This window comes from Chrysosporum bergii ANA360D (assembly GCF_029891735.1).
GTDB lineage: Bacteria > Cyanobacteriota > Cyanobacteriia > Cyanobacteriales > Nostocaceae > Umezakia > Umezakia bergii.
The window spans coordinates 1-57,671 of the sequence record NZ_JANQDH010000073.1; the positions used below are offsets into that span (position 1 = coordinate 1).

Annotated in this window: 48 protein-coding genes and 1 pseudogene (1 of these 49 running past the window's edge); 17 read left to right on the top strand and 32 right to left on the bottom strand. The window is 41.8% G+C overall.

Features of this window, described 5'->3' with window-relative positions:
- Positions 1–171 precede the first annotated feature (171 nt).
- On the bottom strand, positions 172–330 hold the full coding sequence (locus NWP17_RS10755) for a hypothetical protein (RefSeq protein ID WP_280654908.1): 159 nt from the start codon (positions 328–330) through the stop codon (positions 172–174).
- 95 nt (positions 331–425) lie between these two features.
- Positions 426–869: a DUF2267 domain-containing protein gene (locus tag NWP17_RS10760; RefSeq protein WP_280654909.1), complete on the bottom strand. Its 444-nt coding sequence runs from the start codon at positions 867–869 to the stop codon at positions 426–428.
- A gap of 256 nt (positions 870–1,125) precedes the next feature.
- Between NWP17_RS10760 and thrC the strand changes: the two genes are divergently transcribed.
- From thrC to NWP17_RS10775, 3 genes are all read left to right on the top strand, one after another.
- Positions 1,126–2,430 carry a threonine synthase gene (gene thrC / locus NWP17_RS10765; RefSeq protein ID WP_280654910.1) on the top strand — a complete coding sequence of 435 codons (1,305 nt, stop codon included), beginning with the start codon at positions 1,126–1,128 and terminating at the stop codon, positions 2,428–2,430.
- A 32-nt stretch (positions 2,431–2,462) separates the two neighbouring features.
- On the top strand, positions 2,463–2,738 hold the full coding sequence (locus NWP17_RS10770) for a MoaD/ThiS family protein (protein WP_280654911.1): 276 nt from the start codon (positions 2,463–2,465) through the stop codon (positions 2,736–2,738).
- Positions 2,739–2,941: 203 nt separating this feature from the next.
- Positions 2,942–3,559, top strand: coding sequence for a DUF2996 domain-containing protein (locus NWP17_RS10775; RefSeq protein ID WP_280654912.1), 618 nt, complete (start codon positions 2,942–2,944; stop codon positions 3,557–3,559).
- Here the strand turns inward: NWP17_RS10775 and NWP17_RS10780 are convergent.
- Positions 3,556–4,053, bottom strand: a complete 498-nt coding sequence (locus tag NWP17_RS10780; RefSeq protein ID WP_280654913.1) for a TM2 domain-containing protein — start codon at positions 4,051–4,053, stop codon at positions 3,556–3,558. The genes NWP17_RS10775 and NWP17_RS10780 overlap by 4 nt on opposite strands.
- A 350-nt stretch (positions 4,054–4,403) precedes the next feature.
- Here NWP17_RS10780 and acsF point away from each other — a divergent pair, with 350 nt between their 5' ends.
- The gene (acsF, locus tag NWP17_RS10785; RefSeq protein WP_280654914.1) at positions 4,404–5,480 is read left to right on the top strand and encodes a magnesium-protoporphyrin IX monomethyl ester (oxidative) cyclase; all 1,077 of its coding nucleotides are present in this window, start codon (positions 4,404–4,406) and stop codon (positions 5,478–5,480) included.
- A gap of 171 nt (positions 5,481–5,651) precedes the next feature.
- On the opposite strand, the gene NWP17_RS10790 is transcribed toward acsF, so the two are convergent.
- Complete coding sequence (locus tag NWP17_RS10790) at positions 5,652–6,227, bottom strand: TIGR04376 family protein (protein ID WP_280654951.1); 576 nt, start codon at positions 6,225–6,227, stop codon at positions 5,652–5,654.
- Between the two features lie 158 nt (positions 6,228–6,385).
- Complete coding sequence (locus NWP17_RS10795; protein WP_280654915.1) at positions 6,386–6,508, bottom strand: hypothetical protein; 123 nt, start codon at positions 6,506–6,508, stop codon at positions 6,386–6,388.
- A gap of 226 nt (positions 6,509–6,734) precedes the next feature.
- Here NWP17_RS10795 and NWP17_RS10800 point away from each other — a divergent pair, with 226 nt between their 5' ends.
- Positions 6,735–6,863 (top strand): hypothetical protein, encoded by a 129-nt coding sequence (locus NWP17_RS10800; protein WP_280654916.1) that lies wholly within the window; start codon positions 6,735–6,737, stop codon positions 6,861–6,863.
- A gap of 82 nt (positions 6,864–6,945) precedes the next feature.
- Here the strand turns inward: NWP17_RS10800 and NWP17_RS10805 are convergent, their stop codons facing one another.
- Both NWP17_RS10805 and mnmG read right to left on the bottom strand, forming a co-directional pair.
- A complete protein-coding gene (locus tag NWP17_RS10805; RefSeq protein WP_280654917.1) occupies positions 6,946–8,163 on the bottom strand; it encodes a hypothetical protein in 1,218 nt (405 codons plus the stop codon).
- Positions 8,164–8,375: 212 nt separating this feature from the next.
- A complete protein-coding gene (mnmG, locus tag NWP17_RS10810) occupies positions 8,376–10,298 on the bottom strand; it encodes a tRNA uridine-5-carboxymethylaminomethyl(34) synthesis enzyme MnmG (protein WP_280654918.1) in 1,923 nt (640 codons plus the stop codon).
- Between the two features lie 300 nt (positions 10,299–10,598).
- On the opposite strand from mnmG, the gene NWP17_RS10815 reads away from it, so the two are divergent.
- The 3 genes and pseudogenes from NWP17_RS10815 to NWP17_RS10825 all read left to right on the top strand — a co-directional run bounded on the left by NWP17_RS10815 (position 10,599) and on the right by NWP17_RS10825 (position 12,373).
- Entirely contained in the window at positions 10,599–10,835 is a 237-nt protein-coding gene (locus NWP17_RS10815; protein ID WP_280654919.1) for a hypothetical protein, read from the top strand.
- 171 nt (positions 10,836–11,006) lie between these two features.
- A pseudogene (locus NWP17_RS10820) lies at positions 11,007–11,180 on the top strand (YqiA/YcfP family alpha/beta fold hydrolase); the annotation flags it as partial.
- A gap of 44 nt (positions 11,181–11,224) precedes the next feature.
- Positions 11,225–12,373, top strand: a complete 1,149-nt coding sequence (locus tag NWP17_RS10825) for a histidinol-phosphate transaminase (protein ID WP_280654920.1) — start codon at positions 11,225–11,227, stop codon at positions 12,371–12,373.
- A gap of 20 nt (positions 12,374–12,393) precedes the next feature.
- On the opposite strand, the gene NWP17_RS10830 is transcribed toward NWP17_RS10825, so the two are convergent.
- The 8 genes from NWP17_RS10830 to NWP17_RS10865 form a co-directional block, all read right to left on the bottom strand.
- A complete protein-coding gene (locus NWP17_RS10830) occupies positions 12,394–12,945 on the bottom strand; it encodes a hypothetical protein (protein ID WP_280654921.1) in 552 nt (183 codons plus the stop codon).
- Between the two features lie 642 nt (positions 12,946–13,587).
- Complete coding sequence (locus NWP17_RS10835) at positions 13,588–14,202, bottom strand: GNAT family N-acetyltransferase (protein WP_280654922.1); 615 nt, start codon at positions 14,200–14,202, stop codon at positions 13,588–13,590.
- Positions 14,203–14,564: 362 nt separating this feature from the next.
- Positions 14,565–15,542, bottom strand: a complete 978-nt coding sequence (arsS, locus tag NWP17_RS10840) for an arsenosugar biosynthesis radical SAM (seleno)protein ArsS (RefSeq protein ID WP_280654923.1) — start codon at positions 15,540–15,542, stop codon at positions 14,565–14,567.
- 54 nt (positions 15,543–15,596) lie between these two features.
- Positions 15,597–16,565, bottom strand: coding sequence for an arsenosugar biosynthesis arsenite methyltransferase ArsM (arsM, locus tag NWP17_RS10845; RefSeq protein WP_280654952.1), 969 nt, complete (start codon positions 16,563–16,565; stop codon positions 15,597–15,599).
- 66 nt (positions 16,566–16,631) lie between these two features.
- Positions 16,632–17,216 carry a Uma2 family endonuclease gene (locus NWP17_RS10850; protein WP_280654924.1) on the bottom strand — a complete coding sequence of 195 codons (585 nt, stop codon included), beginning with the start codon at positions 17,214–17,216 and terminating at the stop codon, positions 16,632–16,634.
- Between the two features lie 271 nt (positions 17,217–17,487).
- Positions 17,488–18,078: a Uma2 family endonuclease gene (locus tag NWP17_RS10855; RefSeq protein WP_280654925.1), complete on the bottom strand. Its 591-nt coding sequence runs from the start codon at positions 18,076–18,078 to the stop codon at positions 17,488–17,490.
- A gap of 81 nt (positions 18,079–18,159) precedes the next feature.
- Complete coding sequence (locus NWP17_RS10860) at positions 18,160–20,373, bottom strand: DEAD/DEAH box helicase (RefSeq protein WP_280654926.1); 2,214 nt, start codon at positions 20,371–20,373, stop codon at positions 18,160–18,162.
- A gap of 63 nt (positions 20,374–20,436) precedes the next feature.
- Entirely contained in the window at positions 20,437–21,168 is a 732-nt protein-coding gene (locus NWP17_RS10865; protein WP_280654953.1) for an HAD family hydrolase, read from the bottom strand.
- Positions 21,169–21,396: 228 nt separating this feature from the next.
- Here NWP17_RS10865 and NWP17_RS10870 point away from each other — a divergent pair, with 228 nt between their 5' ends.
- The gene (locus tag NWP17_RS10870; RefSeq protein WP_280654927.1) at positions 21,397–22,236 is read left to right on the top strand and encodes a TauD/TfdA dioxygenase family protein; all 840 of its coding nucleotides are present in this window, start codon (positions 21,397–21,399) and stop codon (positions 22,234–22,236) included.
- Here the strand turns inward: NWP17_RS10870 and NWP17_RS10875 are convergent.
- Positions 22,223–23,044, bottom strand: a complete 822-nt coding sequence (locus NWP17_RS10875; RefSeq protein ID WP_280654928.1) for a sulfurtransferase — start codon at positions 23,042–23,044, stop codon at positions 22,223–22,225. The genes NWP17_RS10870 and NWP17_RS10875 overlap by 14 nt on opposite strands.
- 73 nt (positions 23,045–23,117) lie before the next feature.
- Here NWP17_RS10875 and NWP17_RS10880 point away from each other — a divergent pair, with 73 nt between their 5' ends.
- Together NWP17_RS10880 and glmU are read left to right on the top strand one after the other, a co-directional pair.
- The gene (locus NWP17_RS10880) at positions 23,118–24,005 is read left to right on the top strand and encodes a tRNA (5-methylaminomethyl-2-thiouridine)(34)-methyltransferase MnmD (RefSeq protein WP_280654929.1); all 888 of its coding nucleotides are present in this window, start codon (positions 23,118–23,120) and stop codon (positions 24,003–24,005) included.
- 78 nt (positions 24,006–24,083) lie between these two features.
- Positions 24,084–25,433 carry a bifunctional UDP-N-acetylglucosamine diphosphorylase/glucosamine-1-phosphate N-acetyltransferase GlmU gene (glmU, locus tag NWP17_RS10885; RefSeq protein ID WP_280654930.1) on the top strand — a complete coding sequence of 450 codons (1,350 nt, stop codon included), beginning with the start codon at positions 24,084–24,086 and terminating at the stop codon, positions 25,431–25,433.
- A 129-nt stretch (positions 25,434–25,562) separates the two neighbouring features.
- Here the strand turns inward: glmU and NWP17_RS10890 are convergent, their stop codons facing one another.
- Genes NWP17_RS10890 through NWP17_RS10900 form a run of 3 tightly spaced genes read right to left on the bottom strand, consistent with a single transcriptional unit; the run spans position 25,563 to position 29,631 of the window.
- Positions 25,563–26,516 (bottom strand): isoaspartyl peptidase/L-asparaginase, encoded by a 954-nt coding sequence (locus NWP17_RS10890; protein WP_280654931.1) that lies wholly within the window; start codon positions 26,514–26,516, stop codon positions 25,563–25,565.
- A gap of 38 nt (positions 26,517–26,554) precedes the next feature.
- A complete protein-coding gene (locus tag NWP17_RS10895) occupies positions 26,555–26,710 on the bottom strand; it encodes a DUF2256 domain-containing protein (protein ID WP_280654954.1) in 156 nt (51 codons plus the stop codon).
- A gap of 38 nt (positions 26,711–26,748) precedes the next feature.
- A complete protein-coding gene (locus NWP17_RS10900; protein ID WP_280654955.1) occupies positions 26,749–29,631 on the bottom strand; it encodes a sensor histidine kinase in 2,883 nt (960 codons plus the stop codon).
- Positions 29,632–29,964: 333 nt separating this feature from the next.
- On the opposite strand from NWP17_RS10900, the gene NWP17_RS10905 reads away from it, so the two are divergent.
- Entirely contained in the window at positions 29,965–31,104 is a 1,140-nt protein-coding gene (locus NWP17_RS10905) for a quinone-dependent dihydroorotate dehydrogenase (RefSeq protein WP_280654932.1), read from the top strand.
- Here NWP17_RS10905 and NWP17_RS10910 read toward each other — a convergent pair.
- From NWP17_RS10910 to NWP17_RS10935, 6 genes are all read right to left on the bottom strand, one after another.
- Complete coding sequence (locus NWP17_RS10910) at positions 31,101–31,823, bottom strand: hypothetical protein (protein ID WP_280654933.1); 723 nt, start codon at positions 31,821–31,823, stop codon at positions 31,101–31,103. The two genes, NWP17_RS10905 and NWP17_RS10910, sit on opposite strands and share 4 nt — an antisense overlap.
- A 178-nt stretch (positions 31,824–32,001) precedes the next feature.
- Positions 32,002–33,021, bottom strand: a complete 1,020-nt coding sequence (gene egtD / locus NWP17_RS10915) for an L-histidine N(alpha)-methyltransferase (RefSeq protein WP_280654934.1) — start codon at positions 33,019–33,021, stop codon at positions 32,002–32,004.
- A 197-nt stretch (positions 33,022–33,218) separates the two neighbouring features.
- The gene (egtB, locus tag NWP17_RS10920) at positions 33,219–34,475 is read right to left on the bottom strand and encodes an ergothioneine biosynthesis protein EgtB (protein ID WP_280654935.1); all 1,257 of its coding nucleotides are present in this window, start codon (positions 34,473–34,475) and stop codon (positions 33,219–33,221) included.
- A complete protein-coding gene (gene egtC, locus NWP17_RS10925; protein ID WP_280654936.1) occupies positions 34,450–35,238 on the bottom strand; it encodes an ergothioneine biosynthesis protein EgtC in 789 nt (262 codons plus the stop codon). Before egtC ends, egtB begins: the two co-directional genes overlap by 26 nt.
- A gap of 46 nt (positions 35,239–35,284) precedes the next feature.
- Entirely contained in the window at positions 35,285–36,310 is a 1,026-nt protein-coding gene (locus NWP17_RS10930) for an ABC transporter permease (protein WP_280654937.1), read from the bottom strand.
- Positions 36,311–36,502: 192 nt separating this feature from the next.
- A complete protein-coding gene (locus NWP17_RS10935) occupies positions 36,503–38,134 on the bottom strand; it encodes an ABC transporter substrate-binding protein (RefSeq protein WP_280654938.1) in 1,632 nt (543 codons plus the stop codon).
- Positions 38,135–38,642: 508 nt separating this feature from the next.
- On the opposite strand from NWP17_RS10935, the gene psbB reads away from it, so the two are divergent.
- The 5 genes from psbB to NWP17_RS10960 all read left to right on the top strand — a co-directional run bounded on the left by psbB (position 38,643) and on the right by NWP17_RS10960 (position 45,283).
- A complete protein-coding gene (psbB, locus tag NWP17_RS10940; RefSeq protein WP_280654939.1) occupies positions 38,643–40,172 on the top strand; it encodes a photosystem II chlorophyll-binding protein CP47 in 1,530 nt (509 codons plus the stop codon).
- A 120-nt stretch (positions 40,173–40,292) separates the two neighbouring features.
- Positions 40,293–40,400: a photosystem II reaction center protein T gene (locus tag NWP17_RS10945; RefSeq protein ID WP_280654940.1), complete on the top strand. Its 108-nt coding sequence runs from the start codon at positions 40,293–40,295 to the stop codon at positions 40,398–40,400.
- 313 nt (positions 40,401–40,713) lie between these two features.
- On the top strand, positions 40,714–41,805 hold the full coding sequence (locus NWP17_RS10950) for a 30S ribosomal protein S1 (RefSeq protein WP_280654941.1): 1,092 nt from the start codon (positions 40,714–40,716) through the stop codon (positions 41,803–41,805).
- A gap of 380 nt (positions 41,806–42,185) precedes the next feature.
- Positions 42,186–44,027: an N-6 DNA methylase gene (locus NWP17_RS10955; protein WP_280654942.1), complete on the top strand. Its 1,842-nt coding sequence runs from the start codon at positions 42,186–42,188 to the stop codon at positions 44,025–44,027.
- A gap of 14 nt (positions 44,028–44,041) precedes the next feature.
- Positions 44,042–45,283, top strand: coding sequence for a type ISP restriction/modification enzyme (locus tag NWP17_RS10960; RefSeq protein ID WP_280654943.1), 1,242 nt, complete (start codon positions 44,042–44,044; stop codon positions 45,281–45,283).
- 293 nt (positions 45,284–45,576) lie between these two features.
- Here NWP17_RS10960 and nifJ read toward each other — a convergent pair whose 3' ends face one another.
- The 7 genes from nifJ to NWP17_RS10995 form a co-directional block, all read right to left on the bottom strand.
- Positions 45,577–49,146 (bottom strand): pyruvate:ferredoxin (flavodoxin) oxidoreductase, encoded by a 3,570-nt coding sequence (nifJ, locus tag NWP17_RS10965; RefSeq protein WP_280654944.1) that lies wholly within the window; start codon positions 49,144–49,146, stop codon positions 45,577–45,579.
- Between the two features lie 263 nt (positions 49,147–49,409).
- On the bottom strand, positions 49,410–50,852 hold the full coding sequence (gene dacB / locus NWP17_RS10970; RefSeq protein WP_280654945.1) for a D-alanyl-D-alanine carboxypeptidase/D-alanyl-D-alanine endopeptidase: 1,443 nt from the start codon (positions 50,850–50,852) through the stop codon (positions 49,410–49,412).
- A gap of 166 nt (positions 50,853–51,018) precedes the next feature.
- A complete protein-coding gene (ilvB, locus tag NWP17_RS10975; protein ID WP_280654946.1) occupies positions 51,019–52,917 on the bottom strand; it encodes a biosynthetic-type acetolactate synthase large subunit in 1,899 nt (632 codons plus the stop codon).
- 129 nt (positions 52,918–53,046) lie between these two features.
- Positions 53,047–54,528, bottom strand: coding sequence for a carotenoid oxygenase family protein (locus tag NWP17_RS10980; RefSeq protein WP_280654947.1), 1,482 nt, complete (start codon positions 54,526–54,528; stop codon positions 53,047–53,049).
- Between the two features lie 79 nt (positions 54,529–54,607).
- Entirely contained in the window at positions 54,608–55,978 is a 1,371-nt protein-coding gene (locus tag NWP17_RS10985) for a folate/biopterin family MFS transporter (RefSeq protein ID WP_280654948.1), read from the bottom strand.
- An 82-nt stretch (positions 55,979–56,060) separates the two neighbouring features.
- Complete coding sequence (locus NWP17_RS10990) at positions 56,061–57,251, bottom strand: beta-ketoacyl-ACP synthase (RefSeq protein ID WP_280654949.1); 1,191 nt, start codon at positions 57,249–57,251, stop codon at positions 56,061–56,063.
- A gap of 66 nt (positions 57,252–57,317) precedes the next feature.
- A protein-coding gene (locus tag NWP17_RS10995; RefSeq protein WP_280654950.1) for a peptidylprolyl isomerase crosses the window boundary here: on the bottom strand, positions 57,318–57,671 show its 3' portion. 387 nt of this gene lie beyond the right edge of the window; the window shows 354 of its 741 coding nt (coding positions 388–741); its start codon lies off the right edge, out of view; the stop codon is at positions 57,318–57,320.

Consider the following 57,671-nt stretch of genomic DNA (forward strand, 5'->3'; position numbering starts at 1 on the left):
CTGCTCAGAATATAAAAATGGTCGGCATGGGGCATCGGCACGACCTAAAATGGACAGGGAGTGACTGTAAGACTGTTTCGACAGCGAGTTACTGTGAACTGTCAAGAATCACCGACCTTCAAGGTCGGTGAGTATGTCAACTATCTTACCTTGTTACTCTCCAGGGCTTGACTATTTTAGCTTTAAATCAACACTCTCGATGATCATTACTATCCCCTGGAGCGATCGCCGGACTAAGGTAATGATCGCCGCGATTATTACCGTTGTAATAATTTCTGCATCACTTTTCTGCCCAATCGCCTTTAATGAGTCGTGAATGATATTCAGCATATACCCCTCCTTCATTTCTCCCCGGAGGGGATTTTATTGCTTTAAGTGCTTTTAGCGATCGCCTGTGCCAGTTGCGTAAGTCCTGCAAATGTCTATTAAGCTCGCACTTCTTCAGGCCAGAGTTCTCGCAAAGCCGGCGGCATCATATTAACAACATCTTCAATTTCTCCTCTGGTAATGCGTTCAGCTAGTAGCTGGAACACCGCACGCACTACACGTTCAGCATCAACTTCTCTGTCAGTATTATGGAAGTAATCACGGATATGTTGTAAAAACGCTTCTTGAGTACGTTCTTTGGTGGGTGTGGCTCCAGGTCGCCAATTTTCGTAGTAAAACCCCCGTAAAAGAATGGGTAACTGCGCTCCTAAATGTGCTGCTTCTGCTACTGTCAGGCGATCGCGCAGCGCGTGTAATGTAGCACGCAACGCCTGAAACACTTGGTGCCTACTTTCCCATCCTAGCTTATTACACAACTCATTTACCCAAGGAATTGTACTTTGGACTGTTGTATCGAATATATCTAATCCCGTCATACTCATAATCATAACCCCCGTCAAGTGCCTTATTTATGCCCTCAAATCCATCCTAATGATTCACAAGAGGCTTCTCCTCTCACCAACGGTGTGTGATATGTGATGTAATCCTCTATCTACAGGACTTTTGTATGTAAAACCAGGCTGTGATATCAATCACAAAACTATACCCGATAAAAAGAGTCGGGTATGTTTGACGGGTATTTTGACTCATGTTACTATCAGGCAAAAGTTAACTGACAAAGTAGGGAAGGCTTCAACTATGACCCAGGCAATCACCAAAGATACCCCATCTATAACTTCGACTTTAAAGGCTTTAAAGTGCAAGGAATGTGGCACGGAATACGAACTTAAAGCCAGTCATGTTTGCGAGTTGTGCTTTGGACCACTGGAAGTTAAATATGACTACAGTGATTTACGTCTGAGTGTGACACGGGAAAAAATTGCAGCCGGACCAAATTCAATTTGGCGCTATCGCCCCTTTTTGCCAGTAGCAACTAACAATGTGATCGATGTAGGAACAGGTATGACTCCCCTGTTACGTTCTCACCGCTTGGCTCGTCGTCTGGGTTTGAATAAGCTGTACATCAAAAATGATGCAGTGAATATGCCCACCCTCAGCTTTAAGGATCGGGTAGTGTCAGTAGCTTTGAGTCGAGCGCGGGAGTTGGGTTTTACTACTGTTTCTTGTGCTAGCACCGGTAACTTGGCAAATTCTACAGCCGCCATCGCTGCTTATGCCGGTTTAGATTGTTGTGTATTCATCCCCGCAGACCTAGAAGCAGGTAAAATCCTAGGTAGCCTAATCTACAGTCCCACTTTAATGGCAGTTAAAGGCAACTACGATCAAGTAAATCGTCTTTGTTCGGAAGTCGCCAACACCCACGGTTGGGGTTTTGTTAATATTAATTTGCGTCCTTATTATTCTGAAGGTTCCAAAACCCTGGGCTTTGAAGTAGCAGAACAACTAGGTTGGGAACTACCAGATCATGTGGTTGCTCCCCTAGCCTCCGGTTCCCTATTTACCAAAATTTATAAAGGTTTCCAAGAATTTGTAGAAGTTGGTTTAGTACCCAGTAAAGATGTCCGTTTCAGCGGCGCTCAACCAGAGGGTTGTTCACCCATCGCTCAAGCGTTTAAAGAAGGACGCGACTTTATTAAACCAGTAAAACCGAATACAATTGCTAAATCACTAGCCATTGGCAATCCTGCCGATGGTGTTTATGCTCTTGAACTAGCCCAGAAAACAGGCGGTAATATTGAATCAGTTAATGATGCCGAAATCATTGAAGGAATCAAGCTACTAGCAGAAACAGAAGGCATTTTCACAGAAACAGCGGGCGGTACAACCATTGCTGTGCTGAAAAAATTAGTAGCTGCTGGCAAAATTGACCCAGATGAAACTACCGTAGTTTACATCACTGGCAATGGTTTAAAAACTCAAGAGGCAGTACAAGGCTACATTGGCGAACCATTGACAATTGATGCTAAACTAGATAGCTTTGAACGTGCTTTAGAGCGTTCTCGTACACTTGACCGCCTGGAATGGCAACAAGTCTTGATTTAGCAATCTTTTTTCATTCGTAAATTTCTACTTTTATGGCTGTTACAGTATTAGTTCCCACTCCCCTGCAAAAACACACCAATAACCAAGCTACCCTTACTTGTGATGGTCGTACTGTTGCCGAGTTTTTTGATTCCCTGGAGGAAAAATGCCCTGGAATCAGCAGTGCCTTGCTGGACGAAAAAAGACAAGTAAGGCGATTTTTAAATATATATGTCAATGGCGAAGATATTCGCTTTTTAGATGGGATAAATACACCCCTCAAAGATGGTGATGAAGTCAGTATTGTCCCGGCTATAGCAGGTGGTTAATACAAAATACACATGGCATCTGCCAATGTATTTGGAATACATACAGCAAAAATTTATACTTTTCTTGACCATGATCGATGTCCCTCTCTCAACCAAAGAGAGGGACTAGCTCTAGCCAGGCTGTGCTGTGTCAAAATGAAGATAACTTACTACCCAAAGGAGAGCGAAAGCTCTAAAAGCTAGATAAAGGATTGACCTGAGCAATGGCAGAAGCAAAAAATCATAATCAAGCCGGGGAAGTGGCTCCCAGCACTGTTGAACAACAGGCTCCCACGGTCGCTGAAAAAAAAGCTCCCAGTACTGACGAACCAGTAGCAACAGATATCCCTACTGCCAACACGCCAGATCCCAAAACAGCGAACCCAAAAGTTAATCCCAACGCCGCCACAACAGTAACAGCACCCCCCAAGGACAAAAAACCCCCAGCTGGAAAAAAAGAGAAAGCCCCATCTGTTGAGGATAAGCCCTTTGTGGAGTTTATGGAGCAACACTACCTACCATCCTTGCAAACCGCCATGGCCGAGCAAGGTGTCCAGGATTTGCAGTTGTCTTTTGCTAAACAGAAACTTCCTATTGCGGGTTTTCAGTCAGCTGAAGAATGCTGGCAAGTAATTGGTAGTTGGCAAAATGGCCAGCGCCAGTTTAACTTGTATTTTCCCGACGAAAATATCACAGGGAGAAAGGGTTTTTCTTGTAACGAAGGTAAAAAACCTAGCACACTGGAGTCATTCTTAATTGATGAACGTAAAATTACCCTAGACCTTTTAGTATTTGGTTTAGTACAACGTTTGAACAGTCAAAAGTGGCTGGGCAGAAATTAAATCAGTTCATCAAAGTAATAGGTAACGGCTCCTGTGTTGGGGTCGTTACCTATCCTCACATAACCTGATTTCAACATTTCCATCAGTGTAGCTTCCACTTCGGCAAAGCCAGCACCTGTAGCAGTTACACCCTGAGTAACAGTTAAACGACCTCCCCTGGACTCTGCGGCTTTGAGTAGTGATACCATCAGTCGATTACCAGTTGGGGGGTAGACTTCAGCCGCGATCGCCGTTTGATTCATGGGTACACCGAAGGGAGATAAGCCAGCTTTAGCTCTCATTTTTTGTTCGTATTCATCCACCATGTTAGGGATCAGCAACAAATCCACAAATTGCCCAATCCCAAACACACCCCCAGTGAACAGCCATAACAGACCAGTGCCAATTTTGCCATTGTATAAACGGTGCAGTCCTCCTACGCCAAAAAACAAGGCTCCACTGAGGATATAAGAGACAAAAAGACGGTCTTTATGCTGATTGTTATCAGGATTCATCTTGTTTTCAACCCTTTGGATTTTCGCTTGTTGTAGTTTGAAAATGGATTGTTGATGTTGTTTTCTTGCGTGTCAGTAGGTATAATTTAATATGGGACTCTCTTCATACTTTTTATAGAGTATAGCAACAGTTATTAGTTTTTCGGTGGAGATATTGTTGCAACTCTTAACTTTTTATATACTATATTTTGGGCTGCATCTTGGTAGACTGAACTTTATACAAACAAATTATCCTCGTCTGCTGCGCCTTGTGAGAGCATGATCTGGATACCAATTTCAGTCACTCCAGACAAATTGGTGCTAACTCTCTGGTGTAATCAAGATAATAAAAGCAAAAGAGCAATTAAAACATGGTAGATTCCCTCCAAAAACCAGGCTTTGAAGAAATACGCCCTGGGGTGAAAGTCCCCGCTAAAGAAACCCTATTAACACCAAGGTTTTACACCACTGATTTTGACGAGATGTCCAAGATGGATATATCCGTCAACGAAGACGAGTTAAAAGCCATCCTCGAAGAGTTCCGTACGGACTACAACCGCCATCACTTCGTTCGGGATGCCGAGTTTGAGCAATCTTGGGAGCATATTGACGGGGAAACTCGCCGATTATTTGTAGAATTTTTGGAACGTTCCTGCACCGCAGAATTTTCCGGATTTTTGCTATACAAAGAACTGGGCCGCCGTTTGAAAGATAAAAGCCCTGTATTAGCTGAGTGCTTTAACCTCATGTCCAGAGATGAAGCGCGTCATGCAGGCTTTTTGAATAAAGCCATGTCGGATTTTAATCTGTCTCTAGATTTAGGCTTTTTAACCAAGAGTCGGTCTTATACCTTCTTTAAGCCGAAATTCATATTCTATGCCACTTATCTCTCGGAAAAAATTGGTTATTGGCGCTATATCACCATTTATCGTCATTTAGAAGCACATCCTGAAGATAGAATTTATCCAATTTTCCGGTTTTTTGAAAACTGGTGTCAGGATGAAAACCGTCATGGTGATTTCTTTGACGCTATCATGAGATCCCAGCCACAAATGTTGAATGATTGGCGAGCCAAGCTCTGGAGTCGCTTCTTCCTCTTGTCAGTGTTTGCTACTATGTATCTCAATGATATTCAGCGTAAAGACTTTTATGCTGCTATTGGACTAGATGCCCGAGAATATGACATCTATGTAATTAAAAAGACCAATGAAACAGCAGGTAGAGTTTTTCCTTTAATGTTGGATGTAGACAATCCTGAGTTTTATCAGCGATTGGATATATGTGTCAAAAATAACGAAAAACTAGCTGCGATCGCCAATTCTAAAACTCCCAAATTCTGGCAATTATTCCAAAAACTACCCATTTATCTGGCTCATGGCTGGCATTTATTACGGTTGTATTTAATGAAACCCATTGAAACTGTTTCTACTCATGGAGTAGTTCGCTAGGTTAGACAACTAATTAATTTATTGACAAACCAAGTGGTTTTGTGATATGCAAAACCACTTTTTTTTAGGACTGGCTGGATAAAGGTGAAACCCTGTTCCCTATCCTTAGCAATTTGCAGTGAACCGTCAAGAATCACCGACCTAGAAGGTCGATGAGTATGTCAAATACCATCATTTTCCTAAATTACGTTTCATTTGTTCTAACTCATCTTCAGTTTCCCAACGGCGAAACTTTTCCTCTAAATCATCCAACCCAGTTGTATAACTACTAGTTGCATTCCACCAACTATCTGTTTTTAAACGCTGCTGAGTTTGTTCTTGGGTACGGGCTGCTTGGGCTTCTCTTGCTTTGGCTTGCACTTCCTCTCGCCGGATTTGAATTTTTCGCAGTAGTTCTTGAGATTGGGCTATACGTTCTTTTAACCCTTGCATTTGTCCCCAGAGCTGGTTTCCGAATCGCAATAAGGCCGCTTCCCTGTCCTGTGCCGCTGCTGCTAAATCCTCTCTACTGGCGTTTTTAGCCTTTTGCACTCGGATATGCCAACGCTGAATTTCTTGTGCAGTAGAGAGAATTTCGTCTTGCGATCGCTTTTCCTGAACTTTTAAATCTGCAATCAATTTTAAAGTATCTTCCTCTTGCTGGCGCAGTTGTTCCAACAGCGCTTCTAATTCCAAATGTGGATTGTTGCGCAAAAACTCTTCCAAACGGTTTTCCAGAAACCGACTTAAATCATCAAATAAGCCCACGAACAGAACTCCAGATGTCAAGTGTGTAACTATTCTATTGTATTGACACTCCCCCAGGCTAAAGCAGGGGGGTTCCAGCGTCACTGACGTTTCTTGCTTTTACTAGACTTACGTCCAATAGAAGTAAAGGGAACATCTCTACATTTTCTATACATTTTCTATACATTTTCTACAGATGCTTGGCAAGCATGACTGTTTAAATCATTAACAAATTTAAATTCTGCTCGTAATTGACTGTTGTACTGGTACAATTGCTTCTTGCCAACCCCACGATTATCCATCCAATATCTAAGCACTTTGTTTCACACAAATTGAGATGTTCTGATAGCTTCATCTATGGCTTGAGCCTGTGCTTTTTTGACAATTGCTTTGTACTCCGTTACCAACACTCTTGTATCACCTCCTTATTATTGCCTATACTATATTCAGTATAGATAGTATATCTAACAATGGCAACCATGAAAAGACTAAAAAAGATTAAAAAATATACCAATACCTCATGATGAAGTGAAAACAAAAACCACCGTAGTTTTAACACCTAGGGCATGGCAGAACATTAAAGGTATTAGTGCAAGCGAATTAATTGAAGAATGGGGAAGGCGATTGAAATCGCCAACGGCTAACCCCCATGTCTGAAGCCATTAGCTCTGCTCGCCGTTGATATTTCGGTCACCACTGTAGATGAGTTAAGGTAGGAAAACAAGATGATCCCCTACCTTTACAACTTCTGCCCGGCAAAGATTGAGCGTACTTCACCGTTACGACGAATAATAGCTTCGCCGTTGGCAACATCCACCAGAATCCAACCTGTATTACCGATGCTTTCGCCCATATGTATCCGGCGAGTTACCCCTTCAAACTCAAATAAAGCAGCAGATTTTTCCCCTAACTCTAGTAATCCCTCTAAGGTGTAACTGGGAGTATTTGGAACTGGGGAAGGCAAATATGCCTGTTGTTGGGTATCTGTTGGCGGTAAGGTAGGCCGGGCTGGAGTAACTGCTACAGATGGCTGCTTTTCTTTCTTTGGTGCTGTTGGCACGGTTGCAGGTTTAGCCGGTGGTTGGACAGGTTTAGATGTTTGAGAATTACCTGCTTCCAGTGGTTTATTTGTACCACGGACGGGAACAGGTGGTGGTGCATAACGCATTGGTGATGGGGCTTGATAAACAGGAATGTAAACCCGCTCCACCACGTTTGTGGTAGTTTTATTAACGGGCGGTGTGTTGTTAGCAGCTAAGGGTGTTGGTAAACTACCAGTTGTAGCTGGTAATTGAGTAACTACCTGATTGTTAATCGCAGGAGGAGCAGATGTGGAATTAGTGCTTGCTCGTTGCTGTTCTATGATTGCCAAGGCTCCCAACATATAATCAACTAATTCTGCCTGGGGGTCTACTTGATTGGGTAACTGCGTCTGTGCTGGGGATACATATATATCTGGTTCAGTCAATTTGTCCGTGAGGACAGTCAGCAATCCAGACTGTACTATATATATGCTGCTGGCCATGGCCACGCCGATAGTTGTGCCAGTAATGAGCAGTTTTCTCAAATTGAGCTTAGTTTTTTGGCGTTTAATAATAGCCTTTGGTTTATCAACCACAACTGTTTTTTTTGTCTGGGTGAGGGAGTTTGATAAAACAACCTGGGGTACATTAATTGTTTGCACCTGCTCATATTCTGAAGCCACTGGTGTGGTAGATTGAGCGGAATTTGTCTGTAAATCTGGTGTCGAAGTTTGTTCTATAGACCGTGGTACACCATGACCAGGCCTTAAAGTCTGGTAACGGTGATTTAGCCCCACATCTAAAATTTCGTCAATATCGGCAAAGAGTTCATCCATCATGCCATCAGCATAAAATTCTATTGACCACGGGTCATTGGTGATCAAATCTTCTGATGGCTCTGGAATAATGAATTGGTTTCTGGCTGCTTGTAACATAAGGCATTTTGGGTTGTGGCTGCCTACCGCCTGGAAATCAGGATTTAGACATCAGTTGCCAAGCCCTAGTCAAAATTAGACTAGTTGATGACTTGGTAGTATTAAAATAAACTGTAATCGGAATCCTGCTGATAATGCTAGTAATTTAACTACTGTCATCTATCATACTAGTTCCTTTTTTTCTACTATACTCAAATTTGATGCAGTTTAACTTAAGCTAATGCCGGAAGCTCTGACTGGCCACTAGTTTTACGCAATTCTAAATATATTAACAAGGCGTTAATATCAGCCGGATTAACCCCCCCAGTGCGTGCTGCTTGACCGACAGTGAGTGGTTTTACCTGACTGAGTTTTTCCCGTGCTTCTTTAGAAAGAGTATTAATTATGGTGTAATCCAAGTCCGCAGGTAGTTGGCGGTGTGCTTGACGGGAAATTTGTTCTATCTGATTTTGTTGTCTAGCCAGATAACCAGAATACTTGATGTCTATTTCCGCGCCTTGTTTTTCTGCTGGCTTGAGGTTAGGGCTTCCTAATCCGTAGCTATCCAGGTCAACGTAATGAAACCCCGGACGGCGCAGTAATTCAGCTAGGGTAATTGAACCTTTAATAGTTTGTTGGGAAGCAGAAGCAATAGCTTGGCCTATGGGATCATGTTCTTTGATTCTGGTGGCATATAGCCTTTGTTTTTCTTCATTAATATGTGTTTGTTTTTCAATAAACAAATTCCATCTGCGATGATCAATTAAGCCTATTTCTCGTCCTAAAGGTGTTAGTCGTTGGTCAGCATTATCAGAACGCAACACCAAGCGATACTCAGATCTGCTGGTGAGCATTCGGTAAGGTTCCCGCAAATCCTTTGTACACAAGTCATCAATCAGCGTACCAATATAACTGTGTTCGCGCGGGAAAATGATCATTTCTTCACCGCCAACTAAGCGTGCAGCATTAATTCCCGCCACAATTCCTTGGGCTGCTGCTTCCTCATAGCCAGTGGTTCCGTTAATTTGTCCCGCACAAAATAAACCAGAAATTTTCTTAGTCATTAGTGTGGGATAACACTGTGTTGCTGGTAAATAGTCATATTCCACCGCATAGGCTGGCCGCAGCATGATACATTTTTCTAAACCGGGTAGACTGCGTAACATTTGCAATTGCAAATTTTCTGGCAACCCTGTAGAAAAGCCTTGGATATACAATTCTGGTATATCTCTTCCTTCTGGTTCTATAAATATTTGGTGGCTTTCCTTGTCAGCAAAGCGGACTATCTTATCTTCTATGCTAGGACAATAGCGCGGACCTTTAGCTTCTACCCAACCGCCATAAACTGGTGATAAATGTAAATTTTCCCGAATCAGGCGATGAGTTTCCGCCGTGGTGCGGGTGATGTGGCAAGGAATTTGTTCTCGTTCTACCCACACATCGGGGTCAAAGCTAAACCAGCGTATTTCTTCATCCCCCGGTTGGATAATCATTTTGCTATAGTCAACCGATCGCTTATCTACCCGGGCCGGTGTACCTGTTTTTAGTCTTCCAGTTTCAAATCCCAGGCGATTTAAAGTTTGTGTTAAACCTTCCGCCGCAAATTCCCCCGCTCGTCCTGCTGGCATTGATTTGTCACCCACCCAAATCTTACCACCCAAAAACGTACCAGTGGTCAAAATTACTGCCCGGCATCCAAAAGCCACCCCAAAGTAAGTCTTAACACCAATCACTTCATCGTTAGCTCCCAGCACCAAGTCCGTAACCATTGCTTCCCGAATGGACAAGTTTTCTTGGTTCTCCACAATATTTTTCATCACTGCGGCATATTCGCGCTTATCACTTTGGGCGCGTAATGCCCACACCGCAGGACCGCGTGACGAATTAAGGATGCGCTTTTGAAGATAAGTCCGGTCTGCAACTTTGCCTATTTCCCCCCCCAAGGCATCTACTTCATGGGTTAACTGAGATTTAGCCGGGCCGCCTACTGCTGGATTACAAGGTTGCCAGGCGATTTTATCTAGGTTGAGTGTCAGTAGCAGAGTGCGACAGCCGAGGCGGGCTGCAGCCAGGGCAGCTTCGCAACCGGAGTGACCTGCACCGACGACAATCACATCAAAAGCGTCTTGGAATTCAACGGAATTGTGCATGGTCATTTTTACAGGACAAGCTAGTTTATAGTTATATACTATTTTAACCGATTCAGTGAGCAAGCTTGGTTATTGTGTTCTGTCTGTTCTGTGGGTTGGTTACGTAATTACGGCGCACTTCACATAATTGAGATCATGACGATATATTAAAGATTTCTATTTACCTGGTCTAAGATTTACCCATCAGTATTGACAATAAAACAATAATGGAATAACAAGGTGGCAGCACATAAAAAATTTATTTGCTCACCCCTGGCACAAAACTCTGTAGATCTGTTAACAAAAATCACGCAATTCAGATAAATCATGCCACAACATACTGACTACAAAGGTGCCAATTTAGAAACTCCAGCACTCGCCTACAAAACACGTCTCAACTCTTGGGCGATCGCTCGTTTGCTTCCTAATACACAACGGGAAATTGTGGCTCGCTTCCGCAGTCGTTCTGATGCTGAGGGTTATGTAGATCACTTAAATAAGATAACACCTGATGCTTCGTTCGCTGTAGTTTTTGATTGCCAAAGAGAAGCATCTACTATTTAAAATCATCTCCTTGGCTATTGGCTGAGAAATTAAAAACACGATTCAGTTGCTGATTCTCTTGAGGATTTCACCTCAGTTTGAGCAGCCCCGCTTAGGAATAACTGCCTCAACTGAGGTTTAATAGCTAATAGTTGCTTGAGTTTTGCTCAACTTTGATTTTCCATGGCAAACCATGGCAAACAAGACGAAGTGATTCCCATTGCGACCAGTCGGGAGTTTGGGCGATCGCGTCCTTGGGTATAATTAATAGAACTTGATAGCGATCATGCCCTAGGGGATGTCATGGCAGTAATTTGGTCAGCAATTCAGCGATTCTGTCAATTCCCTCAAAGCTCTACAATATAAAATCAATTTCTCCATTACAAATTAAAAATTACCAACTAAATCATATGCTTTCCTTTATCCGTTCTGATTTAGCGCAATTCACAGCTTATAAACCCCACCCCAGCAGTAACACAGACGCAGCAGTTCCCCTGGATTTAGATCGGCTGGATACCAATGAAAGCCCCTATGATTTGCCAACACAGTTAAAAGAAAAGCTCGCTTCGACTTATCAGCGGGTAATTCAAACAAATCGTTATCCTGACGGTGGACATGAAACTTTGAAAGATGCCATTGCTGAATACGTAAATGAGTCAGCATCTCTCTCACCTGGGGTGTTTACTCGTGCCCATATTTCTCTAGGCAATGGTTCAGACGAACTAATACGCTCTTTATTAATCGCCACTTGCTTGGGAGGGGAAGGTTCAATTTTAGTCGCCAACCCTACTTTTTCAATGTATGGAATTTTAGCGCAAACTTTGGGTATTCCAGTGGTGACAGTGGGCAGAAATCAAGATAATTTTGCAATTGACTTGACATCTGCCCAAGCGGCCTTAGAAAAAACTGACAGTCCCCCCATTCGGGTAATTTTTGCAGTCCATCCCAATTCCCCAACTGGTAACTGTTTAACTCCTGCCGAATTGTCATGGTTAAGAACTTTGAGTGAAGAGATTTTAGTGGTAATTGATGAAGCTTATTTTGAATTTAGCCAAACTAGCTTAGTTAGTGAATTAGTACAGCGTCCTAACTGGGTGATTCTACGCACTTTTTCCAAAGCTTTTCGGTTAGCCGCCCTGCGGGTGGGATATTGTGTGGCCGATCCACAGGCGATCGCCATTTTAGAAAAAGTCCGCTTACCTTACAATCTCCCTAGCTTTTCTATTGCTGGGGGATTAGTCGCCATGCAGCATAGGCAACTTTTGCTGGAATCAATTTCTCCAACCTTGGATGAACGAAACAAACTGATCCAGGTCCTATCCCAACATCCAGGATTACGAGTCAGCCAAAGTACTGCTAATTTTATTTTCCTGCGTCTTTTAGGAAATAACTCTGACACCCAAAACCAGACTTTAACAACTCTTCACCAAAAACTGAAAAATTCTGGTACCCTTGTCCGGGAAATTAGCGGGGGATTGCGAATTACTGTCGGTACATCAGAGGAAAATACTCGCACCTTAAATAGAATACAAGTTGCTTTATCAAATCTGGGATCTTGACATCCTCCCCAGAGAATGGATTAGTTAAATTTGCCATTCCACTCATTACCCAAACGGCGCACTATTCCTACCGTTTGTGGTAATACCCCGACTAAAAGGGCAAAAACAATATCAGGTATTTGCTCCACCGTTTCTAACGGAAAGTACTGTTCAAATTGATCTAATATTTTTTGGATACGCTGCTGAGGAGAGTGGGTTTCTGTAATTTGCTTGATCAACCTAATCCACTGTCGCCTAATTAAGTAAGCCTTCTGACGAGCCTCATGATTTTCGGCTGTTAATAAAGACAAGTTACCTATAGGTAATACTCTTTCGCAATCCATATCGTAGTTCCCACCAATAGCAGCACCAGGCCCGGCAAATTCGGCATGATAGGGTTTAAAGAGTATTAAACCGTTGCGCTTACGACTATTAACAACGAAAATTTTACCACTGTGTAGAAGTGTGAGGACATCCGATCCGCATGACTGCTCAGTTCCATCTGTCATGATGAGATGGTCTAGGATAACAGTGTCAGAGTAGTAATTTGATACCATAGCAGCTTGATAGCGTTGGCAGCTTTCGCTATCCATATTTTCTTTAAGTTGCAGATAATGTGCTGGTGTTATGTAGCAAGAGCAATTTACTAAATATGATACTAAAGGACTAAATTAGATTAGTAATTAATAATTGATTATATTCTATGGGATTTAGCTCAATTTGTCGTCACAATTCAGCTATTTTTTCTTAAAGTTTTCATAAAGCTGAATGAATCAGTACAAACCTAGGATCATGTCTGGAAAGCTTATTAAGCGTAATTTCACGGTGGTTTAATTTTGTTTATCCTTTATATCCTGAAGTATTTACTGTTGAATAATTCCATCGAATTAGCCTAGAGTATTATGCCCAAGTAAAATACATATATTTAGTCCATATATTTATATAATATCAAGTTACTAGAGTGAAGGTTTTCCTCAGTAATAACTCTCAACTTTTCTTCTGACTATATTGTTGAGCAAACAAGAATTGTTTTGTTGGATTTATCCCCTCTTTTTAGTTACGTATAAACACTAATTTATCTTAAGGTTATTGAGGTAAATGCCATAGGTTTACTTAAGTATAAGTCTAGGTAATCAGTATTATTACATTTTCAATATCAAATAACCTCCAGTCACCCCGAACAATAACAAGAGGATATCTTCAGTATTAATCAAAAAGAGTTATATTATATACTTTTAATAAAAAATTTTACTGACGTGTTTATGCAGCAAGATTTGCCGAGAACCTCCGAACAAAAATGTATTCCAACTAGATTCTAATTTATGCACCTTGTATCCCAATTTAAAATACAGTTGCTGTGCCTGATGGTTATCTTCCAATACGTGGAGATATAAGTCATGAAATCCCCACTCATGGGAAAATTTTTCACAGGTGCTTAGTAGGTGTGAAGCGACACCATGCCGACGGTATTGGGGATGAACGGCTAAATTAGAAAGATAGGGAAAACTCTTACCAGTGTGTCCCCAGGAATCATTGAAACGCACATTCAACTCTACTGTTCCCACTAAACGAGGATTGGAAGCAGTACTAATATCAACAGCAACCAAACAAATATGATGGGGTGCTGGTGATGACAAGCGATGTTTGAGGTCTTCGTAAATACTAAAACGTATAAGCGGAAAAGCCCATCCCCAAAAACCATCATGTCCGTGAAAGCTTTCGGCAATAATATGGGCAACACCAATCAAATCATCGGTTGTAGCCGCGAGAATTTGGAATTCCCCACGTGCTTGTTTGGCGGTAGATATGACTGGCTTGTGGTGGTCAGGATGAAAAAACCAAGATGTCAAGGCTATTCTAGTATTGATTGATTTAACTTCAGGGAAATTTCTCAAATAATTGAGTCAGAATTGAGTCAGCATTGAAATTTTAACTTAATACGGCTTGTTTAATCCAAAATATAGGGAAAAGATTTATATGTAGTTATCTGTAGTGCTGTTTGGTTATCAAACTCAAAAATAAAAAGCCATACAACTTCATGTTGTATGGCTTTTGGTGTAGTGTGAGGAGCTTAACTAAGTACTATCATAAGCTAATGCCAAACTGGCAGAACACTAGTAACAGTTTTGGTAACGGAGAAATTTTTTCCGGAAAATATGCTAATATAGTCATTGACTCTGTTTACATCCATAGTCAAAACGATTTCTAATTTTTACTGCAAAGCCCCTCCACAGCTGGAACCACATCCAGCAGTGCAACCATAGCAGTAGTTACCTGTCTGAATCTCATTAATCACATCTAAACTGCCCAATTTTAGCAACTCAGCAACTGTCAACCATTCACCATTGCCAGTTTTAGCAGGGAGATTCATCATTTGGTTAAAATCGCAATCATACACATTACCCAAGTAGTCCACTGACAGGTAGTGAAGACACATTAAATGTTCAACTGTACTGTGATTGAAGTGGGACTCTAAAAAATGCACATATCTATCATGAAGCTTTTTCCGTTCTAAATACATTTTAGTTCTGCCAACAGGCAAGTTAGTAATCGTTAATAGGTTGTTAAACACTATGTCAAAATGTTGTTGCAGGAAGATTTTGTAATCTTGCTCTAGCTTAGTTTGTTCAGGTGCTAAGGAAAATTTTTCACTGGTGGGTAATGGAGGATTATATACTAAGTCCAAGATTAAATTTGATTTGTGCCCATAACCGACTTTATTTAGCCATTGCAAGGCTTTAATAGAAGCATCAAAAACACCACTGCCACGCATTTTATCAACATTATCAACCATGTAGCAAGGCAAAGAAGCCACAACTTTAACTTGGTGTTTAGCAAAATATTCTGGTAAATCACTGAACCCATCTTGAAAGTAAATGGTCAAATTGGATCGGACAATTACCTGTTTACCTGCGACTGTTGCAGCTTCTACCAATGGCTTAAATCCATAATTCATTTCTGGTGCGCCACCAGTTAAATCTACAATCTGAATTTCTGGGAATTGGTGAATTAAAGTAATTAACTGTTGGCAAACTTCTGGGGAAAGTTCTTCAGTTCGCTTGGGGCTGGCTTCAACATGACAGTGTATGCAAGCCAGATTACACCGCCTACCCAAGTTAATTTGTAAAACAGAAATGCTTTTTTTATTCAAAGAAGAACTAAGTTTACTTTTGAATAATGTAGTTGACATTTGATTTTATTGCATTATTATTGTAGTATGCTACAGCGATCGCATAGATTTTTCTTAACAGCAACCACCACCGCCATAGTGCCAGGTTGAAGGCGTAATCATGACTTCTGTAGAGTGAGAAGCTACAAGTTTAGCCGCCGTTTTGTCACACACCGCCGCTGGTACACCACGTTGAAGCAGATGTCCTGCCCCATCATTAAAAAGAGACTCTGCACCGGCATAAATTGCCGTTTTACCTGTGAAGATACAAGCGCCATCTGCGGGAACTTCCACTTTAAAAGCCACAGAATCCAGACTTTCTAACAGAAGATGTTGTTGTAATTTGTAAGTTTGAGAATCTAGAAGACGGTAAGGACGACGGGCGCGAATTTCAACTTGACCAAAACCAACATTAATGATATGACTTATATACTCTTCATAAGTGAGCGCCCCTGATAAACACATGGCACGTAGTCGCTCATCCTGTTGCAAATGTGTAGGAATGGGAACAGTGGCAATGGGATCGCTCATCTGCAAACGCCCACCCGGTTTTAACACTCGATACGCTTCTGTTAAAGCACGGGTTAAATCTTCTGGTGCAAAAATATTGAAAAGGCAATTTTGGGCTACGATATCAACACTAGCATCAGCAACGGGTAGATTAAAAGCATCACCTTCACGAATTTCTACAAAGCTGGTGTCAAACCAGGGGTTTTCTGTAGCGGCAATTTCTAGGTTACGTGCAGCCGCATCTCCCATAGCCACCACCGGCTCAATAGCAATTACAGCACCTGGATAACGAGAAAAATAGGCGAATTGCAGCGCCTCTAGCCCACCGCCAACACCCACATATAACACAGTGGGTTGGTTGACAAGTTCAGCATGGTGAACAGTTGTCCCACAACCATAGTTCATTTCCTGCATTGCCAGAGGAATTTTCAATCCTGGTAGTTGTATGGGTGTACTTTGGACGCAACAAAGCCCTACTTCTGGTTCTTGGGCAACTTGACTGTAAAACTGCGCTGCTGTTTCTAAATAACTCATGATGGTTTGGGTCGAGTATTGTGTGGTGTCCATCGCACGCCTCCTAATGTGATCCCCTGTGTTCATTTAGGGCGCAGCAGAGCAACCTTGCAAAACTTCAGTAGCAGTCAACTTGAGACTAGGAAACAAAGGAGAGGCGATATTGTCACCCCCTAAGTATAGCTTTTCCTCATAGAAACCCTCTACCCATTGCAAAACCGTCACCTTTTGCTCAATCGGGTCAACAATCCAATATTCTGGAATTCCTCGCGCTCCATACTCAGATCGCTTGTAACGATAATCACGATTAGCCTGATTAACACTCACCACCTCCACCACTAACAAAGGCGGTGGCATATCCATTAAAATTAAAGAGCGTGTAGCACCCTCCATCTCCTGGGCTAACTCCTCAGAAAATACCACTAAATCAGGCACACGCACCCCCACCATACGGCTATTCACAGCAATTTCAGTTTTCATTCTTAACTGATAATATGGAATACCTAATTTTAGAAAATAGGCGACTAAAAACATCGCTATCCGAGAATTTAGCTCACTTTCAGAAGGCATAGGTATTAATTTTCCGTTCTCCAATTCATATAAACTATCTGTACCATCATCAAATTCCAAAAATTCCTCAAAGGTCATCTTATTAGTAGTTGTAACTGTCATAGTTATTTCTCCCAAATGTAGCTTAGTGCAAGCGAACTAGTTGAAGAATGGGGAAGGCGATTAAAATCGCCAACGGCTAACCCCCATGTCTGAAGCCATTAGCTCTGCTCTCCGTTGATATTTCGGTCAAAAAAACTTCTAATTCTTTTATATGGCGAATTTTGCCCAAGTGAGGTACATTTTTAGCGGGTAACATCTATTAAGCAGCGAACAGGATGCTCGCACTACAACAAGATCATTTAGATTTGTACCCCACGCTTATTGAGAAATGCTAGATCAAGTCTCCTAAACTGGGGGGGAGCATTTCTAAAATTACAATTTGCAAATCAGGAAAAGCTAAAGGTGAAATAGTTGCATCTCCCGGTAAAACCACAGCACTTGTATAGCCTTGCTGAGTTGGTTCCCGAAAAACGTACAATTCACCCTTAGTCACATCTAACACCCAATAATCCATAATTCCCGCCAGGGAGTAAGCTTCCGCCTTCGTCTCGCAATCTATTTTTAAACTACTATCTGCTACCTCAATAATTAGATAAACTTCAGGTGGTGTAGGATGATGGTCCGCGTAGTCTAAAGCATCTACTTTAACAACAGCAATATCTGGTTCTGGTTCGGATCGTTCATTTAACTTAATGGGATCTTGGATAGATACCCACGCCCGATTTCCCAAACGGTTTTTGAGTAAGTAATCTGTTCTCCCCACTGCTGACCGATGGGCTGTTCCCTTAGCAACCATCCAGATAATTTTTCCCTCTAAAAGTTCCACACGTTCGTCCACGCCAAAAATTCCGGCCTCAGCCATGCGGTGATATTCTTCCACAGTCCACAGGCGCAGAGGTAAGGTTGTTTCTAGGTTTTGCATAGCTTTTCTAGCAAGTATGAAAATCGTGGGTATTTCTATTTTAACATTTCAACTTGATATGTTGGCAAAAACATGATACCATTATGACTCTATTTCTTCTCCTGTATTGATTTTAGGAGGTTTTTTGTAAGTGAATGTAAAGGTATCTCCACTTTTAATTACTTGGTTAATTTCATGATAAAAAGCATAATCACCAATACCACTCATACAAGCCCAACCCCTTGAGCGTGTTAACGCAACAAATAATTGATTTCTGAGATTAGGATCACTTTCATTTTCTGCAATTTTATCAACTCCAACAACATAAACCATATTAGCCTCATTTCCTTTGGCTCGGTGAATGCGAGAAATTGTTACCCCTCCTTCACACCAAAATCTATCTGGATTTAATGTTCCCGCTTGAAAATTTGGCTTTAACTGATTCAATCTTTTTGCCGCCGCAATGTAAACATCAATGCCTTTTTTGATCAAAAACTCTCCCACTTCTGTTTCCAGATTAGGAGCCTCTTTAACTGAACCTAAAACCACTATTAAAATATCCCTACTAGGTTTTAGTCCATCTTCCTCAAGATTATATTTAATCCTTTCCGCTAAAGCTTCTAATTCTTGCCTGCGAGATTCATAAATATTAAACTCTAGCACTGGTTTTTGCCATAATTTAGGGATGGGATTTGGCGAATTTTCTGGGGGACGATGTAAAACAATTTTTTGCCCAGGAGGATTAAATTGACCTTCTTTAATTTCATAACCAATTGATTCCCAACTCCTCCTATTAGTTAATCCTTGTAGCATTCCATCAGGACGTAATAATCCCATACCCAGTGCGTGAGCAGTGGTGATAATTTCTCCAGGAGTTCTATAACAACGGTGCATTATTTCACTTTTTTTAATTCCCCCCCTATGGTTTCCCTGAACTAAATTAGTCAAACTTTTACCAAATAACTCCTTAGCCGTTGGTATTTTTAAACTATCTAAACTTTGAGCTTCATCATAAGCCCATATTAAACAACGTTGCTCGGCAGATTCATTATTAACAGGACGTAAGGCTTGATAAGCCATCCAATAAATAGCTTGCTTATATTCATTATCTTTGAAAAACATCCTCTCATTTTCACTCACCAGGTCTTGTCCTTCATCAATGAGAATCGCATCAAATATAGGCTGAATTTCTGTCTGATTTAATAATCTCTTAGCACATTCAGCTAATCCCTCATTGGGACTTAAATCACGAATCGCCGGAAGAGGTGAAACGCCATGTGTTTCACAAATGGTTGAATATAAACCCGGTCGGTTGCTACCACCCCAAGCATGAAGAATCTTTAGCTTTTTCTTTACTGTTTCATCATAGACAACCTCCCCATTACTAAATCGTTTTAACCATCGGTCAACAAAGCTTTCAATTTGTCCATATAAAGAACGGGTGAAAAACACTAAAGCAATATCCCAATCAGGATGCTTTAAATACATATTGGCAGCTTTTTGACACAATAAAACCGTTTTACCTGAACCAGCAATTCCCCGTATTCGTTGGACTCCTGGAGGAATTTCCTTACCAATATGTTCTTGTTGTAAATCAGTTTCATACAGCAATTCATTGAGAATATTAAGAACAGCTGCTCTATTTTGATGCTGTTGAACAGCCCCCGAAGGCTTACGAAGTATAGGAGTTCCACTCACAACAGCGCGCAATATTTTCCATTGTTCATCATTGAGTTGCTCTCCTGTAACCGTTGGCTGTAATTGACAAATTCTTTCAAAAAAAGCTGTTTTGTACAAATTATTTTTAAATATGATAGGTGGACAATTGGGTATTTGATCAAACCCCCTTTGTTGCCACTCTTCCATGGTGATTTCTGGTAAAGCAACTACAGCCCTTCCCGTAATTTTCCGGAAAATAGAATCTTCTCGATCGCAATATGATAACAGTGCTAATAATGAACGATAAGAACGTTGTGCAGGATTAGACAGAATAATCGTATCTTGGGTAAATTCCCATTGATCACCATTAATACCCACCAGCTGATCAATAGTAATATTTTCGATTTCCAGAATAATTAACCCCAATTCTCGATCCACAATGACAATATCTGGTTCTTTTCTTACTTCCCCTATTTTCGAGAACAGGGGATAACGCCAATATCCTATGCAGTCCCGATGGGCAAAACCTTCTTTAGTGCTTTTCCAGATTTTATCATGAGTATCTTGTTTATCATTAGATATAGGTTCACTGGTGATAAACTTACGTTCCTTCTCAGTCATGGTGACATCCTTTTGATTGGCGTTAGGCTGCTGCATGATTTAGAATATCACAATTAAATCCGCTACATATATTCCTCCATTAACCACAGAAGAAAATGACTAATCACCAATTAAAATTTCATCTAGTCTATGAATTACCACATCCGCACCCTGGACATGATCTGACCTACCAACCCAGGTAATACCAATACAACCTGCGGCTTCGGCATAACGTGCCATTTGCATATCACCAACAGCATCTCCCACCATTAATGTACTCCCTGGTGCTACCCCCAAAGCTTGACAAGCCTGTAAAAACAATACTGGGTCCGGTTTACTTGGTCCTTCATCCACCCCCTTTTGTACCTGGATGTAATCACTTAATTGGTGTCGGATGACAAAATCACTCACCTCCGCAGTAGTTGCTGCGGAAATGATACCTAATTTTATCCCTGCTGCTGACAAAGACTTGAACAAATCCAAACTACCTGTAAACAGTGGTGCGGGAGTTGTACTGAGATATTTTTCAGCTTCCTCTAAAGATTGACGTGCTATTTTTAAACACTCAAACCATCCTCTCCCAGTTTCGGCAATATATGCAGCTGCGGCAATTTCTGTTTCCCGACGACTAGCTACAGAAATTAAACCCGCTGGGTCTAGGGTGTCCCCATTAATGCCAAAAGCCATTAATAACGGTTCCCCAATTCCGGGAATTTGCGCGTCTATGATGCGGGCGCTTTTTTGTCCGAGCGATCGCAAGTATCCTTGGGAATCCTCTATTGTACCATTTTTATCAAAAAAAATCGCCTCGATATTGGCAAAACTGATATTTCTACATTGAATAGTTACCAAAATATTTCCCCCTAGCAAACCTGGCAATATTTTAACCTTGCCAGTCCACTACAATCAAAGGAAACAAGCCTCTATCCCTGACATGACTCAACCTTCCCACCCTTGAGGAAGATGGAACTCATCATACATTGAGGCAGTATTACAATCATATCCACCCTGTCAGTAATAAGACATGACCAAAAAACAACCATGATAGTCTTTTCTGGCAGGAAAAACTGTTTTCAGACCATGGCAGAACATTTGAGACTGGGCGTAGAAGTATTACCAAAATGTAATCTAGCGCAAATTACAACTCAACAGATCAGTAATTTGAAACAAGCTTTATGGGAGCATGGCGTAATTGTTGTTAAAAACCAAAATTTAACTGCATCACAGTTAAAGGAATTTGCTGATAAAACCTTTGGTCAATCCCCCATTAATTATCCATCTAAACCCGTTGACCCCAACATTGATTTAGATTTACAAAGTCCTGGTGTATCTATTTTAGGAAATCCCCAAGGGTATAGCCAAGAAATTATCGGTAAGTTTGCTTGGCAATGGCATCATGATAAAGATTTTCTTCCCAAAACAGATGGTTTAGATATGAATGCTTTATATGTCGTCATGCTTTATGGAGTAGAAATACCCCCCGCCAACACAACAGCTTTCCTGGACATGATACAAGCTTACAACCATCTCGAACCCGCACATCAACAGCAATTACAGCAAATGTCTATGTATCATCTACCACCAAGAACATATCAACCAGGAGACGATGTACCGATGAAAACGCACCCCATTGTTTCCACACATCAAGTAACTGGGAAAAAAGGATTATATCTTGGCTCAGATACATCAATTGTTGTGGGTATGGAAGATAAATTAGATTTGGCTAAACAATTCTGGCAACAATTATTTCAAACTGTTCTAGATCGGACACCAGTTTATCATCATGTATGGCAGCCTGGTGATCTTGTGGTTTGGGACAACTCCCAAGTCATGCACGCTGGTATTCCCTACGATGCGAGCAAATATAAGCGGGTGGCTTTACGTGTAGGAGTGGTAGACAGCATCCCTACAAATAACTAATCCAGTCACTCCAACCACCAGCATAAAGTTTTCCAGTATGAATATTAGCTAGTGCTAAAGAAAGCAAATTCACACAAGCAGTTACACCAGAACCGCAATAAACTATAATTTCCTCAGCATTTGCTAACTTGTCCCATCGTTGGCGTTGCTGTGAGGGGGAAAGTAAATAACCAGAAGCGTCTGTAACTTCTGCCCAAGGATAGTTAACAGCGCCGGGAATATGACCCGCAATTTTATCTATTGGTTCTCTTTCTCCTCCGTAGCGATCGCTTGATCGAGAATCCACCAAAGCCACTGTCGGTAAATCTTTGCGACTTTTTACATCCTCAAAATCCACTACCAATTTTGTCATAATTTGGGGAATAAAATCACCCGGCTTCAGTGATGGAATCACACTTGTTACAGGATAACCGGCTTTTTGCCATGCTGTAAACCCTCCATCTAACACCACTACTTGCTCATGTCCTAGATAGCGTAATAACCACCACAGACGAGATGCAAAAGCCAAGCGGGAGTCATCATAAGCTACTACTAAAGTTTTTTGAGAGTTTACACCCATAGCTGATAATTTGTCAGCTAGATCCTGGACATGGGGTAAAGGATGTCTCCCGCCATGCTGACCCACAGCACTGGAAAGATCCTGATTCAAATCCAGATAATGAGAATATGCAATGTGACTTCCTTGATATTGTTGTTTTCCCAGTTGTGGGTCAGCTAGAGAAAAGCGACAATCTACAATCACCACCTGTGGATCATTCAGATGTTGCAACAGCCAAGACGGAGAAACAAAAAATTGGGTATTAGCCATAAATCACTGAAAATAATAGAACAGGGAACAAGCAAAAATAAATTACCTGTATGGAGTTTTTGCAAAAATTAATATGTCAGAAATAGAAAAATTTACACCCCAACCAACAGCAGATGGTTCATTTACCTTTAAGTCCCAAGAGTTTAATGAATTGTTTCATAGTCACTTTGGAGCTAAACAAGAGAGTTTTTTAAAATTTGTGCTTCCTACTCAACTAACACAATCTGCCCAAAAACCAGTTTTGCGGCTATTAGATGTTTGTTATGGTCTAGGATACAACACAGCTGCCGCTTTGGAGACTATTTGGGCAGTAAATCCTCATTGTTACGTGGAGTTAATTGGCTTAGAAATAAATCCAGCCGTCCCACAAGCTACCATCACTCAGAATTTATTCCACACATGGAACTCTCAACAAACCACAATTTTGTCCCAACTAGCATTTAATCACCAAGTGCAAACAGATTATCTTCACGCCAAACTACTTATTGGTGATGCTAGAAGCTCAATTACACAAGTATATGAATCTGGCTTTCAAGCTGATGCAGTTTTTTTAGACCCTTTTTCTCCCCCTCGTTGTCCTCAGTTATGGACAATTGAATTTATCCAAAAAGTTTCCCAGTGTTTACACCCTGATGGTTTGTTAGCAACTTATTCTTGTGCTGCTGCTGTGCGTACAGCCCTCTTAGCTGCTGGGTTGGAAATAGGTTCTACTCCCCCTGCGGGTAGGCGATGGCCTGGTACAGTTGCAGCTTACCCAAAGCAACAGTCGGGAATATCCTTTTCAAATTCTCTCCCCCCTCTGTCAGCACAGGAACAAGAACACTTGCAAACTCGCGCTGCTATTCCCTACCGGGATTACCAATTACAAGATCCTGCTCATATCATTATCATGCGGCGACAACAAGAACAACACAACAGCCCACTAGAACCCACTTCCCATTGGCGAAAGCGCTGGTTATGACCAAATCAAAATCCTGATTTTTGCCGTGGCTGGTTTTCCTTTAAGATATATCAAACTGTTATATTTGATCAATAAATTATGGTAGTTGTAGCAATTCTCGCAGCAGGACGCGGTACCAGGATGAAATCACATCTACCCAAGGTTTTACACTCTTTGGGCGGGCGATCGCTACTGGAAAAAGTTCTGCACAGTGTAGAACCCGTTTCACCTTCACGGCGGATAGTCATTGTTGGCTATCAAGCCCCATTGGTGGAAGCAGCAATAGAATCTCATGATGTAGAATTTGTCCAACAAACCCAACAGCTAGGTACTGGTCACGCCATCCAGCAGTTACTACCCCACCTGGAGGGGTACACCGGGGATTTACTAGTACTAAATGGCGATGTACCATTATTACGCCCCCAAACCCTAGAAAAACTATTACAAACTCACCGAGAAAATGGCAACGCAGCCACCATTCTCACCGCCAAATTAACTCAACCCAAAGGCTACGGGCGAGTTTTTTGTGATAGTGACAACATTGTTCAACGAATTGTAGAAGACAAAGACTGTACTGATATTCAAAAACAAAATTGTCGGGTTAACGCTGGGGTTTACTGTTTTCATTGGCATAACTTAGCTGAGGTTCTCCCCCACCTACAAGCCAACAATGCCCAAAAAGAATATTACCTCACAGATGCCGTAACTCAAGTTGGTAAGGTCATGGCTGTTGATGTGGAAGATTACCAAGAAATTCTCGGCATCAACGATCGCCTACAACTAGCAAACGCCTACGAAATTTTACAAAAACGAGTCAAAGAAAAATGGATGATGTCCGGTGTTACCCTCATCGATCCCCACAGCATCACCATTGATGACACCGTAGAGTTACAGCCTGATGTAATTATTGAACCCCAAACCCATCTACGGGGAAATACGACCATTCAAACAGGTAGTCGCATTGGACCTGGCAGCTTAATTGAAAATAGCCAACTGGGTGAAAACGTCACAGTGCAGTATTCTGTGGTTAAAGATAGCATTGTACGAGCAGGAAGCCGAGTTGGACCCTATGCTCACTTACGTGGTCATGCAGTAGTGGGTGCTAATTGTCGTGTAGGTAATTTCGTGGAGTTGAAAAACAGCCAATTAGGTGATAGGACTAACGCAGCACATTTATCATATTTGGGTGATACCACCACAGGTACTAAAGTAAATATTGGTGCTGGTACTATTACCGCCAATTATGACGGGGTGAAAAAACATCCCACCAAAATCGGCGACGGTACTAAAACCGGTTCTAACAGTGTTTTAGTAGCACCAGTCACATTAGGAGATAATGTTTATGTAGCCGCAGGTTCAACTGTTACAGAAGATGTACCTGATAATGCCTTAGTAATTGCCCGTAGTCGTCAGGTAGTTAAACAAGATTGGCAACAGCAAAAATCATAGCAATCTTGTAGTGCTGGCTTCCTGCTCGCTGCTTAATACAGTACCAGTAAAAATGTACCTCACTTGGTCAAAATTCGCTATCAGCTAGGGGGGCTGGAAGTGAGGTCATCACTCCAAGCCCCTTCTCAGTTAACAACAGCCAACTAATTGCCCATTGTTCCATTCCAGAGTATCAGCAATGGTTAAGCCATCATGGTAGGCTGCAAGTAATACTTGACTGGTCTTACCCCATGATATCTTTCCGGTGGCATCTAAAGCGATCGCCCCTAAATCGCGCTGATTTTTACTAGCTTCACTAAATGATCGCTGCATGGCATCCTCAAGAGACATACCATCAGTTACCCGCACCACAATTTTGGCTGCTAAACATTCATCAATGATATCTTCCCCAATGCCAGTACAGCTAACTGCTGCGTAAATATTAGCATAGTTACCTGCGGGCATAGCAGAATCACTGACTCTACCAATACGCTCAAAGCCTTTACCACCTGTGGAAGTACCCACAGCCAAACTACCATAGGAATCTAAAACAACTACACCAATTGTTCCCCGTCCAGCGTTACTGCTTTGTCCTAATTCCGGTTCTGCTACCACCCCAGCCATAGAGGTTTTAAAATTATCCCGGCGTTCTTGTATCCATTCTTGTAATCTTAAATCAGTTAAAGGATTGTAGTTAGGAACTTGTAACTCCCGTGCTAGTTCAGCAGCACCGCAATCAGAAAGCACCCGATCCGGTGAATTTTGTAAAAAGTGTACCAAATCAATGGGATTTTTTACCCGGGAAATGTTAATTACACCACTAAAACGTCCGGATGTACCATCCATCAAGGAAGCGCTCATGCGGATTTGACCATCAGATTGCAGTACTGAACCAGTACCAGCATTAAAGCGGGGGTCATCTTCTAACATTTTGCAACCCAGCAACACTGCCTCAGATGCAGTTTTACCCGACAATACAAGAGCATAAACAGACTCTACTATTGTATGGAGTGACCGACGCACCGCCTCTAATCCTCCTTTACCTTGGAGAGAACTACCAGCTCCTCCATGAATAATTACTTTAGGTTGCACCTGTGAATTCATTATCTATAAACCTTGCGCTATTTACGTTTCAACTGAGGTTAACTTTTAGCCTCAGAACGACGACGACGACAACGTTCCGAGCAGTACTTCACCTCATCCCAACAATCTTGCCATTTCTTGCGCCAAGTGAAGGGACGTTGACATACGGGACAGGTTTTTGCGGGCAAATCTGATTTAGAACGAACTCGTCCCATAGAATTTTTAAGAGCAATGGACATTGACATTCCCCGTCCTAAAGGATCGGGGATTCTGTAACCGCTAACGGCAACTTTAAGCAGCTAATCACCCGGCTATCTGGTAACTGGTAGATAGATACTTCTCCTCCTAGTTGCTGTATGAGGTTTTGGCAGATCAGGAGATGTAAGCCTGGAGGTTGGTTAAGTGGAGAAACTTTCAGCACATCCTTGGGTTGATGATCATGTAGTTCCGCCAGTAGCTCTGATGAAATTGTGCCGTTATCTATAATAGATACCTCTAATAGTCGCTCACCAGCACGCTGACATGAGATATCAATTTTGCCGCCATCTTGACAACGGTAACAAGCAAACAACAATAATTCATGGATGATTAATTCAATTTTGACAATATCACCACCAATCATGATTGCAGAAAGATGGCTGGAAGTTTGTGTTTTTTGCAGGAATACAGAATTATTGATTGATTCTGGTTCAACACCCAGTTCGTCTAAACCTTGTACACTCACCCATAGGTTATGTTCTTGTAATAAAGTTTCCACTCGTTCTAGCGATCGCTTGAGTAAACTGGAAACAGACATAGTTTCCCCACTTTTATGTAAATGCCATTGTTCCAGTTTTAATAATCCAGTTATGGAAGCAGTTGTTTGGTTTAACTGCCGCAATAGTAACTGGTAACGTGTCCGAGACAAATCATTACTAGGTATACCCAAATCATGTATTTGTCGCAGTAACAACCCTATTGTTCTTTGCATTTCCTCAAGACGACGGTGTTTATACCAATTGAGTTGTTTTAATTGCTCATTACTCCTTTCTAATAGTTGGGTAACTTGCTGTTGACGACGGCACCAAGCTAATTGATTCATCAACATTTCCGCAATATCGAGGTTTTGTTGTAACCATTGACGCTGCCTATGGTCGGCTACCACCACTACTGCTGTGGCTTCATACACAGCAGTAGTACGTAAAGCCGTGACCAAAATTTGACTAATTTTTGAGCCATTTAACCATTTTCTGGTTTTTGGCGGTAACTCGTCCACTGTTAAACTTAAATAACCATGATGAGCCAGTGCCGACTGAATCAGATGTTCAGACTTAATATTTATCGGTGCGTCGGTGACAATTTCAAATCCATTATCTGTGCTTAGGTGGATGATATCTGCGTATTCCTCACCAGCAGACCAAGATAACATCACTACTAAGGGACAAGCCAGGACAGATGCTATTTGTTCCAGTGCTGTAAGTTCTAATTGCCTTTTCCTGGGTTGGGTGGTTTGATTTTCATGGTTTTGTCTGATTATGCCCAGGCATTGCTGAATGCTGTACAACATTCTTTTTTGGTGATCATAATCACTGTGCAATTGCCATTGCTGAACTAGCACACCAATTTGTTGACTAACAGTCCACAGCAATTCCTTTTCTGAGGTTGACCAGTTGCGATAAGTTTCGTGAGTGATCAGTAATAGCAGCCTTGGTGTAACTCCTTGAGTACAATTACAAATTAACAGCGACCGCACACCATTTTCTACAAGCAGAGGTCGCCAGATAAAAAACCGTAAATCTTGATCTAACCTTTCCACTTCCACCGACCCTTCAGCATTTGTTAATAAAGAACTATCTACTTCGGGGAGGTCATGGAGAGTCAATTTCAAAGGTCGGCGATGAGGAGGTTGGCTTTGATAGATAATTTGATAATTATTTTGTTCGTAGTTGAATTGTAACAGTATGAACCTGGTAGCCGCTAATCTAGCCAAAACCTTAGTGGCGCGGATGCTGAGAATTTGGTTAAAATCATGCTCATCATCAATAATTTGGGTGATTTGGCTAGTTAACTGAGTATCATCTTGGATTTGTTTGATGGTGCTTTCCATGCTATCAATAGGAGCAACTAAAGAAATTAGCCTCGCCGCACCTTGAACAAAATTTTTATCCGCTTCTACCCAAATTCTTGGTTCATAACCTTCCACAGCTAAAAAACCCAGTAGATCGTTTTGCCAAATAATCGGGGCTGCTAAAAGCGAGCGCACAGCCAAGCGTTTTAACAACTTACCTGTAAAATTGCTTTTCAAAGAACTACGTGCATCACCAATGAAGACAATTTTATTTTCTGACAAAGCATGATATAGTTCATCCAATTCTTGGACAGTCATCCCTGCTGCTGACTGTTGTTCGTTGGGGTCGCGACCCAGATTCACTAGCTGATTACTCATCCGACACCAAAAGTAACGTCCTTGTCGGTCAAACCAATAAATATTTGTGCGACTAGGGGATACAAATGTGTGAGTTGCTTCTACTACTGCTTTGAGTCTTTGATCTAAATTCTTAAGAACCCGTATACTTTCTACTAGCTTCAACAGTGGTTCGTCGGCTCGTTTGCTTTGCTTGCGCTGCAAATCTATCTGTTTTTGATACAGGACTGCTCCTAATGCGTCCAATATCATTGTTAATCGTGCCTTTGATTCTCCTGGTAGTAAGTAACCCCAACGTGGTGAACCTAGTAGTATTAACCCAAAAAACAGGTTTTTATGGCAAATTGGCAAAATAATAGTCCCCCGGATGTTGAACTTTTTGGCTACTTCTTGCCACGGTTGGGCACGGACTTCATTACTTAAATCTACTACACCCAGTGGTGCTTGTTGAATCACTACCTGCTCTAATACATCCCCCGGATTTAAAACAACTGGTTTGTGTAAAAACTTTTTGTCTTCATCGGGTGTAATACCACCTTTACCCTCTAGTGCGTGCTTCAATCGCTCATAAAATGCAATCCAAATCAAGCTATAGTCAAACTGCTCTTGGATATAAAAAATAATAGTTGAAATCAAGAGATCAACATCATCCTCTTCTCTCAAGCTTTGGAGAACTTTAGCTAAAGCAAGGATATTTTGTTCATCGGTTAGAGATTTGTCTGGTAGCAACATCTGTCTGAATTTATTCAAATTAGGTTGTAATATTTTGATCTAAGATGCCCAATTGACACTCCCTGACCTAAAAGCGACGGGATTGGTGTAATCTACGTCCTAACTTGCTGAGACTGTCTTTCAACAACCAAGGTAGAGGTTACGAATCCCACAGCTCGGTTTTGGTTTTGCATAATTGAGAACTGTTACCTTTGTACCACAACACATATGGTTTTTGTTGCGTTGTTCGTAGTAGGGACTTCATTCCCTCACCCCGTCAATCTTAGAGCAACCATAAGGATGTACCTTAATTGGTCAAAATTCGCTATATCTGGAAATTATAGGTAAATTAACATGGATATTTATCAAGTTGCCATTCGTCCATTATTATTCAATCTGGCGCAAGTAGATCCAGAATGGTTACACCAACAAACTATTCGTAGTTTTAGTTGGCTATCACAAACTACTCACCCTTGGGCTGATTCAGTCAAGCAACGCTTACAGCAGTCCTTGTGTCTCCAAGATCCACGCCTGGAACAAAATTGCTTTGGGCTACGCTTCCCCAACCCTTTGGGGTTAGCCGCAGGATTTGATAAAGATGGGGTTGCAGCCCACATCTGGTCTCGCCTTGGTTTTGGTTTCGCAGAATTGGGAACTGTTACCTTTGTACCACAACCAGGAAACCCCCGTCCGCGTTTATTTCGCTTACCATTGGATCAAGCTGCGCTCAATCGTATGGGCTTTAACAATAATGGCGCTGCGGCTATGGCTGCAAGATTGACACAAGATCAGCACAAGTTAAACTGGTCAATTCCCATAGGTATAAATTTGGGTAAGTCTAAGATTACACCTTTAGAGGCAGCAGCCACGGATTATCTACATAGTTTTCGCTTATTGAAAGAGTTGGGCGATTACTTTGTAATTAATGTTTCTTCTCCTAATACTCCAGGATTGCGATCGCTCCAAGATGCTGCCATGCTTAGTTCTATCTTGGAATTATTACAACAAGAAAACAGATCACAAAAACCTCTTTTAGTCAAGATTGCACCAGATTTAACCTGGGAGGCCATAGCTGATATTATTACCCTCGCCCAAACCTACCAACTAGCAGGAATTATTGCCACCAACACTACCATCAGCCGTGAAGGATTGAAAACTAAAGTAATTCATCAAACAGGTCAATCACCCCAAGTAGAAGCCGGTGGTATTAGTGGCGCGCCATTACGCCGTCGCTCTACGGAAGTCATTCGGTTTATTTGGCAACAAACCCAAGGACAAATCCCCATTGTAGGTGTTGGGGGCATTTTTACCCCTGAAGACGCTTGGGAAAAAATCACAGCCGGTGCAAGTTTGATTCAAGTATATACAGGTTGGATTTACCAGGGCCCGATGATGGTCCGCCGAATTCTCCAAGGTTTGCTTTTACAGTTAGAAAAACATCAGTTAAATTCCATCACCGAAGCCGTAGGTAAAAACTTGAGCAATAATTCTTAGTCTTCCTCCACTGGGAAAAACTCTTTAGTTGTTTCTGAATACATCCAGGCGATACCATCAGGGTCTTTGCTACGACACCACTCTGAAAAATCTGGATCATTGCGGCGTTTGTAGACTGTGCTGGAATAAACATTAAGTCGCTTGGCTAGTTCTGACTGAATCAGAGAACCAAAAACTAACTGTTTTTCTAGGGGGCGTTGAACTTGCTGATGGGTTGGTGGTGGTGATGCCTCAGTTTCCTGGTCTGACTCCCAAGTCTGCTGTTCTGGCGGCGCTAAAAGCGATCGCGCGGTTTGATTTAATGGTTGACTAGGAAGTTCTGTAGGTTCACTACTATCAAATATTTCGCCCAGAATACTGGCTGTGAGAAAGTAATAAACATCGCCTCCTTCTTGGGACTTTTGCACACTACCACCAAACTCACTAGCCTTAGCATCTAAATAACGTTTTGCCGTTGTCCCGGAAAAATCTCCCCTAATTGCTAAATCCATAGGTGTGATTTTGCCTTGATTTTCCATGACCATTTCATGGAAAACCGGATTCACTTGCTCACACCACTTTTGCCATTGATACTGTTGCCAAAGTTGGAAAACTATCACCAACACTGAGACTGCCAGTAAAATCTTCCAAGTGGCAACCAGGAAAATAATCAAAAAGGAAATTGGCAAAAGGATAACGAGAAACCCCTTCCCGTTGCTTTCTATTATTTTTTCACTCATGCCGATTATTGCCATTTGAATTTTTGGAAAATGATACTATTATCTTGGCAAAAATTTGGACATTTTTTGTATCCTTCGGCAAACTTATAGCAAATTTATCTATACAAGGGTCGGGACGCTGGGGGAAATACTGTTATATGCTGCTATATTTTTCCCCCTCATCCCTACCCAGAAGAAACTAAGCTTGTAACTGACAGAGCAACAAACCAAACCATTGATCAGGATCAGTCCACACGTGCAGTGGTACTAAACCCCGGTCTTGGAGTTGCTGTTGCATCATGGCCAGGTCAAATTTGCGGGAAATTTCCGTGCGGATAGTTTCCCCTGCGGTAAAATTAACCTGGAGATTAAGGGCGCTTAGTTCTACACTTTGCGATCGCAAGCTGCGTAAGTGCATCTCTATTTGATTGTCAGTTTGGTTATAAAATGCCCAGTGTTCAAACTGGGTGGTGTCAAAATTTCCCCCAAATCGGTGATTTAAATGGGCTAACATATTCAAGTTAAACGCCGCAGTCACACCTTGGCTATCGTTATAAGCCGGTTCTAAGATATGTTTGGGCTTTTGTAAATCTATCCCCAGCAAGAAATACTCACCAATTTGCAGAGCATTTGTAATTTGAGACAGAAAAATATCACACTCTTGGGGCTTGAGATTCCCTAAAGTACTACCGATGAAAACAATAATTCGACTAGGTAATTGAGATGGCAAAATTTGCGCCAGGGCTAATTCGTAAGTTCCCACCAGTGCATGAACTTGCAAGGAAGGATAATCAGCTAACAGCAGCCTAGCACTACTTTCTAAGATTCCCGCACTCACATCAACGGGTACATATAGCAGGGATTGGCCTAGTTGCTGGTAGGCCTCCAGAATAATTCTGGTTTTAGTAGAGCTACCACTACCAAGTTCTACCAACTCACAGGGGCCAGTTATTCTGGCAATTTCACCAGCACATTGCTGTAAAATTTTCGTTTCCGTCCGTGTCAGGTAATATTCTGGTAATTCACAAATTTGCTCGAACAACTCAGACCCGCGATCATCATAAAGATAACAAGGAGTGAGAGTTTTGGGCGTTTCAGTTAATCCTTTAATCACATCAGTTCCCACATTAGAAGTAACTATTTCATTCCTGGGAACTAAACGCTCGATGTCCAAGCGTTCTTCAATGCTTTTCGGATAACTAACTTGATATCTTGACATTAAAAAAACCTCTTTTGTGTGTTTTGATACCAATCTTAATTACTGAATTGGTATATTAGCTTTCCTTTCATGACTAACCTTGACCCCAGCTAGTGAAACACATAGCCAAAGCTCATCACATCACGCCTGAGCCATATCAATCTAGGTTTTAACCAATCTTTAAGGATTTTCTCATGAAAAATGATATCAAGTATTTTTTATTGGCTATCAGCACAGCGAAAGCCAGCAAAAATTTGATACACACGGGGATAATACCAGTTGCGAAAACTAGCACGTAGTGCCCAAGGACGTGTAGCCCAACTGCCACCCTTTAAAACCCGGTGCTGGTTGTCAAAATAAACTTGGGAATAACCAATGTATGGGTAACTCTGGAAACCAGAGTAAGCATCAAACCATGAACCAGTCCACTCCCAGACATTACCTAAAGTATCGTATAAACCATAAGCACTTTGTCCCTCTGGGTAGGCATCCACTGGTGTAGTGTCACCAATCAAGCGATCGCAGTTACAATTGGCAGAGGTTGGTAATTTATCTCCCCAAGGATAGATCCGACCACAATTAGCTTCAGCATCCCAACTAGCGGCTTTTTCCCATTCAGCTTCCGTAGGTAGTCGCTTACCAACAAATCGCCCATAGGCTTCTGCTTCATACCAACTAACACCACCAACCGGGTGATTATCCCTGTGGGTATGCCCAGACCAGTACAATGGTTTAGTTACCTGCTCATGTTCTCGCCATTGCCATCCATCTGCTGACCACCACTGAGGATTTTGGTAGCCTCCAGCCTCCATAAATAACCGATACTGTCCACAAGTCACCGGATATCGGTCAATATAATAACCCTCTAAATATACTTTATGTCCAGGGCGCTCATTATCCAGGGTACATATGTGATCATTTCCCTGTTCAAATTCACCGGCAGGGATGAAAATCATCTCATTAATATCGCCGGGTAGAGAGACAGAATTGATATTTTCCCCCGTCTCTTTCATACCTCCTGTTTTCCACTTGATCAACTCCAGCACTAAGCTGATAATTTCGCTATGTTGGCTTTCGTGCTGAACCAAAAAGCGCCAAAGACGTTCTTCCGCTTCAATATCAATTACCTGTAAACGCTGTAAAACCTGTTTTCTGATGCTATCCAGGTAATACAAAGTTTGCTCTAAACTCGGTAACTCCACACGTTTTGATTTAGGTAAACCATCAGCCGCGTATAATTGCCGATATTGGGGAAAGGAACAAAGACAACCCCCACTATGTTCTAGTAACCATAAAGACTCTGTATAACCAATATGCCCTAAGTGCCAACCAACAGGGCTAAATTCATGATGAGGCTGACTACAAAATGTAGACTCATCCATACCCTCAAACATCTGCAAAGTTTTCTGGCGACATTCAACAAAATCAGCCAACAGAGCCTCTCTGACACTAAATTTGTCTAATCTGGATATCATAATCCTCATCCACACTGATAATGCTATTTTCTGGACAAGCAGTCCAATTACCAGTAAATAACGGTTCAGAGGCAATAATTACAGATTTAGGAAAATTTAAATCATTTTTGAGGTAGTACAGCGAGGGAGCAGGGGGATGAGTAGCAAAGCGGGAAGCAATTAACCGATTTCCATCACTCAAGACAATGTTGGCTGAAGCCTTTACTTGATGGCATTTTGCCATTTCTAACAAACTTACTAATGTATTGCCTAAAGCATATTCTGGGGGGCGATGTTGATTAATTTGCATCTGAGAAAGTAGCAGTGCAAAAATATGTTCAGAGTCAGTAATACCATTAATTTGTTCGTAAAATTCAGCAGCTAATAGACTGCGTATTTTCCTGTACAAGGTTTGGCGAAAATTCTCAATGTATCCATTATGGATAAATAGCTGTTGTTGATAGTTAAAGGGCTGACAATTGGCGAAATCTAAAACCTGCCCTGGTGTAGCACTGCGAACATAAGCCAGTATACAGTTAGATTCTACATAACGGCTAATGTGAGGCAAATTTAAATCATTCCAAACAGGTAGTGTGTTACGGTAGGTAAATGGATTGGTTTTTTTTTCATGATCATACCAACCCACCCCAAAACCATCTGCATTGACAACTCCAGAAGTCATTTCCCGGGGTTGGTAACTCTGAACTATCAAAGAATGTTCAGGTTTATACAGAATATCCTCTAAACTCACAGGGTAACCCAGATAGGCAAGTAAACGGCACATAGAGAAAAAGTTGCTTTATTTAAACAACATTGTAAGGGTGTTCCCATTAATAGCGAATACGCGGGTCAATATAAGCATTAAGAATATCAATCAAAATACTAGCCGCCACAACAATTGCCCCAAAGAACACTAAAACCCCTTGGACAGTGGGATAATCGCGGTCAGAAATTGCCTGATATAACCGATTTGCTAAACCAGGCCAAGAAAATGTCACTTCAGTTAAAATTGCTCCTCCCAGCAAAGAGGCAAAAGTTAAACCTAATACTGTAATTACTGGAATTAAAGCATTTTTCAAAGCATGGGAAAATAAAATATTTTTTTCAGCAATTCCTCTAGCTCTAGCCGCTTCCACATAATCTGCTTGGAGGGTTTGCTGTAAATTCACCCGGACAATGCGCTCAAAAATACCACTTAGCAAAATTCCCAAAGTTAGACTAGGAAGGGCTAAATGGTGTAAGGATATGAAAAACTGATTCCAATTCCCACTCAGCAAACTATCTATTGTGTATAGTCCAGTGATAGTAACGGGAGGCGAAACGTTAGGGGGAAAACGGTTAGAATTAGGAAACCAGCCCAGTTGAACTGAAAAAATTAACTGTAACAGCATTCCCGCCCAAAACATGGGCAGTGCGTAGGTGATAATACCAAATAACCGCCCCCCAAGATCAAAATACGTACCCGGACGAGAAGCAGAAAGAGTACCAGCTAAAATACCCACAATTACCGCCACAGCCATACTTGACACCGCTAATTCTACTGTGGCTGGGAAGTATTGACTAATAATCTCCCACACATACTGTCCCCGACTGGTTAAAGAAGTTCCTAAATCAAGCCGCAGTAAGTTTCCCACATAGTTGATATACTGCAACCACAACGGCAGATTTAAACCTAATTGTTGGCGTAATTCTTCTTTAGCAGCTTCTGGCGCACGTCCTCCTAAGATGGCATCTGCTGGATCTCCTGGTGTTGCTCGTAGTAATAAAAAGACGATGGTAATAATAGTCAACAATTGCATAGGGGCTAGAAGTAACCGAGCAGCAATGTAGTATTGTAGAGCTTTAGAGCGAGACATAAATAATAAATAAGTAAACCAGTGCTGAATATCTTTGACGTAGACTTGTTGAAAACCTATATTGATAGCTTGGGCTATCAAACTATTTTCTAAGCGAGCAAGATGCTCGCACTACAAGAATGACTAATGAATTTTTCCCTATTCCCTTATTTCCTTTTTTACAATTTTAGATTTTAAATTTTAGATTGTTCCCTATTCCCTAGGGATAGCTGTTTTTTTGATGTTTTTATAAATTAAATTTTGGGTGGGCTCTAGTTGCACATGAGCAACATTATTTTGAGCAAATACATAATCTTTAGTTTGCCATAACGGAATATAAGGCACATCATTAGTTACTTGCTGTTGAATTCCTAAGAAAATTTGCTCACGCACTGCTGGGTTTTGCTCTTGGCGTTGTTGGGTAATTAGTTTATTCATGGCTTCGCTGTAGTAAAATGAACCTTGACTTTTACTACCTCCTTGTTGACAGCCTTGGGCATTAGACCCTGTTTGGCAAGATAAGAATGGCTGCACATAATTATCTGCATCTAAAAAGTCTGGATACCAGTCAACTAAAGCTGCTGGATATATGCCTCCGGAAATATTTTTAAAGAATGTAGTACTTTCTACTGTGTTAACTTCTATTTCCAGTATTCCCCCCATGTGTTGATCCGCTAAAGATTTTAGTGTTTGTGCAGCTAAACTGCGATTTGCTGAGGTTGAAGGATACCAAATTTCTACTTTGGCAGGATTTGCTGGAGAAAAGCCGGCTTTAGTTAATAATTGTTTAGTTTGCTCAAAGTTACCATCGCCATATTTCTCTTGAAAAAATGGCCGGGAAACTTTAAATGTGCTGGGAATCATGCTGTATAGGGGTTGACCTTGACCAAATAAAACTCTTTCATTGATTAGTGGACGGTCAATCATGGCTGCGATCGCTTTTCTGACTTCTGGTTGATCTAAAGGTGCTTGATTTCGGTTCAACACCATATAACTAACGGCGCTACCTTGGGTAGTGATTGTTTTCCAGTCGCCTTTTTTGCTCCCTGCTTCTAAGCTGCGAATTTGATCTGGTTGTAGAGATAGATAAGCCACATCCACAGCACCTGTACGGAAAGCATTAAATAAATTCACCGGACTGGTTTGGATTTGTACATTAACGCCAGCATTGGCTGGTTTTTCTCCCCAGTAATCTGCAAATACATCTAATTTTAAAGAATCAGTGCCATATTGGGCTAGCTTATAAGGACCAGTACCCACAAAAATATTCGGCTCAAATTTTCCCGCGCCAATTTGGTAAGCTGTGGGTGACACTGCACACAACCCAGAAAATGCTAACAGTGATGGAAATGCGGCAAATGGTTTTTTTAAACGGATTGTTAATTCATAATCCCCTGTGGCTTGCACTGATGACACTGTATCTGCTAATAAAAAAGAGGGTTTGCCTTTATTCTCAATAAATCGCTGGATGCTAAATTCCATGGCTTTGGCGTTGAAGGGGGTTTGATCATGGAAAACCACACCCTGACGTAAGGGAATAGTGTAAGTTAAACCATCAGCGCTAACCCTGGGTAGTGATGTGGCTAGTTGGGGTGTAATTTCTGTACTACCTGGTTCATAAGTGTAGAGGCGATCGCTCATATTTAACACCAGCCCTAAAGAAGCTAATTCATATGTATCAGCCGGGTCCAGGGTTCTGGGTTTTAAAGTTGTACCTACGGTAATTCGCTGATCATCCTGACTAGATAATACATTTGTTCTCTGCTGACCAGGAGCGCAACTCACGGTCAAAAGCACACATAGACAAAATAACGATAAAAATCTGAATAATAAAAATTTTCTCATCTCACCCCATCCTCTAACAATCAAAGAAACTCAGGTTAGCCATCATACTATGATATTTAGCTCTTTGCCCATTGCCAACAGACGGCAGAACCATCAAAAAGGGGATTTGTAGCCCCATGATACTAAAATACAGGGCGATCGCATCTATTTACACGCTTGCAAACCAGTCCACAATATAGTTACACTTTTTAAAGAATTCTCATTTTTCTTTGGCAACGGGAGAAGTTTTGATTCAGAAAACCTCTCAGCAGTTCTACACTCTAGCTAACTAGGGTTGTGAAGATTGCCAAACTAACCACAAAGTCTGATTAATCAAGGCTATTTTGTGGTTAAATTCAAGATACTAGCAATAAAAAAAACTCAAAGAGTTTACTGAATGGCGGTGCAGCAGTGCAGGAGGAGGACTAACCCCACCTCAGCACCTGTCAACCTGAATAGGTTTCCTCCTTCAGAACCTCAGTCAAAAAATTGCTTTGTGAACATAATTTATCAAGGAGGAGTGTAGTCGATGGGACTACCCTGGTACCGAGTACACACAGTTGTTCTGAATGATCCAGGTCGGTTGATTTCTGTCCACTTGATGCACACAGCTTTAGTGGCAGGCTGGGCTGGTTCAATGGCGCTGTACGAATTAGCTGTCTATGACCCCAGTGATCCTGTTCTTAACCCCATGTGGCGGCAAGGAATGTTTGTTCTGCCCTTCATGACCCGCTTAGGTGTAACCCAATCCTGGGGTGGTTGGAGCATTACAGGTGGCCCCGCCAGTGATCCTGGTTTTTGGTCTTTTGAAGGTGTGGCTGCTGCTCACATCGTTCTTTCTGGTTTATTATTCTTAGCTGCCGTTTGGCACTGGGTTTATTGGGACTTGGAACTGTTCAGAGATCCTCGCACCGGTGAGCCTGCTTTAGACTTGCCAAAAATGTTTGGCATTCACCTGTTCTTATCTGGTTTACTTTGCTTTGGCTTTGGTGCTTTTCACCTCACTGGACTATTTGGCCCTGGTATGTGGGTTTCTGATGCCTACGGAATCACTGGTAGTGTTCAGCCAGTAGCACCAGAATGGGGTCCGGCTGGTTTTAACCCCTTTAACCCCGGTGGTGTTGTTGCTCACCACATCGCCGCAGGGGTAGTTGGCATTATCGCTGGTTTATTCCACCTCACAGTTAGACCCCCGGAACGGTTATATAAAGCCCTGCGGATGGGTAACATTGAAACCGTACTTTCTAGCAGTATTGCTGCGGTATTCTTCGCAGCCTTTGTTGTAGCTGGTACTATGTGGTACGGTAACGCTACCACCCCCATAGAACTATTTGGACCTACTCGTTATCAGTGGGATCAAGGCTACTTCACCCAGGAAATTGAACGTCGTGTACAAACTAAGCTGGCAGAAGGGGCAACTCTCTCAGAGGCTTGGTCGTCAATTCCCGAAAAACTGGCTTTTTATGATTATGTCGGCAATAGCCCCGCTAAAGGTGGTTTATTCCGCACAGGTCCTATGGTCAAAGGTGATGGTATCGCCCAATCTTGGCAAGGTCACGCAGTATTTAAGGATAGTGAAGGTAGAGAATTGACTGTGCGTCGTCTCCCTAACTTCTTTGAAACTTTCCCAGTGGTCTTGACTGATGCTGACGGAGTCGTGCGTGCTGATATTCCTTTCCGTCGCGCTGAATCTAAATACAGCTTTGAACAAACTGGTATTACTGCCAGTTTCTATGGCGGTAATTTAGATGGTCAAACTTTCACAGACCCAGCCGAAGTGAAGAAATATGCTCGTAAGGCTCAAGGTGGAGAAATCTTTGATTTCGACCGGGAAACCTTGAATTCTGACGGTGTATTCCGCACTAGCCCCAGGGGTTGGTTTACCTTTGGACACGCTGTATTTGCTCTACTATTCTTCTTTGGTCATATCTGGCATGGCGCTCGGACAATCTACCGAGATGTGTTTGCTGGTGTTGATGCGGATCTAGAAGAGCAAGTTGAATGGGGTTTATTCCAGAAATTGGGTGATAAAACCACTCGACGGAAGGAAGCTCTCTAAACTTTTCAGGATTGGGGACTGGGGACTGGGGAATAGTTTTTTCTCATCTCCAATCCCCAACACCTAATCTCATAGACTGATAAAATATCACTACTAGCTGGTTAGGCAGGAGCCTTAAAAATGGAAAGCGTTGCGTATATCTTAGTTTTCGCCTTGGCATTGGGGGTTATTTTCTTTGCGATCGCATTCCGGGAACCCCCCCGCATAGAAAAGAAAGAAGACAAGTAAATTGCTCTGATTTCTCTGTTATCCGTCGTTAAGATTCGTCTTAGCGGCGGATATCTACTTTGATCAATATCAGACGGGCTGAAATCCCCCATGGGAATTAAAAAAAATAAAATAAAAAAATAAGTTCTAATATAAGAACTATATGATATTTATGTGATAGTATATTATATCTGGAAGTTAATATGTTTTATTACTAGCTTTTTGCGCTAGGATAAAAAAAAATTAGGTGTGCCTGCCTGCCGCCTAGTGCATTGCATATACATCACGCCTATGCCACAAACTAAACGGAGACTAAAACCAGGAACAAATCAGCATGGTCAATCAGAACTTAACCGCTACAGAAATTGGATTTACTCACGAAGATTTCGCTGCTCTACTTGACAAGTATGACTATCACTTTAGCCCTGGGGATATTGTACCAGGGACCGTTTTCAGTATAGAGCCGCGCGGCGCTTTGATTGACATAGGTGCTAAAACAGCAGCCTACATCCCTATACAAGAAATGTCTATTAACCGGGTTGATGCCCCGGATGAAGTTTTACAGTCAAACGAAACCAGGGAATTTTTCATCCTCACCGATGAAAACGAAGATGGTCAGCTCACCCTTTCCATTCGTCGCATTGAATATATGCGAGCCTGGGAGCGTGTGCGGCAGTTACAAGCAGAAGATGCCACTGTTCGTTCGGGTGTATTTGCTACCAACCGAGGCGGTGCTTTGGTGAGAATTGAAGGATTGCGCGGATTTATCCCTGGTTCACACATTAGCACCCGCAAACCAAAAGAAGATTTGGTGGGTGAAGAACTGCCATTAAAATTCTTAGAAGTAGACGAAGAGCGCAACCGCTTAGTTCTATCCCATCGTCGAGCGCTAGTTGAGCGTAAGATGAACCGCTTAGAAGTGGGCGAAGTAGTAATTGGGACAGTTCGCGGCATTAAACCATACGGTGCTTTTATAGATATTGGCGGTGTGAGCGGACTGCTACACATTTCAGAAATTTCTCACGAGCATATTGACACACCACACAGCGTATTCAATGTCAATGATGAACTAAAAGTTATGATCATTGATTTGGATGCAGAAAGGGGGCGGATTTCTTTGTCTACCAAACAGCTGGAACCCGAACCCGGTGATATGATTAAAAACCGCGATCTGGTTTATGATAAAGCCGAAGAAATGGCTGTTAAATATCGGGAGCAGATGTTAGCTAAACAGCAAGGTGTTACTGTTGCGCCTACAGAAGGTGAACCAGCAGCAGAAGCTCCAGCAGCAGAAGCTCCAGCAGAACTACCGGCCGTAACAGAAACCGAAACTCCAGCAGAAGTATCGGCTGTAACAGAAGAAGTTGCAGAGGAAACGCCAGCAGCAGAAACAGAGGTTGTAGCCCCTGTTGAACAGGAAGGTTAATCACTGCTGGGAAACATTTAGTGAAAGAGGGAACATCCCTCTTTTTTTTATGGTAGATTAAATCCTACTAGACCAGCTAGGGGCTGGTAGCCCCAAAGTAACGCTATAGGAGTTGTAACCTCTACTTTCGCCGTCGAAAGACAGTCTCAGCAAGTTAGGAAGTAGATTATACCAATACCGTCACCTTTAGCCTGGGGAGTGTCAATGTCCATTTGTGGTATAAATAAGTGAAAATTGCTGTAAAGTGATGGATTAAAAAGCAAACAAAAATTAGTATGGTAATTTGATGATGGGTTGCAAGCACAAGATTACTTACAGCAGATTGGGCAATAAAGTACAAAGCTAGCAATTTCACCCATACCACCGGAGCTAAGTGTATAATGGTATGTACATCCTTTGATGCTTATCTGAAATCAATTGAAAAAAACCTGCAAAAAGGCAGTGAGCGTAGTCATTACCCAGCATTAAAACATTTGCTGGATGATCCTGCTGAGAGAGTTGATGCGGTAATTGAAGAAAAAGGTAATAAGGCCGGAATCCCAGACTTTACCGTTAAGCGGCGAGATTTGCTCGTGGGTTATGTGGAAGCTAAAGATGTGGGGCTAAATTTAGAACAGATTGAAAAAACAGAGCAGTTGCAGCGATATTTAGAGTCATTGCCTAATTTTATTTTGACTAATTATCTAGAGTTTCGCTGGTATGTGAACGGAAAACCCAGACTGACGGAAATATTGGCAGAAAGGAAAAACAATACCCTGGTAGTGGTAAAAAATCCTGAGAAAGTGGCTGCTGTATTGGATCAGTTTCTTAACTATACAGGGGAAATTATTAACAGTCCTGAAGACCTAGCTAAACAAATGGCCAGGTTAACAAAAGCCATTCGCGGGGCAACAACAACGGCTCTGAAATTAGAAAATATTGAGGGAGAATTGCATCAATTAAAACAGGGATTTATTGAGGTATTGCTACCTAATTTGAATGATGATGAGTTTGCTGATATGTATGCTCAGACTATTTCCTATGGGCTATTTGCGGCTAAAGTGGGTCATGCTCAAAGTCCAGGATCTGAAGGGTTTACCCGCCGCAGTGCCAGTACATATATACCACCAACTAATCCATTTTTAAAGCGGTTGTTTAATACCATGGTGGAAACCGATGCGATGAGTCGCATTGACTGGGCAATTGATGATTTAGTTCAATTGCTGTCCCAAGTGGATATGGGCAGCATTTTAGAAAACTTTGGAGAGCGTACCCGCCAAGAAGACCCGGTAGTGCATTTTTATGAGACATTTTTGGCGGCTTATAATGCGGCTTTGCGAAAAAGTCGCGGTGTTTATTACACACCAGAGCCTGTGGTGTCCTTTCTTGTCCGGTCGGTGGATGCTATTCTCAAAGATAAATTTGATTTACCGTTAGGTTTGGCAGATAATGCTAAAGATCCAGTAACACAAAAACCGAGAGTGCAAATTCTTGACCCAGCAACGGGGACGGGTACGTTTTTGTATGAGGTAGTCAAGCAGATTTATACCAATTTAGAAGAAATTGGCCTGGCGGATCAGTGGGATAGCTATGTGCAAGATAATTTACTTAATCGGTTGTTTGGTTTTGAGTTGTTAGTGGCTCCTTATGCCATTGCCCACTTAAAACTCGGTTTACAACTGATGGAACTAGGCTATAAATTTAAAAGCAAGCAGCGATTAGGAATTTATTTGACTAATACACTAGATGAAGCCGAGAAAAAATCAGATGTTTTGTTTGGTCAGTTTGTAGCACAGGAAGCAAACGAAGCCGCAGCAGTTAAGCAGGATACACCAGTGATGGTGGTTTTGGGTAATCCTCCTTATTCGGGACATTCAGTGAATAAAAGCCCGTGGATGGCAAATTTAGTTAAAGATTATTACTATGTGGATGGTGTGCCATTGGGGGAAAAAAATCCTAAATGGTTACAGGATGATTATGTAAAATTTATTCGCTTTGGTCAATGGCGAATTGATCGCACAGGGTCTGGTATATTGGCATTTATTACTAATCATAGTTATTTTGATAATCCCACATTTAGGGGAATGCGGCGGAGTTTAGAGCAAACTTTTGACGACATCTATCTGATAGATTTACATGGTAACAGTAAGAAAAAAGAAGTAGCCCCCGACGGTTCACTGGATAAAAATGTATTTGATATACAACAGGGGGTGGCTGTGGCTATTATGGTGAAATATCCCTAAGAGAAGGTTGTATTATGACTCGATTTTATCACTTTGATTTATGGGGGTCACGAGAAGACAAATATAGTTTTCTGGAAGAAAATGATGTGACTACAATTCCATGGACAGAAATATTTCCCAAGTCACCATTTTATCTTTTTGTACCCCAAAATCAAGATTTACTGAGTGAATACAACCAGGGCTGGAAAATTACAGAAATTATGCCTACTAACAGTCTTGGTTTTATTACTTCAAGAGATCATTTCGCCATTGATTTTGACCGGGAGTATCTCTACCAAAGATTTGAGGAATTTAGAAATGTTAAGTTATCAGATGATGAAATTAAACAGAAATATCAAATAAAAAATAACAGAGATTGGCAGGTAGAAAATGCCCGGAAACAAATCCGTCTTGATCATGACTGGGAAAAGTGGCTAATAGTTTGCCTTTATAGACCTTTTGACTGGCGGCCTTGTTATTTTAGTACAGTGGCAATGGATTATCCTAGATTTGTATTACAACAAAATATGACTAAGGAAAATTTATCATTGCTTTGTTCAAGGCAGCAAGCTACTCTTGGGTTTTATCATGTCTGGTGTACAAATGTTCCAGCAGAGTCATGTGTAATATCAACAACTACCAGAGAGGTTAATCAAGTTTTCCCTCTTTACCTTTATCCTGATACTACAGATCAACAAGGCAGTTTATTTAAGGAAAAATCGCCTAATCTCAGTTCCAATTTTATCACCGCAATTCGTAAAAAACTGGGTTATGTCCCCACACCAGAAGCTATATTATACTACATATATGCTATCCTCCACAACCCCACCTATCGCCAACGCTACTGCGAATTTCTCAAAATAGACTTTCCCCGGATACCATTAACCAGTAATAATCAGCTATTCCAAGACCTGGGGAAAAAAGGTTCAGAATTAGTGAATTTGCACTTGATGAAATCAAAAAAACTGAATCAGTTAATCACTAAAATGGCAGGTAGTGGTAATAATGCGGTCACAGAAGTTACCTATAAACCCACAGAACAGCGAATTTATATCAATAAAACCCGCTATTTTGAAGGTATTAACCAACAAGTCTGGGAATTTAAGATTGGTGGTTATCAGGTGTTAGACAAATGGCTGAAAAACCGTAAAAAAGCGAAACGCACTTTATCTTTTGATGATGTGCTGCACTATCAAAAAGTTGTGGTTGCTCTCAAGGAAACTATGCAGATAATGGAAGATATTGATCAACTAATTCCCAGTTTCCCAGTTGAATGATTTTTGAATTATAATTTTTACCAGGCAACTGAAGTACACACCATTTATTATATACTGATATTTGTACTAATTCATGGTTAAAACTCCTTATGTTTTAGTCCAGTGTGGAGATCCCACACCATCACAATTTAATCAAGCACAGGTAATTACAGTTCCTATTAATTCTATGTATGCAATGATTCAATTTTTGAATCAGAAAAATAACCAACTAAAAAAACACTAATTTTTATATTTCCATAATCATTTAATTGGGGTAGACCATCAAAAACCATGACATCAGGATATTTCAAAAATCAAATATTAGTCCTAATATTTGCCAAATATTGGTACATCTGCCAACGGGCGTTAACTTCGGCTTGGGCTTGATCTAATAGCTGTTTCGCCAGTTCTGGCTTGGTTTTAGTTAACATCTTAAAGCGGTTTTCTTCATACATTGATTGTTCTACCGACTTGGTGGGCGATCGCATATCCAATTGCAAAGGGTTTTTACCTTGATTTGCCCATTCTGGATGATGGCGATATAACAACCAACGCCCTGATTCTACCAAACATTTCTGGTGATTCATACCTCCACTCATGTCGATGCCATGGGCTATGCAATGGCTATAGGCAATAATTAATGATGGTCCATCATAAGCTTCTGCTTCTACAAAAGCTTTGAGGGTCTGTTCATCTTTTGCACCCATAGCCACACTAGCAACATAAACATTTCCGTAGGTCATAGCAATTAAACCTAGGTCTTTTTTAGGGGCTGGTTTACCACTAGCGGCAAATTTGGCTACTGCTGCTTTTGGTGTGGCTTTGGAGGACTGTCCTCCTGTATTAGAATATACTTCAGTATCCATGACTAAGATATTCACATTGCGACCACTAGCCAAGACATGATCAATACCGCCAAAGTCAATATCATAAGCCCAACCGTCACCCCCCACAATCCAGACGCTTTTTTTAACCAAATAATCAGCAACGGACTTGAAAAATTGGATTTTGGATTTGAGAAGAGGTTGATCCAAATAACTAAGAATTTGATCAAGTTGTTTTTTCAATAATTCTACCCGTTCTCGCTGTTCCCAAATGTCGGCTTCTGTTTTTTGTTCAGCATGAAGCAGAGAATAAACCAGTTTTTCATCTAGTTCTCCGGCTAATTGTTGTAATAATTCTGCGGCCAATTGGGCTTGTTTATCTAGGGAAAGGCGGAAACCAAAACCAAATTCGGCGTTATCTTCAAATAAACTATTTGACCAAGCTGGCCCCCGTCCTTGGGCGTTGGTAGTCCAGGGAGTCGTGGGGAGATTTCCACCGTAAATTGAAGAACAACCAGTGGCGTTGGCAATCAAAGCGCGATCGCCAAACAATTGTGTTAATAGTTTTAAATAAGGAGTCTCACCACAACCTGCACAAGCCCCGGAAAACTCAAATAATGGTTCTTGCTGTTGTTGTTGGCGAATTTGGTTAACTTTTAAATGTAGTCGGTGAGGTGATGGTAATTGTAAAAAGAAGTCCCAATTTTCTCGTTCTTGTTCCCGCAGAGGTAGCTGCTGGGTCATATTAATTGCTTTTTGGGATGGCTGAGATTTATCTTTAGCTGGGCAAATATGTACACAAATGGCGCATCCGGTACAATCTTCCGGGGCGACTTGAATAGTAAATTTTTGCTTAGGAAAACTTTTATCTTTAACATCCACTGATTTAAACTGAGTGGGAGCATTAACTAGTACTTCCTGGGGATAAGTTTTAGCACGGATAGCACTATGGGGACAAACCAGGACGCACTTACAACACTGAACGCAAATATCCAGTTCCCAAGCCGGGATATATTCAGCAACATTGCGTTTTTCCCATTTAGCCGTAGCCGTGGGAAATGTACCATCAGGGGGTAATGCACTCACCGGTAAATCCTCACCACGCCAAGCCATAATTTTCCCCAATACATCCCGGACAAATGGGGGTGCAGCATCTAGTTTTGACTGTTGGGTTTTCGGGTTTAAATTTTCAATTTGAATTAAGGGGGGTATGTTTACTTGATGCAAATTAGCCAGGGTGTTATCCACCGCTTGCAAATTCTTCTCTACGACTTCTGTCCCTTTCTTACCGTAGGTTTTTTGAATAGCTTGTTTAATTTTAGTAATTGCTTCTGTTGGGGGTAATACACCCGCCAATGCGAAAAAGCACACCTGCATAATAGTGTTAATTCTTCCACCCATCCCACTATCTCTGGCTACTTGGTTGGCGTTGATGACGTAGAATTTAAGTTGTTTATCTATAATTTGCCGTTGTACTTTTTCGGGTAAATGTCGCCAAACCATCTGATCATCATAAGGGCTGTTAAGTAGAAAAGTTGCCCCTAAAGTAGCGGTTTTTAATATGTCTATATTTTCTAAAAATCCCCAGTGATGACAACCAATAAAGTTAGCTTGATGGATCAGGTAAGTTGAACGAATGGGCTGGGAACCAAAGCGCAGGTGAGAAACCGTCATTGAACCAGATTTTTTAGAGTCATAGACAAAGTAACCCTGGGCGTAATTGTCGGTTTCTTCTCCAATAATTTTAATAGAGTTTTTATTAGCCCCCACAGTACCATCAGAACCTAAGCCGTAGAATATGGCGCGGACAACGTTATCTGCTTCTAAACAAAAATCTGGGTTAAATTTCAGGGAAGTATGACTAACATCATCGGTGATACCGATGGTAAAATGATTTTGCAGTTGTGGTTGGCCAAGGTGATCAAAAATGGCTTTCACCATCCCTGGGGTAAATTCTTTAGAAGAAAGACCATAACGACCACCGATAATTTTGGGGGTTTTATCCCAGGCCTCATGGATAGCAGCAACTACATCTAAATACAATGGTTCGCCGGCGCTACCTGGTTCTTTGGTGCGGTCAAGCACTGCTATGGCTTGTATTGTGGTGGGTAAGACTGCTATAAATTTTTCTACATCAAAGGGGCGGTAAAGTCGCACCTTCACTACTCCGACTTTTTCCCCTTGGGCGTTGAGGTAATCCACTGTTTCATGGACTGTTTCACAACCTGAACCCATGATAACAATTAGGCGATCAGCGTTACTAGCGCCGTGGTATTCATAGATTTGGTAATGTCTGCCCGTGAGTAGGGCGAATTCATCCATCAGGCGTTGGACAATCGCCGGAGTGGCTTGGTAGTAGGGGTTAGCAGCCTCACGGGCTTGAAAGTACACATCCGGGTTTTGGGCTGTTCCCCGCAACAGGGGACGGTCTGGGGTCAGAGACCGGGCGCGATGGGCTAAAATTAAATCTTGGTTAATGAGCGATCGCAATTGCTCATCTGACAATAACTGGATTTTTTGCACTTCGTGGGATGTGCGGAAGCCATCAAAAAAGTGCATAAATGATACACGGCTTTCTAAGGTAGCCCCTTGGGCAATGAGTGTAAAATCATGGCTTTCTTGCACAGAAGCGGAACACAACAAAGCAAAGCCTGTGGCGCGGGATGCCATGACATCGCTATGATCACCGAAAATTGATAAAGCGTGGGTAGCCAGGGAACGGGCGGCCACATGAACCACAGTACTAGTCAATTCGCCGGCGATTTTGTAGAGATTGGGTATCATGAGTAATAATCCCTGGGAAGCCGTGAAAGTGGTACTCAGGGAACCCGTTTGTAATGCCCCATGCACCGCCCCAGCTGCACCTCCTTCACTTTGCATCTGCACCACACTGGGGATAGTATTCCAGAGGTTGGGGTGATGTGCTGCTGACCAAGTATCTGCCCACTCACCCATGGCTGAAGAGGGGGTGATGGGATATATGGCAATGACTTCATTTAATTTGTAGGCAACACGGGCTACAGCTTCATTCCCGTCAATGGTTGCAAAGGTTTTATTCATAGGGAACAGAGAACGGGGAACAGGGTTTTGATGATTTATCTTGGTGAAACCTTGATTTAGTCAGCCCTATTTAGATTTTCAGTTTATATTTTATATGACGCTTATATTCTTATATATTTAATATTAAATATGTACTCATGTTTTATCGGCTTTGATTGCTGGGCTTTTGCGGTGTTTGTTTATTTGGGATGGGGTGGAGGTGCGAGAGTTTTTAATTTGCAGAGACTCACCACCACCGAGTATGTATAATTTTTGAGTAAATATTAACAACTCTGTAGTTGTGTTAATAAAACCACGATTTCATCTATTGATTGGCGGACAACTCTAGCGGGTTGTTTGGAATGATTGACTATTATACTAAAAGCTAAAGGCTGATAATCAGGCGGGTTGACATATCCTGATAAAGAAACTACACCCGTCATTGTTCCTGTTTTAGCCTGAACGATTCCTGTAGCTGGAGTGTTACGCAAGCGATTTTTTAAAGTACCGTTGACACCTGCAACAGGTAAAGAGGCGCGAAAAATTTCTGCTTGTGGTGATTTTGCCATAGCTGCTAAAGTTTGCACTAAGGCTTGGGGGCTGATTAAATTTTTGCGAGATAACCCGGAACCATCTACTAATATATAACTGCTGGGATCTACTCCTAATGTGGTTAAGGCGTTCTTGACAACTTCTAAACCTGCATCGGCTGTAGTTTGATGATTTTTTACTGGTTGTTGAATACCTAAAGCTCTTAGCAAAGCTTCAGCATACAAATTATTACTATTAATATTTGTTTCCATTAATAATTGAGATAATGGTGGTGATTCAACTGCTGCTAGCTCTTGTTGGTTGTTTTCACCAGTACTGTTAGATATATCTTTGACAGCAATTCCTGCTTGAACTAAAACTTGACGAAAGTGGCGCAAAAAGTTTTGAGTCGGGTCAAACACAGCTATAGCCCTGATGTTAGGCTGTGAATTTACTGCCATTTGCCCTTTAATCCGCAACACTGGACTTTTTAAGTCGCGAGTAATGGTCAGGAATCCTGATTGATCTTTAAGGGTAGTTACAGAATTATTTTCTACTCGCCATTGATATGCTTCAAATGGTTGATCCCATTTGATTTGTAATGGTTTTCCTAGAGTTTGGGGGGAAACCGTCAATACAGAGGCGTTTTCATTGACTATTAAACTGTTGACTGGTGCGCCATAATCAGCTTGTAGGTCTTCCCACTCCCAACTGGGGTGAACAGTTTGTCCTTGAAAATAACTATCATCCCCTACTAATTCGTTAATTTGACTGATACCCTGCTGGCGTAGTTGTTGAGCTAATTCTTGCAGTTGAGGAAGCTTTAAGCTGGGATCTCCTCTACCAACTACACGCACAACCCCATTTTGATCTTGATAAACAGAAGTGCGAATGCGAAAGTTTGCCCCTAGTTGCTGTAAGGCTGCGGCAGTTGTTAGTAATTTAGTATTAGAAGCGGGTTGAAAGTATTTTTCTGCATCTTGATCATAAAGGGTTTGTTGAGAAGCTAGATTTTTAACTAAAATTCCCCAACGCACTCGATTAAATTCAGGGCTGTTGGTTATGTTTTCTACAGCTAGTTGGAGTTGGGCGGGACAAATTTTTTGGGTGGTGGTTGCTTTGGCTATTTGCTGGGTGATGGTGATCTGGGTACTTAGTGATAAGAACACCAAGCTAATGCTGATTGTTTTAAACATTTTCAATATAAATTTTGGCGTTGCTGATTGTTTGAATTTGTTGCACCCAGAGGCGCTCCAGGGTCTGAGAGTAAGAGTTGGAGAGGTATTTTATATGACAAAAACGCAGAGAGTCAGTTCCCCTGCGTATAAGTTTAGTTAGGTTTAACAGATGGTCAACCTATTTTTACAATTTAGTTCCACATTCTGAGCAAAATTGGTGGCTGGGAGGGTTGGTTGTGCCGCAATGGCTACAAGAAGTTGGTTCTACTGCGGCTTTGGGGGGCTGCATGGGTAAACCAATCATTTGAGCGTTGCTTTTACCAGGGGCTACCATGGGGTAACAATTTTCGTCTTTGGTAACTCGAACATCAACTACTACTGGCCCGTTATGGGCTAACATTTCGGCAATTCCATCTTTTAATTGATGGCGATCGCGGATTACCATGCCTTTAATGCCATAGGCTTTGGTCAGATGTTCAATGTCTGGCATTCCTACTTCCATATTTGAGCATGAGTAACGCTCTCCATAAAAGGCTTGTTGCCACTGGCGCACCATACCTTGCCAGCCGTTGTTTAAAATTACAGTCTTGACATTAATGCCATACTGTGCTATTGTTCCCAGTTCTTGCAAACACATCTGGAAACTAGCATCACCACTGATACAAATCACTTCTTCATCAGGGAAAGCTACTTTTGCACCCATAGCCGCAGGTACACCAAAACCCATAGTTCCCAAACCAGCACTAGAAATCCAGCGTCTAGGTCCATTTTTGAGGAATTGGGCTGCCCACATTTGATGTTGACCTACGTCTGTGGTGTAGAAGGCGTGGGGGGCTTGATGACCAATTTCTACAATTACCTCTTGGGGTGAAATGCTGTCTAGGTGGTGAGGTACTATGAGGGGGTAGTCTTGCCGCCAACGGTTAATTAAATTTAACCACTCTTGATTTTTGTGTGGGATGTTCTTGATCCCTGCTTCTTCACAGCGACGCAATAAATCAATTAAAACATTTCGCACATCGCCAACGATGGGGACTTCTGGAACTCTATTTTTACCAACTTCTGCCGGGTCTATATCAATGTGAATTACTTTGGCGTGGGAGGCGAACTGATCTAATTTACCAGTTACGCGATCGTCAAATCTTGCCCCGATGCAGATTAACAAGTCGCAATCTGTCACTGCAAAGTTAGCATAAGCTGTACCGTGCATTCCCAACATTCCCACAGATAGGGGATGATGTTCGTCAAATGCACCGATCCCCATCAATGTTGTAGTTACGGGGATATTAAATAACTCCGCCAGGGCTTTAATTTCTGCATGGGCATCAGAGGCGATCGCCCCTCCACCCACATACAATAGGGGACGGTGGCTATTGCGAATTAACTGAATTGCTGCGTTAATTTGGCGGGGATTACCCTTAACCGTGGGACGATAGCCGCGTAATTTTATTTTTCCCGGTTCTACGGGTACATAATCACATTCTTCCAAAGCCACATCTTTGGGCACATCAATCAAAACCGGGCCTGGTCTGCCGGTGCTGGCGATGTGGAAGGCTTCAGCCACAATGCGCGCCATGTCTTTGGCATCCCGCACTAAATAGGAATGTTTAACTATGGGTAGGGTTATTCCGTAAATATCAGTTTCTTGAAACGCATCTGTGCCGATTGATGCCCGTGGCACTTGTCCTGTCACCACAATCATGGGAATCGAGTCCATGTAGGCTGTGGCAATACCTGTGACTAAGTTTGTTGCCCCTGGTCCAGAAGTACCAAAGCATACCCCCACCTTCCCAGTGGCGCGGGCATAGCCATCAGCGGCGTGGGCGGCACCTTGTTCATGGCGAACTAGAATATGTTTAATTGAGCCGGTTGCCTCTACTTTATATAGATCATCGTAAATGGGCAGGATTGCCCCGCCTGGATAACCAAAAATATATTCAACTTCATGGCGCAGCAGACTGTCAAGCAGAGCAAAACCACCAGTTGCACGCTTGGGCGCAACCACCGGCGATTTAGTAACACCAGACTGATTGTGATTTTCGGTTTGTGAGGGACTAGTTAGGGATGGCAAGCGCACGGTCACGGTCAAACCTCAGACGATAGCTAAGTTAACACGTAAATTCTGTAATTAGTATTCCATTCTAATGGAAAAATTGCACTTTAGCCCTCTAGATAAATATAAATATCGACATAAACAAAACTCAGAGAATGTTTATTGTTCATCAAAAACCCTATAGGTGAAGCTGCCATGCAGACCATAGGGAATATGATGACGGAGATGTAGTCTAGCAATGGCACCTTGATTAATATTACTGGCATCCAATATCACTAAGTCTGAGCGATGATGGGCAGCATCATAAACCAAGGCTAACACCCAGCCATCATCTTCTTTTTTAGCACCTGGACGGGTAACAAAAATCGGCTCACTCATAAAACCACGGGGTGCAGCACTCCAAACTTGTTTTTCTCCAGACTTTAAATCAATTTTTAGTAATGCTTGCAATGGCGCGTTACCTGTTGGCTGATCAGCCGCACACAAGTATAAATATTGATAAGGTCGTCCCACGACTTCAGGATTTATGCTAGGAAATTCACAACACCGACTAGAAATCATCTCTTGTCGAACTGTGCTATCCTGAAGATTGAGATGAAATCGACATAATTGACCGGGTGAAATTGCTTCAAAGTTTACTTCTCGGAAATCACTTTCTGGCTCAACTTCTGGCAATGATTCGTAACAAATGGAGTCAATCACAATTTCATCACCTAATTCAAAGGCGTTAGCATGGTGGAAAACAAAGCCAGACTGAGTTTCTAAAATTTTTACCTTTGTTTCCCCTGCTGGAAATTGACGAGGAATAACTATCATCCGAGTGGGTTGATTTGGCTGAAACTTAATACATTCTCCAGCTGCACGTATTCCCAAAGCAAAGGGTATAGGATTAAAAGTAACAGGATTTTGAAAAAAGATACAGTAGTGGGGAGTAATTACAAAATCGTGAATGAAACAGAAACCCGGAACACTGTGAGCGTGTTGTCTGACAACTTTGCCGTCTGGGTTGATTTCAAAAATAGTAATTGTGGTTGATAGTCCCGGTTTAATGGAGAAATTTACTAGACAAGGTGCGCCACTGTCTTGCTCACAACTAGGGTCAATGCGGGGATGTGCGCCGAAAGCTTCACCTGTGGATAAAACACCGTTAAAATATTCTTTACCTAAAGTTGCCAATGTATGGGGATCAAGATGATGGGGTTCCGCCGCTTCCCATAGTGCTAACAGTTTACCACCCCAATATATAACGTTGGTATTGGCAATGTTTTTAAGTTTGAAGTCGAAAATATTAGCTAACCAACCGCCTGGTTTTTGCGTACCAAAGACACCTCGATAAAGAATTTTTCCCGCTTGCTGTTCTGCTAAATACCCTTCAGTACGGACAAACCGGTTACGGAAATGGGCGCGACCATTGACAAAGCTGATGCGGCTAATCATACCATCACCATCAAAGGGGTGATGAATATACTGTCCGTTTACATCCAGTAAACCGGGGCCATTTCTAAATAATGTACCTTGTAATTCTGGGGGAATTTCTCCTTCTACATTATCAATCTCATAATCAAATTCTTCGGTAAGGGATTTATACCCTCCCTGCCAATCGCCACGAGTGTAAGATTTTTCAGTTTTTAGAGTTTGCATTTGCTGATTTAGTTTTAAGTTATTGGGTAATTTTTGACTCAGTTAATTCTGAATCTGGCATTAAATTAAGTAAAAATGCTTATTCTCCATTGGTGACCGCAACAGGCTGTAATGTCTGTGACTCAGTTTCTGGGTCGTTGGCGGGTAACCAATTAATAAAGGGTAGTGGTAATAGTGTGCTGAGGTTCGTAATAATGACTAATAGCCACATCAGGTCAAAATTATTTTCGGTGATACCCAGCCAACGCATGAGAATACCTCCGAATTGATAGGAAAGTATTCCTGCCAAGTTGGAAACGGACATTAGTAAGGCAAATAATGTGGCTTCTATTCCTGGGGGACACAATCTCGCTGCTAATACCAACACTGGCATATAGGCTATTTGCCCCATGACAGTGAGGATGAGACTATCACCCAAACTAAACCAGTGGTCATCTATACCCAAAACTCGGTTAGTGTGTGTGACCAGCAGCAGCATTGTCATTCCCAAGGCTGATGAAAGAACTGTACTCCAAGCGAAAATCTTGCGAAATGAAACACTTTTGAGGTAGCGTTGAAAAATCAAAACGCCAAGTAAAGAAGCAGCATTTACTACCAGTCTTACCCAGCCTAAAAATTCTGGTTGAAAATGTAGTTCGTTGGTGCTGAAGAAGAAAAAGGCTGACTCAGCTGTTGGGGTGGCTAGCCAGATAAATACAAAAACTGTAGGTAGCCAAATTGCCTTTTGGCTTATTGCTTGGCGCAGTTGCTGCAGTTGCTGCTTAATACTGAGAGAATTGTTGCTCTGAGTATCTGTGGCATTTTTGTCAATGGGGGTTTCGGCTATTAACCAAGCTATTGCAGAAACTATGAGCGGAAATAAGGAGGTAATTAAAAATACTGTATGTGTTGTGAAATATTCTAGCAGCATTCCGCTTAAGTAAGCAGTGAGTAAACCTCCAAAGGCGGAAGCACCCCAGCACAGAGATTGTAGTGAACCAACTGTTGCTTGGGACTCTACTCTTGCTCTCTCCACAACTAATGAATCAACTATAACATCACTGGCAGCAACGGAAAGACAACCAAGGGCGATGGCCAAGGTTGCTGACCAGCCACTGTGAACTATAGTCGCCAGACTGATCCAAGAAATGGCTCCTAAAATTCCAGATATTATTAAATACGGACGGCGACGGTAGCCGAATATGGGTAAACCATCGGAAATAAAGCCAAATACTGGCTTGATAATCCAAGGTAGGGTGGCAATTCCAAAAAGAGTCGAAACTTCCGCCGGACTCAACAACAATTCATCTTTAAGAAAAAAGCTGATGGACAGACGGGCTAACCCTAAAATTCCTTTGACAAAGTAGACGGTCACAATTGCAACTAACTCGGTGCTGGGTTCATGACCCAAGAAAATTTTTTTTTGCACTGAGTTCTTGACTTTGGTCAAACCTGGGAAGTCAATCAGCATTTGATAATTTTTTTTAAGTTTTGTCTACTTTCCTATCATATATGTTTTTGACTATCTAGGTTTTGGTCATGATGATCATTTTTTAGGATTTGCTGAAAAAGTTATTTGTAGAGATAGGCTTATTACTCATAGCAATAACGGCGTTTTGACCACCAAAGCCAAAGCTGAAACATAACACGTTTTGCACTTGAGTCTCACGTGCTGCCATGACTAGATTTAAATCAAACCCAGGGGTTTGTAATCCTACGCACGGGGGGAGTGTGTTTCTTTGCATTGCTAAGAGTGAAAATGCTACACCTAAAGCTCCAGATGCTCCTAGAGTGTGACCTGTAGAGCCTTTAGTAGAACTGACTGGCACTGGATGGGAAAATATATTTTGTATAATTTTGTTCTCTAACTCATCATTTAGCTGTGTAGCTGTACCATGAGTATGAATGTAATCAATATCAGCTGGTGTGAGTAAACTTCGTTTTAGACATTGCTGAACAGCAGCGATCGCAGTTTTTCCTGTAGATTCTGGTTTATTACCATGATAAGCATCTGTTGTCAAGCCAAAACCAAGAATATTGCCATAAATTTTAGCTTGACGCTGTTTTGCTAATTGTGGCGATTCTAAAATAAACGCTGCCCCACCTTCACCTAATACCAATCCTTGTCGGTGTAAGTCAAAGGGATAAGCCCCTGTTTTTGCCAAAGCGCCCATTTGTTGAAACCCTGACAAGGTGAGGGGTGTAATTGGGGCTTCTACAGCACCCGCGATCGCTCGTTGACATTGCCCAGTTTCAATTAGTAAAGCGGCTTGAGCAAGGGTCCAAATACCTGTAGCACAAGCGGCCATGGGTGCTAAAACTATGCCAGATGCACCGATTTGGCGAGCCGCCGCCATGGCGTTCATATGAGGTAAAAAATCTAACCAATTTTCTATTAATACTCTGTTACTATTAAAAGCTGTTTGGTGGATATCATTTCCATATATTTGCCGCGCCAGCAACTCCCAGGAACCCTGATGACTGCGGCTTGATCCAATCACCACAGCACAATCAGGTAAAGGTGGAACTAATCCAGCGTCTTTTAATGCAGCATCGACAACCAAATCAGTCAAAGTTTTTAATTCAGCAGGTTGTTCACCAATCAAACCCAGAGGATATGGTTCCAGTTCGGAAAATGGTTGATGCCATTGAATACCAGATTTACCTGCGATTAACTTTTGCCAGCTATCTTCTAAGCTGCTTCCCAAGGCAGAGACTAAACCAATACCAGTGACAACAACCATTTCCAGAATCAGGTAAGGGCATAGTATTTTAGACTACAGTAAAATCCCAAATCCCAAATCTAAAATCTAAACTTCCCCGGGTTTAAGATTTTCTGCGCCTTGAGTTACCTTAGCCGATTCAATGCGATCGCCTTTCTGAATTTTGTTAACCACATCAAAGCCCTCGGTAACATAGCCAAACACAGCGTAGTTACCATCCAAAAAACCTAAATCTGCCAGAGCAAAGTAAAACTGAGAGGAAGCAGAATCCGGCGATTGCGATCGCGCCATTGCTATTGCCCCCTGTTTATGTTGCAACTCAGGTGTTTGGGTAATTGTTTTGCTATAAACTGGGCTTGCCTCGCCTTTGGGCTTAATTTCTAAGGGTATCCGACGTTCTGACCCCGTTTTTGGATCAACGTAACCGCCTGTTCCCAGTCT

Coding starts and splice junctions, on each gene's coding strand:
- nifJ (WP_280654944.1), bottom strand. CDS start 49,146: ATGAATAAAACCTTTGCAACCATTGACGGGAATGAAGCTGTAGCCCGT.
- NWP17_RS10770 (WP_280654911.1), top strand. CDS start 2,463: ATGGCTGTTACAGTATTAGTTCCCACTCCCCTGCAAAAACACACCAAT.
- NWP17_RS10910 (WP_280654933.1), bottom strand. CDS start 31,823: ATGAGTGAAAAAATAATAGAAAGCAACGGGAAGGGGTTTCTCGTTATC.
- NWP17_RS10875 (WP_280654928.1), bottom strand. CDS start 23,044: ATGGCTAATACCCAATTTTTTGTTTCTCCGTCTTGGCTGTTGCAACAT.
- egtD (WP_280654934.1), bottom strand. CDS start 33,021: ATGTCAAGATATCAAGTTAGTTATCCGAAAAGCATTGAAGAACGCTTG.
- NWP17_RS10895 (WP_280654954.1), bottom strand. CDS start 26,710: ATGGGACGAGTTCGTTCTAAATCAGATTTGCCCGCAAAAACCTGTCCC.
- NWP17_RS10980 (WP_280654947.1), bottom strand. CDS start 54,528: ATGCAAACTCTAAAAACTGAAAAATCTTACACTCGTGGCGATTGGCAG.
- NWP17_RS10775 (WP_280654912.1), top strand. CDS start 2,942: ATGGCAGAAGCAAAAAATCATAATCAAGCCGGGGAAGTGGCTCCCAGC.
- NWP17_RS10860 (WP_280654926.1), bottom strand. CDS start 20,373: ATGCAGCAGCCTAACGCCAATCAAAAGGATGTCACCATGACTGAGAAG.
- NWP17_RS10830 (WP_280654921.1), bottom strand. CDS start 12,945: ATGGATAGCGAAAGCTGCCAACGCTATCAAGCTGCTATGGTATCAAAT.
- NWP17_RS10930 (WP_280654937.1), bottom strand. CDS start 36,310: ATGTCTCGCTCTAAAGCTCTACAATACTACATTGCTGCTCGGTTACTT.
- arsM (WP_280654952.1), bottom strand. CDS start 16,565: ATGAGTTATTTAGAAACAGCAGCGCAGTTTTACAGTCAAGTTGCCCAA.
- NWP17_RS10890 (WP_280654931.1), bottom strand. CDS start 26,516: ATGAATTCACAGGTGCAACCTAAAGTAATTATTCATGGAGGAGCTGGT.
- NWP17_RS10825 (WP_280654920.1), top strand. CDS start 11,225: ATGCTTTCCTTTATCCGTTCTGATTTAGCGCAATTCACAGCTTATAAA.
- dacB (WP_280654945.1), bottom strand. CDS start 50,852: ATGTTTAAAACAATCAGCATTAGCTTGGTGTTCTTATCACTAAGTACC.
- NWP17_RS10855 (WP_280654925.1), bottom strand. CDS start 18,078: ATGCAAAACCTAGAAACAACCTTACCTCTGCGCCTGTGGACTGTGGAA.
- mnmG (WP_280654918.1), bottom strand. CDS start 10,298: ATGACCATGCACAATTCCGTTGAATTCCAAGACGCTTTTGATGTGATT.
- NWP17_RS10945 (WP_280654940.1), top strand. CDS start 40,293: ATGGAAAGCGTTGCGTATATCTTAGTTTTCGCCTTGGCATTGGGGGTT.
- NWP17_RS10900 (WP_280654955.1), bottom strand. CDS start 29,631: ATGTTGCTACCAGACAAATCTCTAACCGATGAACAAAATATCCTTGCT.
- NWP17_RS10850 (WP_280654924.1), bottom strand. CDS start 17,216: ATGACAGTTACAACTACTAATAAGATGACCTTTGAGGAATTTTTGGAA.
- NWP17_RS10795 (WP_280654915.1), bottom strand. CDS start 6,508: ATGGATAATCGTGGGGTTGGCAAGAAGCAATTGTACCAGTACAACAGT.
- acsF (WP_280654914.1), top strand. CDS start 4,404: ATGGTAGATTCCCTCCAAAAACCAGGCTTTGAAGAAATACGCCCTGGG.
- NWP17_RS10935 (WP_280654938.1), bottom strand. CDS start 38,134: ATGAGAAAATTTTTATTATTCAGATTTTTATCGTTATTTTGTCTATGT.
- NWP17_RS10805 (WP_280654917.1), bottom strand. CDS start 8,163: ATGTTACAAGCAGCCAGAAACCAATTCATTATTCCAGAGCCATCAGAA.
- NWP17_RS10955 (WP_280654942.1), top strand. CDS start 42,186: ATGGTATGTACATCCTTTGATGCTTATCTGAAATCAATTGAAAAAAAC.
- egtB (WP_280654935.1), bottom strand. CDS start 34,475: ATGATATCCAGATTAGACAAATTTAGTGTCAGAGAGGCTCTGTTGGCT.
- psbB (WP_280654939.1), top strand. CDS start 38,643: ATGGGACTACCCTGGTACCGAGTACACACAGTTGTTCTGAATGATCCA.
- NWP17_RS10990 (WP_280654949.1), bottom strand. CDS start 57,251: ATGGTTGTTGTCACTGGTATTGGTTTAGTCTCTGCCTTGGGAAGCAGC.
- NWP17_RS10960 (WP_280654943.1), top strand. CDS start 44,042: ATGACTCGATTTTATCACTTTGATTTATGGGGGTCACGAGAAGACAAA.
- NWP17_RS10760 (WP_280654909.1), bottom strand. CDS start 869: ATGAGTATGACGGGATTAGATATATTCGATACAACAGTCCAAAGTACA.
- NWP17_RS10815 (WP_280654919.1), top strand. CDS start 10,599: ATGCCACAACATACTGACTACAAAGGTGCCAATTTAGAAACTCCAGCA.
- egtC (WP_280654936.1), bottom strand. CDS start 35,238: ATGTGCCGTTTACTTGCCTATCTGGGTTACCCTGTGAGTTTAGAGGAT.
- NWP17_RS10870 (WP_280654927.1), top strand. CDS start 21,397: ATGGCAGAACATTTGAGACTGGGCGTAGAAGTATTACCAAAATGTAAT.
- arsS (WP_280654923.1), bottom strand. CDS start 15,542: ATGTCAACTACATTATTCAAAAGTAAACTTAGTTCTTCTTTGAATAAA.
- NWP17_RS10905 (WP_280654932.1), top strand. CDS start 29,965: ATGGATATTTATCAAGTTGCCATTCGTCCATTATTATTCAATCTGGCG.
- thrC (WP_280654910.1), top strand. CDS start 1,126: ATGACCCAGGCAATCACCAAAGATACCCCATCTATAACTTCGACTTTA.
- glmU (WP_280654930.1), top strand. CDS start 24,084: ATGGTAGTTGTAGCAATTCTCGCAGCAGGACGCGGTACCAGGATGAAA.
- NWP17_RS10780 (WP_280654913.1), bottom strand. CDS start 4,053: ATGAATCCTGATAACAATCAGCATAAAGACCGTCTTTTTGTCTCTTAT.
- NWP17_RS10950 (WP_280654941.1), top strand. CDS start 40,714: ATGGTCAATCAGAACTTAACCGCTACAGAAATTGGATTTACTCACGAA.
- NWP17_RS10755 (WP_280654908.1), bottom strand. CDS start 330: ATGCTGAATATCATTCACGACTCATTAAAGGCGATTGGGCAGAAAAGT.
- NWP17_RS10880 (WP_280654929.1), top strand. CDS start 23,118: ATGTCAGAAATAGAAAAATTTACACCCCAACCAACAGCAGATGGTTCA.
- NWP17_RS10985 (WP_280654948.1), bottom strand. CDS start 55,978: ATGCTGATTGACTTCCCAGGTTTGACCAAAGTCAAGAACTCAGTGCAA.